This window comes from Dysgonomonas sp. Shenzhen-Wh21, from assembly GCF_043392705.1.
Taxonomy (GTDB): Bacteria; Bacteroidota; Bacteroidia; order Bacteroidales; family Dysgonomonadaceae; genus Dysgonomonas.
On the sequence record NZ_JAIXHZ010000078.1, the window covers coordinates 1 to 57671 of the forward strand.

At 38.3% G+C, this 57671-nt stretch carries 43 protein-coding genes and 1 tRNA gene (1 of these 44 running past the window's edge); 19 read left to right on the forward strand and 25 right to left on the reverse strand.

Features of this window, described 5'->3' with window-relative positions:
• Positions 1 to 274 precede the first annotated feature (274 nt).
• Positions 275 to 850, forward strand: a complete 576-nt coding sequence (locus tag LDB17_RS04780) for a phage integrase SAM-like domain and Arm DNA-binding domain-containing protein (RefSeq protein WP_252639722.1) — start codon at positions 275 to 277, stop codon at positions 848 to 850.
• A 90-nt stretch (positions 851 to 940) separates the two neighbouring features.
• On the opposite strand, the gene istB is transcribed toward LDB17_RS04780, so the two are convergent.
• On the reverse strand, positions 941 to 1723 hold the full coding sequence (gene istB, locus LDB17_RS04785) for an IS21-like element helper ATPase IstB (RefSeq protein ID WP_135107535.1): 783 nt from the start codon (positions 1721 to 1723) through the stop codon (positions 941 to 943).
• A complete protein-coding gene (gene istA / locus LDB17_RS04790; protein ID WP_393924917.1) occupies positions 1710 to 3293 on the reverse strand; it encodes an IS21 family transposase in 1584 nt (527 codons plus the stop codon). Before istA ends, istB begins: the two co-directional genes overlap by 14 nt.
• Positions 3294 to 3707: 414 nt before the next feature.
• Between istA and LDB17_RS04795 the strand changes: the two genes are divergently transcribed.
• The 6 genes from LDB17_RS04795 (at position 3708) to LDB17_RS04820 (ending at position 8815) form a co-directional block, all read left to right on the forward strand.
• Positions 3708 to 4187 carry a glutathione peroxidase gene (locus LDB17_RS04795; RefSeq protein WP_252638431.1) on the forward strand — a complete coding sequence of 160 codons (480 nt, stop codon included), beginning with the start codon at positions 3708 to 3710 and terminating at the stop codon, positions 4185 to 4187.
• Positions 4188 to 4190: 3 nt separating this feature from the next.
• On the forward strand, positions 4191 to 4622 hold the full coding sequence (locus tag LDB17_RS04800) for a pyrimidine dimer DNA glycosylase/endonuclease V (protein WP_252638430.1): 432 nt from the start codon (positions 4191 to 4193) through the stop codon (positions 4620 to 4622).
• 580 nt (positions 4623 to 5202) lie between these two features.
• Entirely contained in the window at positions 5203 to 5994 is a 792-nt protein-coding gene (locus LDB17_RS04805; RefSeq protein WP_252638429.1) for a hypothetical protein, read from the forward strand.
• Between the two features lie 27 nt (positions 5995 to 6021).
• Positions 6022 to 6918 carry a hypothetical protein gene (locus LDB17_RS04810; protein ID WP_252638428.1) on the forward strand — a complete coding sequence of 299 codons (897 nt, stop codon included), beginning with the start codon at positions 6022 to 6024 and terminating at the stop codon, positions 6916 to 6918.
• 11 nt (positions 6919 to 6929) lie between these two features.
• Positions 6930 to 7841 carry a hypothetical protein gene (locus tag LDB17_RS04815; protein WP_252638427.1) on the forward strand — a complete coding sequence of 304 codons (912 nt, stop codon included), beginning with the start codon at positions 6930 to 6932 and terminating at the stop codon, positions 7839 to 7841.
• Between the two features lie 20 nt (positions 7842 to 7861).
• Complete coding sequence (locus tag LDB17_RS04820; RefSeq protein ID WP_252638426.1) at positions 7862 to 8815, forward strand: hypothetical protein; 954 nt, start codon at positions 7862 to 7864, stop codon at positions 8813 to 8815.
• 92 nt (positions 8816 to 8907) lie between these two features.
• Here the strand turns inward: LDB17_RS04820 and rsgA are convergent, their stop codons facing one another.
• The 6 genes from rsgA to LDB17_RS04850 all read right to left on the reverse strand — a co-directional run bounded on the left by rsgA (position 8908) and on the right by LDB17_RS04850 (position 15311).
• On the reverse strand, positions 8908 to 9963 hold the full coding sequence (rsgA, locus tag LDB17_RS04825) for a ribosome small subunit-dependent GTPase A (RefSeq protein ID WP_252638425.1): 1056 nt from the start codon (positions 9961 to 9963) through the stop codon (positions 8908 to 8910).
• Complete coding sequence (locus tag LDB17_RS04830) at positions 9960 to 10739, reverse strand: class I SAM-dependent methyltransferase (RefSeq protein ID WP_252638424.1); 780 nt, start codon at positions 10737 to 10739, stop codon at positions 9960 to 9962. The genes rsgA and LDB17_RS04830 overlap by 4 nt, the downstream gene beginning before the upstream one ends.
• Before the next feature lie 312 nt (positions 10740 to 11051).
• Positions 11052 to 11627, reverse strand: a complete 576-nt coding sequence (locus LDB17_RS04835; RefSeq protein ID WP_252638423.1) for a polymer-forming cytoskeletal protein — start codon at positions 11625 to 11627, stop codon at positions 11052 to 11054.
• 19 nt (positions 11628 to 11646) lie between these two features.
• Positions 11647 to 12663, reverse strand: a complete 1017-nt coding sequence (locus LDB17_RS04840; RefSeq protein ID WP_252638422.1) for a ParM/StbA family protein — start codon at positions 12661 to 12663, stop codon at positions 11647 to 11649.
• Between the two features lie 61 nt (positions 12664 to 12724).
• Positions 12725 to 13099 carry a polymer-forming cytoskeletal protein gene (locus tag LDB17_RS04845; RefSeq protein ID WP_252638421.1) on the reverse strand — a complete coding sequence of 125 codons (375 nt, stop codon included), beginning with the start codon at positions 13097 to 13099 and terminating at the stop codon, positions 12725 to 12727.
• 316 nt (positions 13100 to 13415) lie between these two features.
• Positions 13416 to 15311: a tetratricopeptide repeat protein gene (locus LDB17_RS04850; RefSeq protein WP_252638420.1), complete on the reverse strand. Its 1896-nt coding sequence runs from the start codon at positions 15309 to 15311 to the stop codon at positions 13416 to 13418.
• A 551-nt stretch (positions 15312 to 15862) separates the two neighbouring features.
• Between LDB17_RS04850 and LDB17_RS04855 the strand changes: the two genes are divergently transcribed.
• A complete protein-coding gene (locus tag LDB17_RS04855) occupies positions 15863 to 17761 on the forward strand; it encodes an ATP-dependent endonuclease (protein ID WP_252638419.1) in 1899 nt (632 codons plus the stop codon).
• A 212-nt stretch (positions 17762 to 17973) separates the two neighbouring features.
• On the opposite strand, the gene LDB17_RS04860 is transcribed toward LDB17_RS04855, so the two are convergent.
• A complete protein-coding gene (locus LDB17_RS04860; RefSeq protein WP_252638418.1) occupies positions 17974 to 20304 on the reverse strand; it encodes a TonB-dependent receptor in 2331 nt (776 codons plus the stop codon).
• 81 nt (positions 20305 to 20385) lie between these two features.
• Between LDB17_RS04860 and LDB17_RS04865 the strand changes: the two genes are divergently transcribed.
• Positions 20386 to 21123 carry a response regulator transcription factor gene (locus tag LDB17_RS04865; RefSeq protein ID WP_252638417.1) on the forward strand — a complete coding sequence of 246 codons (738 nt, stop codon included), beginning with the start codon at positions 20386 to 20388 and terminating at the stop codon, positions 21121 to 21123.
• A 22-nt stretch (positions 21124 to 21145) separates the two neighbouring features.
• On the opposite strand, the gene LDB17_RS04870 is transcribed toward LDB17_RS04865, so the two are convergent.
• Positions 21146 to 22168, reverse strand: coding sequence for a hypothetical protein (locus tag LDB17_RS04870; RefSeq protein ID WP_252638416.1), 1023 nt, complete (start codon positions 22166 to 22168; stop codon positions 21146 to 21148).
• Between the two features lie 427 nt (positions 22169 to 22595).
• Here LDB17_RS04870 and LDB17_RS04875 point away from each other — a divergent pair, with 427 nt between their 5' ends.
• Positions 22596 to 23489: a sensor histidine kinase gene (locus LDB17_RS04875; protein ID WP_252638415.1), complete on the forward strand. Its 894-nt coding sequence runs from the start codon at positions 22596 to 22598 to the stop codon at positions 23487 to 23489.
• A complete protein-coding gene (locus LDB17_RS04880; protein WP_252638414.1) occupies positions 23486 to 24208 on the forward strand; it encodes a LytTR family DNA-binding domain-containing protein in 723 nt (240 codons plus the stop codon). Before LDB17_RS04875 ends, LDB17_RS04880 begins: the two co-directional genes overlap by 4 nt.
• A gap of 31 nt (positions 24209 to 24239) precedes the next feature.
• Here LDB17_RS04880 and LDB17_RS04885 read toward each other — a convergent pair whose 3' ends face one another.
• The 4 genes from LDB17_RS04885 to LDB17_RS04900 form a co-directional block, all read right to left on the reverse strand.
• On the reverse strand, positions 24240 to 24470 hold the full coding sequence (locus LDB17_RS04885; protein WP_252638413.1) for a winged helix-turn-helix domain-containing protein: 231 nt from the start codon (positions 24468 to 24470) through the stop codon (positions 24240 to 24242).
• 260 nt (positions 24471 to 24730) lie between these two features.
• Positions 24731 to 24805 (reverse strand) — tRNA-Val (locus tag LDB17_RS04890).
• A gap of 172 nt (positions 24806 to 24977) precedes the next feature.
• Entirely contained in the window at positions 24978 to 26165 is a 1188-nt protein-coding gene (locus LDB17_RS04895; protein WP_252638412.1) for a DUF5009 domain-containing protein, read from the reverse strand.
• Between the two features lie 115 nt (positions 26166 to 26280).
• Positions 26281 to 28563, reverse strand: coding sequence for a GH92 family glycosyl hydrolase (locus tag LDB17_RS04900; RefSeq protein ID WP_252638411.1), 2283 nt, complete (start codon positions 28561 to 28563; stop codon positions 26281 to 26283).
• Positions 28564 to 29050: 487 nt separating this feature from the next.
• Between LDB17_RS04900 and LDB17_RS04905 the strand changes: the two genes are divergently transcribed.
• From LDB17_RS04905 to LDB17_RS04915, 3 genes are read left to right on the forward strand one after another with little or no spacing between them, the layout of a single operon-like run.
• Positions 29051 to 31369 (forward strand): TonB-dependent receptor, encoded by a 2319-nt coding sequence (locus tag LDB17_RS04905; RefSeq protein ID WP_252638410.1) that lies wholly within the window; start codon positions 29051 to 29053, stop codon positions 31367 to 31369.
• Positions 31370 to 31374: 5 nt separating this feature from the next.
• Positions 31375 to 32184, forward strand: coding sequence for a DUF4249 domain-containing protein (locus LDB17_RS04910; RefSeq protein ID WP_252638409.1), 810 nt, complete (start codon positions 31375 to 31377; stop codon positions 32182 to 32184).
• A gap of 47 nt (positions 32185 to 32231) precedes the next feature.
• A complete protein-coding gene (locus tag LDB17_RS04915; RefSeq protein ID WP_252638408.1) occupies positions 32232 to 32462 on the forward strand; it encodes a DUF4834 family protein in 231 nt (76 codons plus the stop codon).
• A gap of 8 nt (positions 32463 to 32470) precedes the next feature.
• On the opposite strand, the gene LDB17_RS04920 is transcribed toward LDB17_RS04915, so the two are convergent.
• From LDB17_RS04920 to trpS, 3 genes are all read right to left on the reverse strand, one after another.
• Positions 32471 to 33412 carry a glycosyltransferase family 2 protein gene (locus LDB17_RS04920; protein WP_252638407.1) on the reverse strand — a complete coding sequence of 314 codons (942 nt, stop codon included), beginning with the start codon at positions 33410 to 33412 and terminating at the stop codon, positions 32471 to 32473.
• A 7-nt stretch (positions 33413 to 33419) separates the two neighbouring features.
• Positions 33420 to 34772: a DUF4026 domain-containing protein gene (locus LDB17_RS04925; RefSeq protein ID WP_252638406.1), complete on the reverse strand. Its 1353-nt coding sequence runs from the start codon at positions 34770 to 34772 to the stop codon at positions 33420 to 33422.
• A gap of 167 nt (positions 34773 to 34939) precedes the next feature.
• Complete coding sequence (gene trpS, locus LDB17_RS04930; RefSeq protein WP_252638405.1) at positions 34940 to 35929, reverse strand: tryptophan--tRNA ligase; 990 nt, start codon at positions 35927 to 35929, stop codon at positions 34940 to 34942.
• Positions 35930 to 36205: 276 nt separating this feature from the next.
• Between trpS and LDB17_RS04935 the strand changes: the two genes are divergently transcribed.
• The 4 genes from LDB17_RS04935 to LDB17_RS04950 all read left to right on the forward strand — a co-directional run bounded on the left by LDB17_RS04935 (position 36206) and on the right by LDB17_RS04950 (position 40704).
• Positions 36206 to 37090, forward strand: coding sequence for an alpha/beta hydrolase (locus LDB17_RS04935; protein ID WP_291102741.1), 885 nt, complete (start codon positions 36206 to 36208; stop codon positions 37088 to 37090).
• Between the two features lie 29 nt (positions 37091 to 37119).
• Positions 37120 to 38346, forward strand: coding sequence for an isocitrate dehydrogenase (NADP(+)) (locus LDB17_RS04940; RefSeq protein WP_006843862.1), 1227 nt, complete (start codon positions 37120 to 37122; stop codon positions 38344 to 38346).
• A gap of 370 nt (positions 38347 to 38716) precedes the next feature.
• The gene (gene dnaN, locus LDB17_RS04945; protein ID WP_135104566.1) at positions 38717 to 39841 is read left to right on the forward strand and encodes a DNA polymerase III subunit beta; all 1125 of its coding nucleotides are present in this window, start codon (positions 38717 to 38719) and stop codon (positions 39839 to 39841) included.
• A gap of 92 nt (positions 39842 to 39933) precedes the next feature.
• Positions 39934 to 40704: a 3'-5' exonuclease gene (locus LDB17_RS04950; protein ID WP_135104567.1), complete on the forward strand. Its 771-nt coding sequence runs from the start codon at positions 39934 to 39936 to the stop codon at positions 40702 to 40704.
• A gap of 147 nt (positions 40705 to 40851) precedes the next feature.
• Here LDB17_RS04950 and LDB17_RS04955 read toward each other — a convergent pair whose 3' ends face one another.
• The 8 genes from LDB17_RS04955 to LDB17_RS04990 all read right to left on the reverse strand — a co-directional run bounded on the left by LDB17_RS04955 (position 40852) and on the right by LDB17_RS04990 (position 55405).
• The gene (locus LDB17_RS04955; RefSeq protein WP_252638403.1) at positions 40852 to 42795 is read right to left on the reverse strand and encodes a glycoside hydrolase family 97 protein; all 1944 of its coding nucleotides are present in this window, start codon (positions 42793 to 42795) and stop codon (positions 40852 to 40854) included.
• Positions 42796 to 42875: 80 nt separating this feature from the next.
• Complete coding sequence (locus LDB17_RS04960) at positions 42876 to 45524, reverse strand: alpha-L-rhamnosidase (protein ID WP_252638402.1); 2649 nt, start codon at positions 45522 to 45524, stop codon at positions 42876 to 42878.
• Between the two features lie 8 nt (positions 45525 to 45532).
• On the reverse strand, positions 45533 to 47011 hold the full coding sequence (locus LDB17_RS04965; protein ID WP_252638401.1) for a glycoside hydrolase family 125 protein: 1479 nt from the start codon (positions 47009 to 47011) through the stop codon (positions 45533 to 45535).
• 21 nt (positions 47012 to 47032) lie between these two features.
• Positions 47033 to 48220, reverse strand: coding sequence for a glycoside hydrolase family 76 protein (locus LDB17_RS04970; protein WP_252638400.1), 1188 nt, complete (start codon positions 48218 to 48220; stop codon positions 47033 to 47035).
• Positions 48221 to 48226: 6 nt separating this feature from the next.
• Positions 48227 to 49378, reverse strand: coding sequence for a glycoside hydrolase family 76 protein (locus LDB17_RS04975; protein WP_252638399.1), 1152 nt, complete (start codon positions 49376 to 49378; stop codon positions 48227 to 48229).
• Positions 49379 to 49464: 86 nt separating this feature from the next.
• Positions 49465 to 50592 (reverse strand): SusE domain-containing protein, encoded by a 1128-nt coding sequence (locus LDB17_RS04980; RefSeq protein WP_252638398.1) that lies wholly within the window; start codon positions 50590 to 50592, stop codon positions 49465 to 49467.
• Positions 50593 to 50631: 39 nt separating this feature from the next.
• A complete protein-coding gene (locus LDB17_RS04985) occupies positions 50632 to 52260 on the reverse strand; it encodes a RagB/SusD family nutrient uptake outer membrane protein (protein ID WP_252638397.1) in 1629 nt (542 codons plus the stop codon).
• A gap of 19 nt (positions 52261 to 52279) precedes the next feature.
• Complete coding sequence (locus LDB17_RS04990; RefSeq protein ID WP_252638396.1) at positions 52280 to 55405, reverse strand: TonB-dependent receptor; 3126 nt, start codon at positions 55403 to 55405, stop codon at positions 52280 to 52282.
• Between the two features lie 373 nt (positions 55406 to 55778).
• Between LDB17_RS04990 and LDB17_RS04995 the strand changes: the two genes are divergently transcribed.
• Positions 55779 to 57671 carry the 5' end (the start) of a two-component regulator propeller domain-containing protein gene (locus tag LDB17_RS04995; protein ID WP_252638395.1) on the forward strand. The gene runs 2154 nt beyond the window's last position, so the window shows 1893 of its 4047 coding nt (coding positions 1-1893); its start codon is at positions 55779 to 55781; its stop codon lies beyond the right edge, outside the window.

Sequence of the window (57671 nt, forward strand, 5' to 3'; positions counted from 1 at the left end):
GTCTCAACTTCAACTACTTCAAAGTAGTCCAACAAACCTTCGGGTAATAATAATTCATAGCCACTTTCCATTAAACAAAGTTAGGAAAAATTATATCTCCACAACTTTTAGGAAAGAGCCCAATTTACGACAGTAGATACATGCCTAAATCGTGGTCAAAGATCAGAGACAGAAATTGCCCACGATTTTGAGTATTAGTCATTATTTGTCAGCAACTTACCTCATAGCTACTTGATGGTTTAAACGTAATTTTAACCACAAAAAAAGTAGTAAAATGAAACAAAAATCTTTCCACATTTTGTTCTTTGTAAAAAAGAATAAGATCAAAGCAAACGGAGAAGCCCCTATTGCCTTCCGAATCACTGTAGACAAGCAGTTCTGCGAATTGTATATCAGAAGAAGTGCCCCTGCTGAAAATTGGGATCAGATAAAGGGCAGACTCAAAACAAAGGATAAAGTTTCCACAGAAATCAATATGTATATTGATACGGTGAGAGCTAAACTTCAAAATATCCATAGGCAACTCGAAGCCGATAACATTGATATAACGGCTAAAGAAATTTGTAATCGCTTTTGTGGTGTCGAAGAAAAACACAAAACTCTGATAGAAGTCTTTGAGGAGCATAATAAAGAGATCAAACAACTACAAGGTAAAGGCTATGCTCAAAAGACAATTATCCGCTTTGAAGGTACAGTTAGATATTTGAAAGAGTTCCTAAAGAAAGAGTATAAGATGTCCGATATCAATCTAAAGGATATTGATCTACCCTTCATTCAGAAGTTTGACACCTTTCTAAAAACAGAAAAGAATTGTGCACAGAATACAGCTGGAAAATCCAGTTCAGATTGACCCCTTTTGCCAAGTCTAAATTGACCCCTGAAAAAACTTTATTATTACCCCTAAAATATCCTGGTCGACGGGGTCATTTTTATTTTAGCTTTACTTGTTTTTGTTTACCTTCATTTTTCTTACGCTCTCACCGGTAAGTTCTATCTGATGCGCCGAGTGGACGATGCGGTCAAGAATGGCATCAGCCACAGTTGGTTCTCCTATGGCATCATACCAGTTGGCAACTGGTAATTGGGATGTCACAATGATAGATTTGCGTTCATGACGATCCTCGATGATATCAAGCAACATTGAACGTTCTTTAGCATCAAGAGGTACAAGAAAGAGATCGTCAAGGATAAGTAACTGACATCGTTCTATTTTCTTGAGTTCGGCTTCGAAGATACCCTTTGTCTTAGCCACTTTTAGCGCTCCCATTAGTTTGGATGCGTTGGCATAGTTTGTTCGTATTCCGTTCTTACACGACTGATACCCAATGGCTGTAGCAATATAACTTTTGCCTGTTCCGGATGAACCGGTAATGAACAGATTCTTTCCTTGACGGATAAAGTCAAGCGATGAGAGTCGTTCTATATGGTTACGGTCGAGACTTCGATTGATGGTATAATCTATATTCTCAAGATAAGCCTTGTAACGAAAGCCTGCCTGACGAATCAGGCGTTGTATAGAAGCATCCGATCTATAATCCCATTCACGGGCCAACAGTAATGAAAGGAAGCCGTCAGCAGTCATCGTCTCGGCAATGGTGGACTGTAAGCTTTCCCTAAAGGCGGCAGCCATACCATGTAGTTTCATACGGTTCATCAGATCCAGAGAGATGACATTTTGGTCTTTTTCCTGAGTAACGGGTGCGGTTTTATTATTTGTTTCCATTGTTTTTGTTTGTTTTTGTTGTTGATTTTGAGAAGTATTCACGTCCACGGATGTTCTTGTGATGCGGAAGGGATAAGTTGGAGTACAAGTCTTGATCAGCCTGTGGCAGAAAGTCTGCATCATCATCTCGGTTCAGGATACCGATAACATCTTGATATCCGTAAACGCGCATCAATGAAGCACAGGCGCATGCCGCCACAAGTCTGTCTAGTCCGAAGGTCTTTTCCAAAGCAAGGATACCTCTGCATGAGCGGAACGCCTGAGGTATATATTTCTTCTGCGACGCCACATCCTTGAGATAAAGTAAGACGATATTGTCTATCTGAGCAGCTCGCTCAAAGATCTCGTCCAGATCCTTTTCGTAACTACCACAGCGACCGGGAAGATTGTGAGCATTCTTCCGAGTGTAGCCATAGGGTGTGTCATCTCGGTGGTGGGTTGTTACCAGCCGCAGTCCATAGAAGATATCAAGAGTATCAGCATCGTAAACAATATCGACACGCTTGCCCACGTATTCCTTAGGCACACTGTAATGATGCTTCTTGAGCGTTACATAGCTGTTGCGCATTACGGTTACAGATTTGCGTTCCTTCATCTGATACCTCACAGAGGGTAGAGACCGTAGATAGCCTCTTTCCACCTCTTCAAACAGCTGCCTGCGAGACTGATTGCGTCCGGTAAGTTTTCTCTCATTGAACTGACTTAGAGATTGGATAATGCGGGCATTGAGTGATTCCAGATCATGGAACATCAGACCTTCAAGATCGACATAAACAGACTTATACATCAGTTTTACAGCATTCTCCACAAGCGCTTTGTCCTTTGGATGTCTGACACGTGCCGGATATACGCTACAACCATAATGTTCAGCAAAAGCGGCAAAGTCTTCGTTGATAACCGGCTCATTGCGGTTGCTCCGAGTTACCGCCGACTTCAAATTGTCAGGGACGATTGCCATGGGCACACCTTCATAGAAGTGTAGCGCATTCTCACATGCTTTTATAAGGTCTTCTTTCTTCTGCGACCAGACTGCCTCACAGTAGGTATAGTGGCTACAAGGAAGGATGGCTACGAAAACTTCTACAGATCTGACCTCGCCTGTTTGTTCATCAATAACCTGTAGACGGTCGCCAGCAAAGTCAATATACATCTGGTCTGCGGCGTAATGCTCAACGTGACCCACCGGACGTGATACAAGCCGATAACGTTGTATGTACGCACCGAAACTTGCATGACGAAATCCGTTGGGGTGCTCTCGCCGGTACTCTTCATACAAGGATTTTACTGTTACTCCTTTGCGGGTAAGTCTTGCGGCATACTCAGGCAATAACGCCTCCAGTTCCAGCTGGCGCACTGAAGGGTTACGTTCCCTCTCACCGCTGCTTCCAAACATCTCCTCAAGACGCTTCGCCGGCATGGATTGAAGCTGATCCATCGGTATACCGCTCTCTTGAAACAAACGCACATACTTGCGCACTGTGTTACGGGATAGCTCAAAGGTCGCGCTGATACCTTTTATCCCCATCCCCATTGCATAGCAATGAAGAATGTTTGCTAATTTTGTTGTCATTGTAATTTTAGTTTCAACCCATCGACCAGGAGGGTAAATCTAAATTACATAAAAATCCCCTGTTGGGTTACATTCCAGCAGGGGACATTTTTATTTTGGCGTAAGGGGTTAAACGTATTTTGGAAAAGAGGGTCAATTTAGACTGGCAAAAGGGGGCAATTAACACTGGATTTTCCACCTGCTATGACGACCAAAGAAGTCAATATGTTTTATGGGTTGGTACAGGATTTTGATATATCTAAATCCCGAAGAGAGCTCGGTTTTAGTCCGAAGTCTTCTAAGCAAGCTTTGAAATCGGCTTTGTTGTATATGTGGGAAGAAAGAGAAAGATTATTAAAATAATTATATTTTAAAACTTGTTATAATTTAATCTAAAAGCGGTCGAGATTGTTGTATATGGTAAAAGCAATAAATATGAGTATATACAATTTTACCGTAAAGGATAGTAAAGGTAATGATGTTCCTTTATCCAATTATAAAGGGAAGGTTCTGCTAATAGTTAACACTGCTACAGCATGTGGTTTCACCCCTCAGTATAAAGATTTACAGGAGTTATATCTTAAGTATAAAGATCAGGGGTTCGAAATATTGGACTTTCCCTGCAATCAGTTCGGGAAACAGGCTCCGGGAACAAATGAAGAGATTACCTCGTTTTGTGAGATGAAGTATAAAACGACATTTACCACCTTTGCAAAGATTGACGTAAATGGAGAGAATGCCGATCCTCTGTATAAATACCTGAAAGAAAATAGTAAAGGATTCTTAGGCGATTCTATAAAATGGAATTTTACGAAATTCTTGATTGATAGGGAAGGGAGTATCGTTGATCGTTATGCTCCAATAACCAATCCGTCAAAAATCTCAGGTACGATCGAAAAACTATTAGAAAAATAATATATGCGACTATGGTCTTTACATCCGATGTATCTTGATTCGGCAGGGCTTAATGCCTCCTGGCGTGAAGGGTTATTAGCTAAGAATGTGCTTTTAGGAAATACGAAAGGCTATACGAATCATCCTCAGCTAATTCGTTTTAAGAATAGCCCCGATCCCAATCTTTATATCGACGCCTTTCTTACTGAAATATATAAAGAGGCCGTAAGACGAAACTATAATTACAGTAAGGAAAAGATCCGTCTCATTGAAAATATACTACCAATCTCTGTAACGAAAGGACAGTTGGAATATGAATTTGAACATCTGAGAAGAAAACTTCAAAAACGAAGCCCTGAGTTATTCGATAAATTACCAACATTGGCTAATTTAAATCCACATCCTTTGTTTAAAATAATAGAAGGAGGTGTTGAGGAATGGGAAGTTATAGTGTAATATTAAACGGTTAGTTTGGTTGTACTTTTACTAACCTTATATATTGAGGATCTTGTTGTTTTTTTACTTTTACATCGTTTCCTATAGCTCTTATTTAATAGATAAAGATAATATTTGTTAAAGAAGCGCGCATTTCTTATGTTGTTATATAAAAAGTACTATTTTTACGCCCAAATGACAAACTATTAATAAAGACAAAACTATCAACAATAACTTATGCCTACAACATTACTTTTTCTACTTATTTAGCAAACTATAAATCTATTTTTTTAGAGTTCGTAATATCTAACACAATAATCTCTTTTAGAAGATCTTTACGCTTATGTCTAAATGTTTATGGTTTAACTATTGTAAACAAGGATCCTATTTTTATTTGCATTTAGTTGTTTCAACAGCCATCTATTTGTGAAATAATGATTATACAATAGTTTACTAAGACAAATCTTCAATAGTCTATCAGGAAGAGATGTGCTAATTGTATTACTCTTATTTTCTTCACCGTTTGAGATGTGGGCGGAGCATTCAGATTTTGTAGAGAAGATTCAAAATATTATATAAATAAAAAAAACAGTTAAACTACATGAAACAAACAAACTTTAATCAGAAACAACATGGATGGACACTCTCAGGAGTCTTGTTACTAATCGGTATTCTAATTTTTGTGCCCCAAGAAGCACAATCACAAGTAACAATAGGTACTAGTGCTTCTCCGCATCAAGATGCTTTGCTGGACTTGAAAGAAAATAGTAATGGGACAGCAACAAAAGGTCTATTACTCCCTCGTGTTGAGCTGATCGCATTGAATAATAAGAGCCCACTTAATGAGCATGTTAAAGGAATGCTCGTATATAACACAAAAGACATAGACGATGATGTTTTCGAAGGGTGTTATTATAATGATGGAACTCAGTGGATACGAGTAGGGCCAGGAGCTGGTGATATTGAAATACCTGATGTGGTACTCACTAATCTTTGGCAGGCTACTAGCGGCTGGTCGGTGATAAGCCAAGAATTTAGAAGTTATGGTAAAGCTGTTAACTTTATTGTCAAACTAAAACGAGTAGGAACAAATATCAGTGTTTGGAATACTACTCATAATTCGCAGAAGATAGCTGAAATACCAAGCGGAACAGATAAAGATACATATAAACCCTTTGCTTCTACAACAGTGACGAGTCAGAGTGACATGAATGTAAATTGTTTAGTGAACTTCCCTGCAAGAAATATATCAACTACAGCAGAGTGTGAAATTGATTTCGATGGAAATATTTATATCCAAAATGTAAGGGAGAGTGTAGGAACCTTTATGAATATGGGAACAATTGCAACCAACGACATAATTGTAGTCTCGGGATCATATTTTATTAAATAGTGAATAAAAACTTAACATAGATTCGAAATGAAAAGAATAATTTTTTGTGGACTAGTCTTCGTTTTCAGTGCTTATTCACTTTATTCCCAGGTTGGTATCAATGCTGTGTCACCCGAAGGCGCACTGCATATAAAAAGTCTTACATTGCCTGCCGACAACAAAGGAGTTTTGGTAGGTAGTGATGGTAGTGACGGACTTTCGGTTTCAATAAATGATGTCGAACACCCTTCGGCTTCGGTTAGTTTAGGAGCCAATAATAAAGCTTTTATTCCTAACTCAGTAGCTCTTATTGATGCTCGGGGAAATGCAGCAGGTAATCCTATTAAAAACCCTGTGGACGGAATGGTTGTTTATAATACCGCCAGAGGAGGAGAGGTGCCCAATAACGTTATTCCGGGCTTATATGTTTTCAATAGTGCTCTAAATAAATGGATGTATTGTCTTACAGAATCAAGCAACAGGCAGACGAAGGTATATACACTTTATTCTGAGCTGACTCTGCCAACTACAAAACTATATAGCTCTGCCAACGAGACAGCCGGTTTTGCCCCTTTAAATCTAGTAGCTATAGGGGCATCTATCCCTACCGATTATATAGAAGTAATGTCGGATGCAGCTTATGCTATGATGCTTACCTTATCTGGAGATATACCCTCTGTTTCATCCTTTCAGAAAATGACGATATATGTTGCTGCCGTCTCACTAAAAAGTGATGGGAGTGTAGATAAAGTTTTAGATATAGCCGAAATAGACCCCACTGCCTTTTCGCAAGGAAGTAGAACCGGGGGTGTCACATATCCGCTGACTTTAGGATTTGATGCTCATCGGGGAGAAAGGATCTCGGTACGCATTGCTTCATATGAAGGTACTCCTTCATGGACTTTAAAGCCGGGAGAAACTTCAATTGTTTTTTTCAAAATCTAAAAAAGAAGCAAATGAATAAGTATATACAATTTATATTCCTTGCTATTTTATTAGCAGGAACATGTACGGCTCAGGTTGGAATTGGTACTGCAAATCCGATTGGGATTCTTAATGTAGATGTACAAAAGAACAATTCGACCACCCCTACCGGTAGTCAATTAAAAGACGATCTGATATTCAAGTTGAATGCAAATAACGAAGCAAATCTTGTAATAGGCGGCGAACCTTTGAATAAGGAAGCATCGCTCGAATTGAATGCTCAGGACAAAGCTTTACTCCTTAACCGAGTTGCTTTGGAGTCAGCATCGGATAATAATACTGTACCCTCTCCGCATGACGGAATGATCGTTTTTAATACAAATACCGGAGGGGCGGAGGAAGATGATGTCAGCCCGGGTACTTATCTGAATATGAATAATGAATGGCTAAGGCTTATCGACTATGAAGACAGTGGGACAAGTACTGTTTCAAAAATCGGAGCGTTGACCACTAATGTATCAGCCAGCCCCCTTACAAACACAACTACAGGAGCAGGGGCAAATCTGTTTCCTCTCGATCAAAGCATTATTATAAATGATGCAGGAATATATATATTTTCTTTTAGGCTATACGGAAGTATGAAAACTGCCAGTAATACCAATAATACGGGACAGGTAGCTGATGATTACTATTTGTACTTGTTTAAGAAAGTGGCTGATAACGAAGTGCTATTGAGTAGGGTAGATATGGTTGTAGGCAAAGCTTCCAGCAACAGTTCTAACAATACCTACTTTCCAATAATGTACACGCCCTATCTAAGAGTAAATGATGAAATTATTATAAAGATAGGACGTCGGAATGGCGCACTGAATTGGGATCTTCGTGGTAGTACTAACAAAAATGAGGCAAACCGAACCACTTTTGTATATTGGAAGATACAGTAAATTTTAATAATCAGAAAAAAATGAAAATAATAATATTATTGATTGCCAGCTTAAGTGTTTTATATGTTCATGGGCAGGTCGGAATAAAAACACAAAACCCTAAAGGTGCATTACATATCGATGGAGCAGCGAACAATCCTCAAAGCGGTACAATACAGGAAGCACAAAAAAAGGATGACTTGTCAGTCAATTCGTCTTTAGGTAGTATGACTGTCGGTATAGGTGCTGTTCCTGACGATAATTCGAATCTACAGTTGCAACTGGGTGGAGTTAAGAGTGCTTTTCTACCAAACAGAATAGCTTTGGAAAGTGTTACAGACAATATTACTGTTCCCGATCCTGTGTCAGGAATGATAGTTTATAATACGACCAACAATCCGGGAATAGGACTTGAACCGGGTTTATATACCTTCTTCAATAATAAATGGAATGAAATACAGACAAAAGAAGTTGCGTCTGTTATCGAGCGAAGAGATTTATGGGTTGCGTCGGGTAATCGTGTACAGCCCGAAACAAATTCAAAAGCCCATGAGAGACCTGCTCGTTCGAGAGTTCTACTTTGGGCTGACCCCGCTACCGGCAAAACAAACGAACCATTTATTACTTTACCCGAAACCGGATCTTATGTATTCTCCTTCAGATTATACATGGATCAATCGGCCAATGCTGCTTCTAACAGGTATAGGGGATTGTTGTATTTGTGGGCACTTAAAGGTGACAATAATTTCGCGCCAGCCGATAACTTACCTTCGAACGTTACTCTTGAAGACGGAGCAGAGATAAATATGACAGCCTATCCCACAGCCAGTCAGTTGACTACTACGCTAACCCTTACTGCTAGTGGAAATAAAGGAGACAAGATTTCGTTTCGTATTGGTGCCACTACAACATCCGGTATATATACCGGGTATCCGAGAGCCGCACCTTTACAAATTACACCAATGAGAACCAGTCTGATTTTTTGGAAACTATAAAGGGTGTATCCTATTGAGATTAATCTCTAAATTTTTATATTTAATAAAATAATGCAGGCATTGTAAAATACCTGCATTATTTAAATTGAATATTAGAGATTTTCTTTATGCTTCTTAACTTCGTCTACTAGTTTCGAAAAAGATTTATCTCTTTTGCGTCTTTCATATTCCGAAGTAGAAAAATGCCAAGCTTCTCTCCTTAGTTTCAGATAGCTCTCATAAACTTTACGATCTAATGTCCCATTATTTATTGCTTCTAAGACAGCACAGCCTGGTTCGTTTGTATGCTCACAGTCTTTAAAACGACACAATCCTTCGTAGTCAGAAACTTCAAGCATTCCCGAAAGGGAGTCCGGATTTTCAATAGCCAATCCAAATTCTCGAACGCCCGGAGTATCGATTAATACTCCCGATCCCTTCATCAATACCATTTCCCGACGTGTTGATGTATGCCGTCCTTTTCCTGTAGATGAACTTATATCAGAGGTTAGCAATATTGATTCTTCGCAAAGTGCATTCACCAGAGAACTTTTCCCAACACCCGAAGAGCCGACAAATACAACCGTTTCTCCTTCTGCGATAAACTCTCGTAACTGAAGAATCGTTTGAGGCTGGTGGATACTTGTAAACAATACAGGTATCCGATCGGCAATGTGCTTGATAGCGTTGCTTATATTCTCTTTCTCAAACTCCAAATCAGATTTGTTGAGTACCAGTATGGGGCTGATGTTTCCTTCCACTATCTGAGCCATAAAACGTTCAGCCCGACGGACATTGAAATTATCATCCAAACTTTGTACAATAAAAGCTTTGTCAACGTACAACGCAATGGCCTGTTTATCAGATACTGTTCCACTTTTCTTTCGAAACAAAATCCGTTCACGTGGAAGCATATCAACTATAATCCCTTTCCGGTCATCGAATGGCTGAAAAATTACCCAATCGCCCACACTCGGTAAATCGTAAGTTGATCTACCGAACATCATATTCCCGGTCAGTTCACATTGGAACATTCCATTTTCGGAGATAATCTCATAGCATGTCCGATGGACTATAGATACCCGTCCGTGAGGCAACGCTTTATGGATTGATTCTTGTTTTAGCTGGCTTAATTTATCGCTCCAGCCATAAGTATTCAGATCGATCATAGCTTTACCTTTTTCGCGATGAAAAATGTATAGCCATAGAATTCTTTATACTTGCTGTACAATTCCGCTTCGTAGCGTTGAGACGTAACCAGGTCTTCAGCAGCTTTATTTCCTGCATATTTATTCAGGAAAACATCTTCAGCAGTAGCTTTAGGAGCAAAATAATACTTTATCCAACACGTTTCGGGTAAAATAAATGTAGCCACAGGGAGATATCCTGCCCGGTGTATTTTGGCTACCTGATTGGGTATCGTATCTATTTCAGGATATGAATTCATCCAGAAGTCATTTATTTCTGCCGGGCGTTCGTCTGTAAACCATGAACTCTCGGAGATAGCCAAGTACCCTCCTGTTTTCAAATATTTACGCCATTCGTTCAACCCTCGTTCAAAGCCAATATTATAAATTGCTCCTTCTGACCAAATCAGGTCTAACTCCTCATTCTGAAAAGGAAGATTATCCATTGAGCCTACAATCCCTTTCACTCTGTCTTCCATGCCTAGCTGCTTTGCATTACGATTCAGAATATTGATAAAGTCGGGAAATAAATCCAGTGCAGAAATCTTTCCCTCAATATGCTTGGCAAGTGTCATTGTTTGCCCTCCTGTACCACAGCCAATGTCGGCAATAAGGGATTTTTCTGTTAGGTTATCAATAAAGCGAAGGGCTGTGAGTGTTGCATCGGTACTACCGGGACCCTGTCGTTCCATGCTAGAGAAAAACTCGCAGATTAAATTAAAATCGAAATCGTGAATTGTTTTATTTTCGTTATTCATTTCGTTATTTGTATTAGCGCACATATACAAGCATGACAATGCTGTAGCACTAATGTACGCAGGTTAAAATTAAATTATAATAATATGAATATTCCTCTCAAAAAGGTTTATTTGAGAGTAAACGAAAGGACAATCTGTTTTGAAAGGACAGATTGTTTACAATACCAAATCCGATTTCTGTAAAATCTTAGTCATCTTGCAAAGATATATAAATATTTAATTATAAATAAAAAAACTGTTCCGGAAGTGATGATTTAATATAAGATCACTCCGGAACAAAGTTTTTCGCCTAATGTTTACTAAAAAATTCACTTACCACCAATTATTACCATTATCTACGGATTGAGCTATTGTTGATTCAGGCTTTTGTGTATTTATTTTTTTCTGTTCTTTACCCACTGGCATTGTTTCAGGTATAGGAGGGCTTTTTGGGGGTATGTTCGTCTCTTCAGTAAGAAGTTCTCGGGTTTGAGAAATCTTTTTGTTTGCTATAATTTTTTCAGCCTCTACAAGTTTTGTAGCTAACATTGAAACTTCTACTTTTGGAGCAAATGATACTGACCCATTAATTCTGCATCCTGTTTCCATAATAGCCTTTTTTGCCATAATTGAGCCTTCTATAACAGCCGAATTACTAATTTGTATGGTGTTCGTGCAAAACACATTCCCTTTAACTAAACCACCGATTGTGCAATCGGTAGCCGTTATGCTTCCATCAATAGTCGCAGTAGAATCCACTATAGCCCTATCTTTTATAAAAAAGTTTCCTTTTTGCATTCCTGTAAAGCAAAATCCACCTAAAACAACTTTGTCTTGATTTGATACAGCTATTTCTTCTGCTGTTTCTTTTTCTATAGGTTTGGCTTTTTTTCGTTTGATGAAAAACATTTTTTATACCCTATTTATACTATTCACCTGTGAAATTTGTTACTACAGTAGTTGCATTGCCTATATCAATCCCAAGAGCCGAACTTTTTCTCCCACTGAGGCGTAAAGAGTTGAGAGCATATCCTTTGCTTGCGAGTGTTTCCGGATTATCCAATACCGTTATCTCGGTGAAATGTCCAAATTCTGCAATAAAACAGTCTACTAACTCCTGATAATACATCGCACCCCCACATAAGTATATCCGATTCGTTTTCACAAGGTTGGAGTCATTGATAATGTTGCGTAGATTGGGCGATATGACTTCTTGATAGTATGTTTGGATAACATTTTTACGAATTTCTCTTAAATCAACATTCTGGCGATTTAAAAAGATATATCCTCGCTGAAAAGCATCGTCCAGCTGGTTTACATTTCTCAACTCGAGATAATATTTACTCCTCAGTTCGTTGATCATCAGATTTACAGCATAACGGATTCCGTGTGTACTTACCATTGCCTGTTCTACGATTCCCGAATCGGTGCTTAATATAGACTCGAAAGTGCCAAAGCCGCAACTAAATACAAAAAAACTTCCCGAAATATTAGGCTCTCCTTTGCGTATTGCAATTGTGCATCCTACAATTTCGGGAATGACTTCAACTCTTTGCACATCCAGCACAACTTTCTTTTTATTCCCTGCATTGTGGGTTGATGCATCATAGTCGAGTAGGTGGGTTTTTTTGAAGAATTCAACGGCTTTATCTCTATAAATATAATAGGTTGAGTAGGGGAAGCCTGTTGTAATTGTTAGCGGTTGTTCTATCTTGTCCTGGGCTAGCAGGATTGATGCTTTGGCAAGAAGCTGATAATCGATATCATCAGGAGAGGAGTTTATCAGCTTATGAGGTAACTGTCCTTCGTTCAAGGCTAGATCACCACAGATATACCATTTGTCATTGTGCTGAATCTTCAGTCCATGAAGCAAATCTTTAGAGGTTTGGGATAGAACTGTGTTGTTGATCTCAATTAAACTCGGAAAGGATTGAATTTCATACATAGGTTTTTTCAAAAAAGTGTTTAACAATTAAAATAATAGCATTATATGTTTTATATATCTCTTATAGTGAGGATGGCTTCATTATTATTTCGCCTTCATATATAGCACCCTCGTCCATACTCAGATTTTCTGTGTTGATGCTCCCCATTATTTGCCCCGAACACTTTATTAGTACAGATTCGGAAGCTGATATGTCTCCTTCGATATGCCCAAAGACAATGAGTTTTTTTGTATTCACATGTCCTCTTATTGTCCCTGTCATTCCTATCACTACCGTTTCTGCTTGCTCAATGTTTCCAATTATAGTGCCTTCGATACGAATCGCTCGAGTTTGCTTGATATTACCTCGAAGAGTAAAGCTTTCACAAATTACTGTCGGCACTAAAGAGGCTAGATCATCGGGTTGATCGTTTCTTTCTGTTTGTTTTTTTATCATGATATACTATTCATTTATCTTCGTATATATAAAGAATAGGGATGTTCCTGGGATAAATAATTGCTAGCACTAAATTAGAGTATAATCATGTAGTGGATCTAAAAAAGGGAGTGGGACAAAAAGGGGACAATTAAAAATATTATTGTATAATCGCTGTATGTATCTGATTAACATCTGTATGTGAAAAAAGGTGAAGAGGGGTGGATGAATAAGAATGCTCTATCTAATAATACGTTTTTAATAAAAGAACAGGGTTACCCAATGTCTGGATAACCCCGTTCTTACGTTTTTTAATCCTACTCTTTGTCGAATTAATTTATATGTTTTGAATAAATGACACTAGATTCGTATCTCGTTCAATCTCGAGTTTCTTTCGTAAACGCTGCCGTGCTTTTTTGAGTGCTTCCTCCGATTGGAATGTTATTTGGGCTATTTGTTTGTTGGTCATATTCAGTTTAAGAAATACGCATAGCTTACGTTCATTCTGAGTCAGCATAGGAAAATGATCATTAAGATTTTTATAAAACGATGGATGCACCTTTTGAAATAAAATTTCAAACTCCTCCCAGTTGGAGTTATATGTCTGTGATCTATAATCGAAAATTAAAGATTTTATATCGTCTCTTACTTCCGGGGTTGTGTTCTTCTCAATATTCTCCAGCATCTTTATGCTGCGAACATCTCGTTCGGCTGTTTGTACCAGTTTAAGCGTTGCTGAGGTCATCTCCTTTTGATTTTTCTCCAGTTCGGTATTGATTTCTTCCAGCTCCAAGCGAAGAAGCTGCTTTTTCAGTCTATACGAACGGGTAGTCATTATAACGAGTAACAATAAAAGAACGAAGGCTACAATCAGGAAGAGAATGACAGCCCGTTGGCTTTTTATTTTTAATCCTTTATTCTGGGCTTCTATTTCGTAGACTTGTTTTGCTTTATCGTATTTATAAGCGCTCTCTAAGTCTGCAAGTTTCTTTATATTATTTTCGTTGAATATACTATCGTTATATAATTTGTATAGCATATGATTCTGATATGCTGCCTGATAATTATTTGTTGCGGCGTAAATCTCCGATAGTTGTCCATAAATCTCTTTTTGAAGACTCAGTAATTTCAATTCATTGGCTATCTTCAATCCCTTTTGGGAATAATCTAATGCTTCGGCATAACGTTTTTCTTGAATATAGATCAATCCCATTTTTACCCATATCTCTGCTTTTGCTCGCTTTAAATCTATTTTTTCGGCAAGAAGAAATGCTTCATTGAGATGATCAAGCGCTTTAGGAAATTCTTTCTCTCGGGTATATATAGTACCCATGTTGACTAAAATGTTAATAGTCAGGCTTAGTTGGCTATTCTTTCCAATTCTTAAAGATTTTTCGTAGTATTCCAATGCACGAGGATCGTTCATGTTCATATATATATGACCTATGTTAGCCAAACACGAGGATATCTTAAAATTATCTTTTATTTCTTCGGAAATCTTTAATGCTTTTTGAAGATAATTGAGGGCGTCTTTATACTCTCTCTGGTCGGATTGTATTCCGGCAATGTTAACATAATTCGCTACCATTGCCGACTTATCATGGAGTTGCTCGTTAATCTTCAAAGCCTTCAAATGGCATTCGAGTGCTACTGTATAATTACCTTGAGTACCATAAATCCACGCCAAATTGTTTAGTGCTTTTGACAGAACGGGATAATCCTTTAGTTCTTCGCCCAAGAGAATGGCTCTTTCGAGTATTTCGATAGCTTTTGTATATTCTCCTTTTGTACTATGGCTTCGTGCTACATTTACGAGACATTTCAGTAAAAGGCTCTTATCATTTATTTCATTCGCTATTTTAAGAGCACGTTCGTATGATTTATCACTTTTGGGTATGTCACCAAGTTCTTTGTATACGTTTCCTATTGCAATCAGACAATTGCATATTACCGTTTGTTCTTTGATGACTTCTGCCATCACGAGGCTTTGTCGAAAATAATTGAGTGAGGACTGTTTATCGTTTTTGATATAAGCCAATCCCTTTACCCACAGGCTGACAGCTTTCCCTTTGGCGTAATTTAACTGATCGGACAGCCGGGCTGATTGAGAGGCGTATTTCATAGCTTTTTGGGTATCTTTCGAATATATAATGTAACCTATTTCATTCATTATATCCACCCTCTCCCGATTATTTGAAGAGTGTAGCTTCAATACATTTTCAAGGCTATCCATCTTTTGCATTTGAGCAGAAAGAGTTTGAAAAAAGGTTAATACAAAGAATAGAAATAGAGAGGGAAAACTCAATCTGTTTCTCATATGGCTAAACAAGGTTAGAATTTAAATTATACATCAACGATACGATAATTGATACTGATAAAACCGACTCCTGATATATTTTTAAGGGTGTAAATACACAACAGGCTTTTCTGATTTTTTCCGATAGATAATTCATAATGTGAATGCAGAGTGAAGCACATTTATAGAACTGTTGTTGTGAATTTGTTGTAAAGTTAAGCTTTTGTATAATTTTAGACAATGTTTCTCATCGAAATAGGTATATGTGAAAACAAAAAAGAGTTACGGTTTTATTTCCCTTCTTTCACTTGATTTTGAAAGTGAATTTTATAGGACTAATTAATCAGGACTTATCACTTAAAAAATATAATTTCGAAAAGCATATCATCGTCAGCTGATGTTAAGTAAGTGAAAACAGTTTTATTTTTCAATATGATTTCAATTATTTGAATGGCTCATATTTGGAAGTTATGAGTTTGACGAGACCTTTGAAAAATGAAGCACGTAAATATAAAGGCTTATTTTCATTTTTAGATAAGTATATGTGGTTTAATTCCAGGAATATTTTAACAAAATTGGTTAAGTGTGTGGCCTATTTCAGTATATTTGTTACTAGATATTTAAATCTGATACTTAGTATGATAAAAAAAATAGAACTTCAAAAATTTAAGCGGTACAATCTGAAAAATATAGATTTAATACCGTCCAGACTCTCGTTACTTGTTGGAGGAAATAATTCTGGTAAATCAACAATACTACATGCCTTGGCAATTTGGGAATATTGCAAAACGGTTTTGATCTATGAAAAAAATTCAAGAGCTATACTCGCCGGGTTCCGTGGGGATGGTTACGGTATAAGTATAGATGATTTTACTCCTATAAATATCCCTTCTTTAAAATATTTATGGACTAATTTAAAACCAACAGGTGGATATAGTTTATCAATAAAATGTTACTGGGATATCCCAGATGGACCCGAAAGGTTTCTAAAAATAGGTTTAGCATTAACACAAGAAAGATTATATATTAAAAATTTAGAATCAAATATTCAAGAAGGAGATTTTGTCCCTAAAATTGCGTATTTACCTCCATTTGCTGGTATAACAGATAAAGAGCAATGGTATTCTCCCGCTTATAGGAATAAGTTAATAGGTCAAGGTCTCGCCGGTTCTGTTTTACGGAATACTATAATGGATCTTTATCACCAAAATATAAAAATAAGAGCTGAGAAAAAGGAAAATAGAGCAAGGATACCTAAAGCAGGATTGGCTGAGCTAAGAGAAGATGATTCCTTTGAAATACTTAACAAAGTTCTTTTCTCAATTTTTAAAGGAGTTTTATATCCTAAATTCTTCAATCCTGATTTTCACACAAATATTAAAGTTGACTTTGTTAAAGGCGAATTTATAAACAATCGATTCTCTCCTTTTTCAGCATATTCAAAAAGAGATATAATGGTAGAAGGCAGTGGGTTTCTCCAATGGTTAAGTGTTTATACTTTCGCTATAAATCCTAACGTCGATATATTGCTTTTAGATGAGCCAGATGCCCACTTACATAATTCTTTACAAACAGAACTTATAAAAAAACTTCAAGAGATATCTCAAAAATTAAATAAACAAGTATTAATAGCAACACATTCATGTGAAGTAATAAAATCTGTTTCTCCAGAGATAGTTTTATCAGTGGATAACAATAATATTAGGTATTTAAAACAAGAATCTGATAAGGTAAAGGTATTATCAGGTTTAGGAACAGAATATTTTCCTAAAATAGATCTAGTTCAACGATATAGAAGAATTTTATTTGTTGAAAATGAGAGTGATGCCAATATATTGAAAAAAATGTGCGAAAAAACGAGGCCATGGCCTAATAACCTAGTCATATGGGCTTTCGCCAATAATCATAGAGAAAGGAAACAACTTTTTCTTCACTTAAAAGATGAAATTAATGGGTTAAAGTGTATTAGTCTTGAAGATAGAGATAATGAACTCTATGAGAATACTCATCAAAGCTTGATGGATAGAACTTATTCATCTGATTTAGTTGAAGGAGATAATGAATTTAGATATCGAAGATGGAGACGTTGGGAAATGGAAAATTATCTGCTATCTCCATCTGCTATAGCAAGAAAAGCAAAGTGCAGTGAAGAAAGTGTCAGACAGTTTTTAATAGATAATCACAGTTGTATTGTTCACGGAGACTACTTGCAATCAGAAAAAATTCCATCAATTGCACCTCTATTCGAAGAGGGAAAGCCTATTATTGAAAATATATGTAACCATTTCAATATAAAAAAATATCAAATTGCAGAAGAAATGCTTCCGGAAGAAATATTTGAAGATGTAAATACATTAATTAATGAAATAATTATATTCTGTCAATAAAAGTACTTGATGGTCTAACTGATAGCTTTTAGTTAGCAGCACTTTCAGAAATAGATCGCAGAACGATTTGTGTTGCTCTTACATTATGCACCCATTAAGGCTGATATGTGAGGAAGCTATTTCGGAGTTTCTGGTATAATCTACATAGTTTGTTTTATTTAACAATTCTACATCGCTCAATAAAACAAACTATGCTCAATGAAAGGAATAGCCTAAAATTCAATCTTATAACTAATGTTTGGGATAATAATAGCTTCTCTTTCGGGATCTACCAAATGTGTCTTAAAGTTGTAGCGATGACCTTGGTAGTCTTTGCAACTAGTTGCATTTAGCACTTTAATGGCAAACTCATGAGATAAACTCTTTTTGTTAATTTTGTAGCTTACATTAAAGTGTAACAGAAATGCCGGGGATAACTGTTTCGAGAAGGCTTTACTCTCATCATAAATAGCATCTTCCTCTTTCTGAGATGCATCCAGATTGACAGGTGAGTATCTGTCTCCTCCTTGATAAGATAATCGAATATTAGCATTGAACATATTTTGTTTACTGCGTCCTACCATCCACTCTTTTCCTGCTAATACGTTGAATACAAATTTTCTGTTGTATCTTGTGTTTCTCCATTTATTATCTCCTACTTTGTAACGAGAATCGAAGAGAGATCCGGTGAGCATATAGTAATAACCTTCTGACATATACCGTTCAAAGGTTATATCAATACCATAATTCACTCCTTTTCCCTTATTCGAAAGCTTATCGGTTATGAACCAGTCATTTTGAAGATTTATAAACGAAAATGTACTATCGCTTATAATAGGAACACTGTATAGTTGTTGAAAATAAGGTTCGATTTTTAGATGATAATCATTTCCAATATTAAGATCATAAGACAGGACTATATGATGAGCTTTTGTAAAATCCATATTCTTGTTAATGAGTTCTCCCTCTTTCGATTTAGTAAAGTAGTAATTCAACATTTCTAATCTGCTATGTAGTCCATAAGAAAGAGCTAAAGATTGATTTGGTCTAAATTTCCATGATAATGCTGCTCTAGGTTCTATTGTATAATTATTATTGAGTGTGAATAATTGCGTATTGATACCAAGATTAAGTGTCCATTTGTCCGAAAATTGTAAAGATGAATTAGTATATGCTGATAGTAAAGAACTGAAACCTGATTCATTGGTTATGGTATTCATTGGCTGTTGATGTGTGGCTTCTTCTAATAACAGATTATATTTAAGCCCTGTAACCCTTAGGCCTGTTTTATTGGTATGTATCCTACTATATTTCTTATTTAGCGATGAAGCGAATACAAAATTCCAATTAGTAGATTTGATTAAGTTTTGTGGAATAGGTTTTACATTAGCATTCATCCTTTCAGTATGCATATCAAGACCGCTAACAGTAGTAGCCAAAGTTGTTTTAAGGGTTGCATTGTTCCACACTCTTAGTTTGTGATTCAGACCAAAAACTCCCATATATTGTTTCACATCCTGATCTTCTTTATCCTGAATATATTCCCATTTACTAGGGTCGGTTTCTGCCTTTTGCCCCGAGCGATCAATCAAGCCCACTCCCCAGATAGAAAATATACCAGCTTTTTTTGTTGGAAAATTAAGTTTAAAAGACAAGTCCTGATACTTTGTATTCTCTGCATCTTCGGGTAGCATAGAAGAGAGCAGTCCTAGTGTTGAATACCGGTAATTGAATATATAAGAAGAATTGCTCCCTTTTTTGAATGGACCTTCGGAAGCAATATCTATTCCTACTAAACCGAGTTGTACTGTATTTTCCCGTTTCTGATTGTTTCCTGTCCGTAAATTCATATCCAATACCCCTGATAAAGCATTTGAATATTCAGCAGGGAATGCTCCTGTCATAAAATCAGAATTACCTAGCACAAAACTGCTTAATGCCGATAGCCCTCCACCTCCGAAAGTAGTTACTTCTGCAAAGTGGTTCGGATTGGGGATTTCAACATCTTCCATTCTCCATTGTAGAAATTTAGGTGCATTTCCTCTGACAACAATACCATTATTCCCTACACTACTCGTTACACCGGCAAAAGATGTTGCTAATCTTGCGGGATCATCGAACCCTCTTGCATACCGGCTTGCTTCTTCTACGCTCAACATACGGGCACTGCCTAATGCCATATTATTTAAGGGTTGTGACTTATTTATCTGAGGAGTGACAACAATCTCATCAAGTTGTTTCAAGTTTTCAACCATTGCAATTTCCAGATACAATTCTTTAGACGAAGACAGTAGTTGCTCTTTTATTATAATAGGATTATAGCCGATTAATGTTACCTGAATATCATAACGCCCTATCGGAACATTTTGTATTTTAAATTGTCCTAAGCTATCTGTACTTACACCTAAGGGGATTTTGCTATTTAGTACAGCTACAGTTGCATATTCAATAGGGTTATTCGATTCTTTGTCATATACCATACCTCGTATATTCTGAGATGATTGTGCATATAATATACCTAACGACAGGACGTTTAATAAAAGAAATAATAACGTTTTGTTCATGATTTTACCTACTTTTGTTTTGTACAAAGGAAGAAACTGTCCCTTAGGAGATCAATACTGATTTATCATTATATTGCCCGTATGGAAGATTTACAGAAGGAACATGCACGACTTTTATCATTGCAGAGTTTTAATGAAGCTGATCTTGATTACTCTCTACTCGAATATCATAAGCAAATGCTCTCTCATTTGGCTAGAGTGTCGAATAGCGGGATAACGGTTTTTGATATGTATAAGAGGAAGCATGTATATACATCGTTCAATTTTGGAGGAATATTTGGCGATTGTAAAGAAGGTATAGATGAACGTGTGCATCCTGACGATTTACGTTCTTTAACAAGAAACGGTATTGCAGCGCTCAAATTTTTACATGCGAATAAAGAAAACTTACAGGATTATAAAATGATCACGGAGTTTCGTATTTGCAATGCTATCGGTCAGTATGTGAGAGTGGTGGAACAATACACCTTATTGGAAAAAGATAAGTCGGGAAATGCATGGTTATCGTTAAGTGTTTTGGATTTATCTCCAGACCAGAGCTCTTTTAAAACGGTGAGAGGCCATATCTTAAATGTAAAAGAAAATACGTTTTTCCCTATTGAAAACCTATTATCCCCAAAAGTATCGGATCTTACCACTAGAGAGATAGCTGTTCTACAGTTAATAAAAGAAGGCTTACTGAGCAAGGAAATTTCAGAACAGTTGTTTATTAGTGTCCACACCGTTAATACGCATCGACAAAGAATATTAGAGAAGTTAGATGTAAATAATTCTATGGAGGCTGTTAAGTATGCATCTGCATTAGGACTGATCAGCTAATTTAAATTAAGCTAATTGAATATTATTTTTTCTTACCAATAAGCGAAGACGGACTAAATGATATCCCAATATAAACATAAAATGCTCCATCAGCACTCACTTTCAAGACAGGGTCACTATATGAATCCTGCTTTCTGAATAGTCTGCCTGACGGAGTGAATCGTACTCCTGTTTTGCCTGTGACCAGAAATGAGTTTGCAATAAGGTGTTCATAAACTAATCCCGAATTGATATCCAATTGCCTGTACTGGTACTTTTGGTCTGTACCGTCTATATTATAAAGATAAAAGGTTGCACCGTCCATTTCTGCACCTAGTGAAAGTCTGCCATTACTAAAGACATGTTTTCTCAGATACACGTTTTTGGGAAGGATAATATCCACTATAAGCCCGTTTCTGAGTTTATGTTCATATGAGAAAGTAGGAATGAAAGGTACCTCAGACAGTGGATCGATAGGAATTGCAAAACCAATACTCATTTTTGTCCGTTCATTAGCTTTAACTATCATTGTTCCTGTAAGTAACCCTCTTAGTCGTTCAAAATGCTTTTCGCTACCATCAACAATTATACTGGAGGTAAAAACTGTCCTTTTTTTGAACAAAGTTGAGATGTAAGCTAGATTAGCTGCTGCATGGAAATAATGAAAATCATTATCTATATTCTTTCTCGTTTGCGAAAAAGGCTCTGTCATATCAGCCTTTACCGAGATATAATTGTATCCGAGAGTAGTTCCGAAAAGCCAATTCTTTTTCTGTATAATGTTGATATTGGCATTAATCTTTGCTTGAGATAGTCCTTTGACCTTGCTATCGGGGTATGAATTGTTCCCATCCTTCAAGGTGAAGTTATATGGCATCAATCGGGTGAATTCGATGTTTAAAGGACGAGCTATTGTGAATTTTGCAGCAGCAATAGCCGCAGCTCTCTGAGATGGATTTAAGCCTTCTTTTGCTATTGGAGGTATACTGTCATTGTTTTGAGAGAAAGATTGAATAGAGAAAATCAGAATGCCGAGGACTAAGACCATTCTTTTAGACACTTCCATAAATATACTATTGAATAAGATGAGTATAATGCTTACTAAATATTATCACGAGGCAAAGAAATAGATAATGCTGAAACCTTTTTTTTATTTTATACCAAACCCGCTTCATTTTATACTAAAGTCTTTTTAATCTGCTTTCTAATTCGGATTTTGTATGTCTTTCAGGTTGTTTCGTATAATATTTTAATAAACGGGATGTAATTCTTTTATCTTTGTTTAAAATTTTATTTCGAGGGGATATATGGGATACGAACCGATTGTAATAAAGAACACAAAGATTCTTCAATTGATGGTTAATGACCGATATCGATTACTGCGGCACATAGTACTCCTATTGGGCGTTTTTATTCTTATATTTTGTTCCGGCCAGTTTTCTGAGTATTCGGGTGTTTTCCGATATATCCGATTGTTCTTTGTATATATTGTTATGATAATAACATTTTATGTCAATATGAATATTCTGGTTCCCCGACTCTTCTTCAAAAACCAATATGTCGTTTATATATTTCTACTGCTTTTACTTGTAGTCATTGATCTCTTTACGATGAGATATTTCTTAAACCATATTTTCGAACCAGTACAGAATGTATATTATGATAAAACCTCAGGCAACGGAAATATGTATCAAAGTACGATTACAATCGGAGCTGTTATATTGGTGACCACAATGATAAAACTCTTTCAAAGATGGGTGCATGATAATGAAAAAATAACGGAACTGAATAATATTACATTGACAATGGAATTAAGTGAATTACGTAATCAAATCAACCCTCATTTCCTCTTTAATATGCTTAATGGTATTAAAGCTTTGGTGCGTACCGATCCGGAGAAAGCTGTCATTGTTATAATGAAACTGTCGGAGTTTCTTCGATACCAACTGTATGAGAATAATGAAGAAAAGATATTACTTAAGTCTGAGATTGTTTTTCTTACTAACTTTCTCGACTTGGAAAAACTCAGGAGAGATAACTTATCAGTAGATATTAGTCCGAGTAAAGAAGATTCTCTGATCTACAAAAGTATATTTATTCCCCCGAACCTTTTTACCACATTTGTAGAGAATGCAGTAAAGCACAGTGTAAATATTGCAGGAACCGATTCTTACATTAGGATTAATATAAGCGTAGAAAAAGATAAGCTGTATTTTACCTGTATTAATTCGATAGACCCTGAATATATTCCGTCAAAAGGAAAAAATAATGGATTGGGACTTGCGAATATAAAAAGGCGTTTGGATCTTTTATATGGAGAAAATCATTCTCTGGAGATTGATGTCTCAGAGAAAGAGTATAACGTTAAATTGATAATTCCGCTATGAATTGTATTATTGTAGATGACGAACCTCTAGCAAGAGATGAGCTGCAAGCACAGATAAAAGAAATATCCAAAGTAGAAATATTAGGCAAGTTCTCTAATGCTCCAAGTGCTTTAGCTTTCTTGAAAGATAATGATGTAGACCTTATTTTCCTTGATATAGAGATGCCAATGGTGACAGGGTTAGAATTTGCGGCTCAGTTACTAAAGAAAGCTTTGATCATTTTCACAACGGCATATTCTCAATATGCATTGGATAGCTATGAGCTGGATGCAATCGATTATCTTCTTAAACCAATTGCTAAAGAGCGGTTGGAAAAGGCCATAAACAAGGCTGAAACCTATAAGAAACTACTGTCGGATGATACTGAGAAAAGTATAATAGAAGGAGGAACGGACGATTTTTTAATTATCAAGTCAGAACGTAGGTTTCATCGAATCAAATTTTCTGATATCAGGTATATCGAAGGTCTGAAAGATTATGTTGTTATATATACGACCAGTCAAAAACTTATTACGGCTATGAATTTGAAGAATATTCATCAGAAAATGCCACAGAATATTTTCTTGCGTGTAAGCAAATCATATATCGTAAATACAAATTATGTAGAATCATTTGATCATCACAGTATATTTATTGGAGGCTACGAAATCTCATTGGGTGAGGTCTATAAGAAAGAGTTCTTTTCAATATATTCAGGGGGAACCCTTAATCTTGAATAAATAAATATAGTGTTGAGATCAAGATCAGTAATTATATGTTGTCGTTTAGCTTTATAACTAACCCTTCATCTGTTTCCCAATAGCTGATGATATCCTCTTTTGACAGCCACCCGAGAACGAGGCATATATAGTCATTTCTGTATTCAGTTATTTCTTCTAATTCTTCAATTGTCAAGCCTTTGTTAGAGGAAAGTAATTCTTGTATATATTTTGCATCAATACTTATCGCTTCTTTCAACATAGTGTAATAAAACTTATTCATGTAATACAATATACTGTTAAGATTGTCGGTAGAATGCTAAAGTAGTATATATGATAATTGATATTCTAACTATTATACATATGCTTCTATTTTTTATACCAAGTTGCTATTTGCCGCTACTTAAAAGTAAAATAGGATAAAAATGGAGCCTTGTTTATTGAATATCATTTTTCTTTTCAACTGAGAAAAAAACCATCGAGAAATAGAGGGGTATAAAAGCAAAAAAGACCTACAATTTCTTGTAAGTCTTTTTTCTGTTGTGGGCGTTGACGGATTCGAACCGCCGACCCTCTGCTTGTAAGGCAGATGCTCTGAACCAGCTGAGCTAAACGCCCTTGTTGGGGTTGCATTTTCTCTCAAATGCGATGCAAAGGTATTTAATTTTTTTATTCTACAAAACAATTTCCATACATTTTTTAGAAAAAGTATCTAAATTTTGATGCGCTATTCAGAGGTTGTTTTTTATTGGTCTATTTTCCAGTTGCTTACTAAAAATACGACAAATCCCTATATTTTTAGTTTTATATGTATTTTCCCCAATAGAGCTGTAATCCCGATAGTCAAAAATGCAAAAATGATACATTTTACTAATCCGATAGGAGAGGTTGTCAGCGATTCGGGAAGAGAAAATGACGTTAATACGAAAATAGCATATAAAAAATAAGGGATCAGATAGCAGGTAAGCGTGGCTGTCCCTGCCGGTTTTATAATGCCAAACCAAGATGCTTTGTTCTCGATGTCGGTCAACCAGTACATCAATACATACAAAAGGATAGAAATTCCTGTGCACAAGAATAGCCATGTAGGTGTCGCTTGTATTTTGGAGATAATCCAAAAGTTGTGTGCTGCAAATCCGCCTAGAATGAATATAATACCAATAAAGGTCGATGTTAGCATTTTTTTCTTTATGCCGATACCTAGTTCAGATTCATTGAAAAGCAGAGATATGAGCATCCCACTCATCGTAAAAGCATGAAAGCATCCATTGCCTGGGATAATTCCATCAAAAATACCTAGCCAATGATTCGACCCGCCAATGCATAGTAGTATAAAAGCAAAGAGGGCAACAATGAGGTAGCCTTTATTTTTGTTTAGGAATAGATACAAAATGGCACATAGCAGATATGTCCATCCGATAAGTCCCAGTATGCCCCACCAACGAGGTTGAAAAACCCCTCCATCAGCATCTCTAAATATAAAAGCTAATATGGCCAGAATGACTATACCTATAATTTTGGATCCGGAATATAAATTTTGCCTTGTTCTATTCTCTGTTTTTGGGTATACATTCCAGATAAGGAAAAAAGCCAGAAGCATGATCAATGTAAATATAGGTTTGCTGATGCCCATGCTCGCCGCTACGCCCGACTCAAGGTTTACGGTAAACAAACCCATCACCAAAAGAGCGATAGAACGAATAATGATGTGCTTCAAAATTCCACTGTTCGAATCACCTTTCTTCTTCCTTATCTCAATAGCTAAAGGAATAGACATTCCTAGAATAAAGAGAAACGAAGGAAAAACAATGTCCGAAAAGCCGAGCATGTCTTCATTAGCTGCCGCATGTTCGAGCCAATGGGGTACATTACTCACACTCCACAGGTCGTTCACAAAAATCATAAAAAACATTGTCAAAGCTCTGTATATATCTATCGATGCTATACGTTTGGGTTTTTCCGTGGGCACAGAAGTCATAGAGTAGTCAGGTTAAATTATTAAGATTCTATTTTGCTAAAAGACAAAGATATAAAAAAAGAAAAGCGAAAGTTTATACTCTCGCTTTTCTCATATAAATAATTATCGTATTTACTTATTTCGCACTTGCTTGTATAACATCTACAGTTGTACCCCAAGTTTCGGAAGGTTTGTCGCCCATTGTAAACTCTAGTGTACCGCCATTGATAATGTCATTGAAGTTGATATAATATTTGTCGTAAGGCTGTCCGTTAAGCGTTACACTCTGGATGTACTTATTTGCAGCACTGTTGTTTTTTGCTACAATGTTCAATACCTTACCATCTTTAACCTTCACAGTTGCTTTGTCTACAATCGGACTACCGAATATATATTTTCCTCCGGCAGGTTCAACCTGATAGAATCCAAGAGCTGACAATACATACCATGCCGACATTTGTCCTACGTCTTCATTTCCTGAAAGACCTGCAGGCTGATCATGATACATCACAGACATCACTTCACGAGCTCTTTCTGCTGTTTTCCATGGTTGACCTACGTATGGATACATATAGATTACGTGGTGGCTCGGTTCGTTTCCGTGAGCGTATTGACCGATCAATCCACTGATGTCAGGAGAAGCATCTTTCCCTAACGATCCTTCTACGATGAATAAAGAATCCAGTTTCTGTACAAATTTTTCCTTGCTTCCAAACAGGTCTACAAGTCCTTGTACATCATGAGGGACTAACCATGTATATTGCCAAGCATTTCCTTCTGTATAGTCGTTTTCGCGATGAACAGATTCGAACGGATTGAATGGAGTTCTGAATTTGCCATCAGAAGAAAGACCTCTCATAAAGCCTGTTGACTTGTCAAAAAAGTGAGTGTATGCTTTACTGCGTTTCAAGAAATATTCGTAATCTTCAGTTTTTCCCATTTTTTGAGCTACCTGAGCAATAGTCCAGTCTGCGATAGCATATTCCATTGTTTTAGCAACACTTTCGTTTCCTTTATCGTAAGGGATATAGCCGTACTGCTTTAGATAGTTCAAGCCTCTTTCGTCCAGCATAGCCGACTTTTTCATAGCTTCATACGCCAGGTCTTTATCAAACCCGTCATAACCTTTCAAGATAGCATCTGCCACAACAGATATACCCGGGTTACCAACCATACAGTCTGTTTCGCAACCCATCAGGTGCCATACAGGAAGCTTGCCTTGTTGCTGATATATTGTAAGCATTGTATTGATGATATCGCTCATCTTTTCAGGATGGATAATAGTCATCAATGGGTGGGCAGCTCTGTAAGTGTCCCACAAAGAGAATGTAGTGTAATTCTTGAAAGCTCCCTTCTGGTGCATTTGCCCGTCAGAACCTCTGTAATCGTTATTTACATCGCAAAATTCGGATGGAGCAATCATTGTGTGATAAAGAGCTGTGTAGAACACACGTTTAGCGGCAGCATCGTTTGTTTCTATCTGTATTTTGCTCAACTCTTCGTTCCATGCTTTGTCTGCATCTGCAATTGTTTGCTCAAAGTTCCATCCCGGTAGTTCGGCTTGCATGTTTAATTTTGCATTTTCGATGCTTACCGGAGAAATAGCTACCTTAACATATATATTTTCTTTATCCTTTGTATCGAATAATACCTGTCCGTATGCTTTTCTTGCATTGATGCTATTTCCTGCTTTCACTTCAGTAGAATCTGATACTACAAATTGCTTCATTGGTTTAGAGAATACTGCTGTGAAGAATATGCGTTGATCTACAGCCCATCCTTTCGAATAGCGGTATCCTGATATTACAGAGTCGTTTTCTTGAACAAGGTATCCTTCCATTGGGGTGTCCCAACCGATACCATGTTGTAGGTCGATGATTACCTTTGCTGAGTCTGATTGAGGGAATGTATATTTGTGGAATCCAACTCTTTTGGTTGCGGTTAATTCCACATCAACATTAAATCTGTCGAGGTGAACAGCATAATATCCAGCTTTTACCTTTTCGGTCTCACGTCTGAATAAAGAATATATTCCTGATTTAGGGTCTTTAAGATCTCCTCTTTTTAGAACTACGTTACCTGTTGCAGGCATAAATGAAATATCGCCCAAGTCACCGATGCCGGTTCCACTAAGGTGCATATGTCCAAAACCGATAATAGTAGAATCTGAAATATGATATCCCGAGCACCAATCCCATCCTTGCGAATAGTTTGTTGGTCCTAATTGAATCAATCCAAAAGGTACGTTTGCTCCTACAAATACGTGTCCATGGTCGCCGGTTCCGATATACGGATCGACAAACTGTGTTAGATTTGGTGTCGCATCCAATTGTTTCGTCCCCTCACAAGAACTTAAAAATCCACACAAAATAAGCCATATTGAGATGGCCTTCGTCATTCTGATTAAATTAAATGTCATTGTTCTATTAGATTACTATATTAAATTATTTAATTATTAACATATTGTTTGCCTGCAAACACAGACAGAATCATTAGGCAATTTATTTGAGATTGTAAAGTTATTTATTTTAATTAAAAAATATTCGAATAATCGATTTATTGCTTTTTTTTAACCAGTTCTTAGGCTTATTGAGCCGAATTAACTATTTGAAATAAATCAGAATTGTATTTAGAACATGTTATTGTCCATCTTTGATTGCTTATGAAGTAAAGATGAAAAGTATTTCATTTTTGGTACATATTTTTTAAATGTTAAAAAGAGGCAAGGGGTGAGAGAAAATTTTGATAATTTTAGAAAAAATAAAAGCTTGTTCGAAATGAAATAAACAGGTTCTTAATAATTTAATTTTATCTTTGTGTTATTCCGGCCTCAAAATATGTCATTGGAGAATAAGACAGTTTCTGTTCCGTTTGATATATAGAATCCACGGATGAAGTAAGCTAATATGAATCATCTCTTAACTGTCATTATATTGTTTACTAGCATTGCCGCTTTTTCTCAGAAAAAATATGTGTTTAGTGGCAAAATATATAGTGAAGGAGATAATACTCCGCTCGCCGGTGTTGCCATCGCTGCAAAAGAGCATACCCAATCTGCCGGTTTTAGTGATGCTGCCGGTAGCTTCTCTCTGCAATTGCCTTCGGGCGAATATAGTGTTATATTCAAGCTATTGGGTTATGATACCAAACACCTTAAGATCAGAATAGATAAGGATCTCTCTCAGGATATTGTTTTGACAAAAGATATTGTATCTCTCAAGGAAATAGAGGTATTGGCTGTAAAATCGGACGATAACGTGAAGCGAGTGCAGTCGGGTGTCGAAAAATTGGAAATAGAATCGATGAATAAAATCCCTGTGTTATTTGGTGAAAGGGATATTTTGAAAACAATTCAGTTGTTGCCCGGCGTACAAACTGCGGGAGAGGGCAATATCGGATTTTATGTGCGGGGCGGTAGCAGCGATCAAAATCTTATACTGCTCGATAATGCAACAGTGTATAATCCTTCTCACCTTTTTGGTTTTTTCTCAACATTCAATTCCGATGCTGTAGATAATATGACTATCTATAAGGGTTCTATGCCTGCCCAATATGGAGGGCGGCTGTCTTCGACACTCGATGTGAGCATGCGTGATGGTGATTTGAAAAACTATCACATAAATGGAGGCATTGGGTTGATCTCCTCCCGACTTACATTAGAAGGCCCCATACAGAAAGAAAAATCATCTTTTATTGTTTCTGCCAGACGTACTTATGCTGATGCCTTGGCTCGTACGGTGGGCGTAGAGCAGGTAAAAGGATCGACGTTATACTTTTACGACTTGAATGCAAAGCTTACTTACGCTTTGTCGAATAAAGATAAACTGACACTGACAGCTTATCATGGAAAGGACAAACTAGGTCTTGATCAGATAGCAACAATGGATTGGGGGAATACAATCGCCGCTTTGAAATGGAACCATATCTTTGATTCGAAAAAAGTTTCGACCACCACTCTTTCGTATACCGACTACAAATATAATGTAAGTGTAGACCTCACGACAGGGCTTAATGTTATGTCGCGGATAAGAGATGTTAATTTCAATCAAGACTTTGTATTCTATCCCAACGAAAAGAATTTGATACGCTTGGGATTCAACTCTATCTATCACCAGATTGTACCCGGAGAATTGGTAAGTAAAGATCCTTCTCAACTAAAAGTATCGCCGTATGCCCATCGTTATTCATGGGAGAATACACTGTATACCTCTAACGATATGAAACTTAGCGATAAACTGGAATTTAGTTATGGCGTTCGGCTGTCTTCTTTCAGCGTGCTGGGCGGAAGCGACTATTATACTTTCAACGAAGAAGATCAGTCTATAAAGGATACAATTGCCACCAAAAGGGGAGAGTTTCTGAAAACATATTGGAGCATCGAACCACGAATTTCGGTAGCATATCAGCTAAACGAGTCGTCGTCTATTAAGGCGGCTTATGCGCTTACAAGGCAAAACCTGCATCTACTCACTACATCGAATCTGTCTAGTCCGATTGATCGCTGGATATCGAACACCGATTATATAAAACCCGAAGTGGGGAATCAAGTTTCGTTGGGTTATTTTCGCAACTTTCAGAATAATATTTTTGAGTTTAGTGCAGAGGTGTATTACAAAGACCTGAAAAATCAGATAGATTATAAAGATGGGGCAGATGTAAGGGCTAAAGAAGTTATAGAAACAGAACTCTTGTTTGGTAAAGGAAGAGCTTACGGATTGGAGCTTTTCCTGAAAAAGAAATACGGTCGTTTTAATGGTTGGGTAGGTTATACCCTGTCTCGCAGCGAACGCAAAATAGATAAGATAAATGACGGTAAATGGTATGCAGCCAATCAGGATCGTACGCACGATATTTCTGCTGTCGGTATTTATGAACTGAGCAAAAAGTGGACGTTGTCGGCTACGTGGGTTTTTGCCACAGGCAGCCCCATGACATTTCCTTCGGGTAAGTATGTTATCGATGGGCATGCCATATATTATTACGAAGGCAGGAATCATTATAGAGCCCCTTCTTATCATCGGCTCGATTTGGGGGCTATGTGTGTCTTGAAGAAGACAAAGAAATATACATCCGAGCTTTCCTTAGGCTTGTATAATGCATACGCCCGTAAAAATACTTATATGTTTGGCTTTAGGCAAAACGAAGATGACAGGTCAGCGTCAGAGTCGTATATGATTTATTTGTTTAGTGTTGTACCCTCAATTTCGTGGAACTTTAAGTTCTGAAAATTATGGTTATTATAAATAGATGTCTTTATATAATTTTTCTTCTCGCATTGCTCACGGCATGTGAAGAGGTTGTTCAGCTAGACCTTGCTCAGGCTCCGCCCAGAGATGTAATTGATGCTTCTATAAAAGAAGGGGCACCGTGTTTTGTGCTGTTGACTCAAACGAAAGGTTTTTATGATAAAGAATCTTATAACCGTTTGTCGGGGGCTAAGGTCGAATTGACAGACGATAAAGATAATGCAGATATACTTATAGAAAGCCAGCAGGAAGCCGGCTTCTATGTTTCTTCAATTGTAGGCAGGGTAGGACGTACATATAAATTGAAGGTTACCATAGGAGATAATATTTATACATCCGAGGCTAAAATTCCCAATGTCGTACCCATCGATAGTGTTTATATTTATAAAGTTACGGTAGCCAACGAGGCTATTTATTCGCCATGTGTGGTATTTTATGATCCTGTAGATGTAGAGAATTATTACTATACAACACTCTATGTAAACGAAAAGGCGATGAAATCCTTATACTTAGATAGCGATAAATACCGCAACGGGCTGAAAGTGGAAAATATTCTACTGTTTGATAAGGAAGATAATAATGACGAAGCACTCAAGGCAGGAGATAAGCTAAGAATTGAGATGCAAACATTGGATAAGGGAATGTATACTTTCTACAGATCATTGAGCAGTGTTGCCGCCGGAGGGGGGACAAATCCTCTTACGAATATTGTTGGCGGTGCATTGGGTTGTTTTAAGGCTTACAATTCAGTTTTTGTTAATTATACAGTCACCGAAGACGATATGAATAAATAATAATTTCCGTATCTTTGTTCTCATAGTCTATAAATATTGGTAACTATATGTTTAAATTTCTTGGATTCTTATTACTTATCGGGCTTTTCGGTTTCCTTATTTTAGGAATATTTTTGGGCAGGGTCATTCGTTTCTTTGGTCCATCTTCGGATAGGGCTAAGAGTAATCGTCGTCAGACTAATAACAATTCACGGTCGACTGCTGAGGATACCACTCAAAAGAAATTCTCGAAAAATGAGGGCGAATATGTCAATTACGAAGAAATAAAAGAAGAATAACCAATCGGTTATTCTTCAAAGTTTATCTTTTCATCTATAATATATTCCGGCCTGCTTTTTACTTCATCAAAGAGTACTCCGATATATTGCCCCAGCACTCCGATTGTTATTAGCTGTACACCGCCAAAGAATATAATTATAATTATCGTAGAAGTCCATCCTGTAATCACATTCGTGAAGCCCAAAAGATGCCCGAGCCACACCCACAATCCATAAATAATTCCAATAAAGAAAGCGATGGAACCTAGACTAATCGATAACATCAAAGGCTTTTTGGAAAAATAAAGAAGAGCTTTTTTTGCGAAAGAGAGCATTCTCTTTAGTGGATATTTTGTTTCCCCGGCAAAGCGTGCATCCCTGTTGTAATAGAATGGAACTTGCTTGAACCCTATCCAGCTGATAAGTCCACGAATATACTTTCCTTTCTCTTTTAGTCCGTTGAAAGCATCTATCGCTTTTCTGTCTACGAGTCGGAAATCACCTGTGTCTTCCGGGAATTCTACTTCCGATAGATTATTCATTGTTCTGTAAAAGAGTTTGGCTGTCGCTTTCTTAAAAGCAGTTTCACCCTCTCGTTTTTTCCTTACACAGTAAACAACGCTGGCTTCTTCCTTACGTTGCGTTTCAATGAGATCAGGAATCAATTCGGGAGGGTCTTGCAAATCGGCATCAATAATTACTGCCAGGTCGGTCTTACAGAGATTCATTCCGGCTGTTACAGCGGGTTGATGCCCAAAGTTGCGAGAGAAGTGAATAACTCTCGCTTTATCATCCTGCGATGCTATATGATCGAGTATATATCTCGTATTATCTTTGCTACCGTCATTTATAAAAATTATATATCCCACTACATCATCGAGTGAGTTTAGAACCTCTTTTGTTCTCCTGTAAAACTCCTGTATAACTGCCTCTTCATTATAACAGGGGACAATAACGGATAGTGTTTGCATCTTTTATCTAATCTATTAATAAATATATTGAATCAGGGGTATATGTATTATCCGGAGAATAGATAACCCAATCAGTGAGAAGATCCAATGGGTATGTTTTTATGTCGCCTTCGTTGAGTCCTGCAATCCAATAAGGCTGATTCAGTAACTTTCCTTCTATCTGCTTTCCTGCTATGGAAATGACTTCGTACCATAGGTGTTCTTTGTCCGTTTCCGACTCCGGGTTATCTACAGTGAGTCCCAGCTTAACAAGGAATGTCCAACCCGCTTCGTCCTCTTCTTTTTTCGAGTTAAATAAACTCTTTAAGAATGATTTCTTTTCAGGCTGCTTATGTTCTTTGCCGAACACATTGGCAAATGCTTCGAAACGCTCTTTAGCCAAAGCGCTCATCCTGTTTGTTTCTTCTGTAGTTATATAGTAAATTGGATTCTCGGCAAGAGTAGAGGTATATATTTCGGGTGAAATCATATTGCCGTCTTCTACTGCAAACAGTATGCCCGAAGGTTCGGCATGCACATTGTCCACCTCGTCGCGGTCGCCCGCACCTCCAAGTATATTTTGAGGAAGATCTTTCAATGCCTCTTCCCATCTTAGCCAGCAGAGGTTTATGCCCATGCCGTCGTAGCCGATGGTAAATCTCTCTTTTTCTTTTGCCGGGTCGGTCAGGAATTTCTTTACCGTCATATTTATCAGCGTATTCATTTGCTCAGCACCCTGACTGAAGTTGAGCATTTCCAGTTCTACCGACCCGCAACGGTGCAGACCATGCGTATGGAACCAATAACGTCTGTTTCCGTTTTCGCCGTCTTCGTCATACACACAGTGCAGCGTGTATAGATAGTCGGGAGAAGGGGGGATAGACGATTTTGCTGTCATGCTTAGCCATTTGGGCGATAATAATCTGTACGACATGAAGTCAAGAACCAGACTGGCATCAGGAACAATGGCGTTCATTATTTTTAATTGCAGATGAAACGAATCCAGTGGGTTTAGTTCGAAGTATAGAGAAGTCTCCAAGAAGTATTCCTGTTCCATTGCTGCCTGTAGTGATTCTTCGTCTATAGCATTGGCAAAACCGTAATCGTTTAGATTTATATTTTTTGTGTCGCTGATATATAGATCGACATTAAAAATAGCTTCTTTGTATTCTATTTCGGCATGAAAACTCATTATTGAGTATTCAATATCTACTTCTACCTTGTTGAACGATTTTAAATTGAAATCTGAGTTTTGTGCTAAGGATTTTTCTATCTGCGCAGCATCGAACTTGAAGTTTTTGCTTCTCGGGTATATACCCATTGCCGAGGCTAACCCCGTTTCGCCTTCAGCCAGCAGATTATATTTTTCACTATTATCCATGTTAGTAAGTTCTGTTGAGTATTCTTTTCGTATTCTATTTATATAATATACAAACTTAATGAAAAAAATAGTAGGTATATACTATTCAAAAAGAATATGTGACAGCTAAAAAAGAAAAGTCTGAGAGAATTATCCTCAGACTTTCATCTTATTATTTCGGAGAAATCTTAGAATTTTTTAAATCCCATTATTTCACGTACTTCTCTAACTGTTTTGCGTGCGCTTTCACGTGCTTTTTCCGCCCCTTCGGTTACTACTTTGTGCAGATAAGCATCATCGTTTTGAATATCCTGTATGCGCTCACGTATCGGTGTTGTTACCTTGATAATATCTTCGGCTAATTGCTTCTTAAGATCACCGTAACGAATTTCGCATGTATTCCATTTGTCTTCGAAATGTTGCACTACTTCGTCGGTAGAAACCACTTTTAGTATGGTGAACAGGTTTTCTATATAATCCGGTTTTACTGAGTTCAGTTCTTTTGGTCCCTCGTCGGTAAGTGCACGTTTTACTTTTTTCTCAATGCTCTTAGCATCTTCGTCCAAATAGATACAGTTCCCTTCCGATTTTCCCATCTTGCCGCTGCCGTCCAGTCCCGGTATTTTTATCAGCTCTTCTCCAAAGTTGTAAGCTACAGGCTCTTTGAAATACTCTACACCATACATATTGTTGAAGCGACGGGCAAATTTGCGTGTCATTTCCAAGTGCTGTTCCTGATCTTTTCCGACAGGTACTTTGTCTGCATTGTGCATCAGGATATCGGCAGCCATCAGGGTAGGGTATGTCAATAGTCCAGCATTTACATTATCGGGATGTTTGCGGGCTTTTTCTTTAAACGAAACGGTCTTCGAAAGTTCGCCCATATAGGCGTGCATGTTCAGTAGCAAATATAGTTCGCATACTTCGGTCACATCGCTTTGTACGTATATTGTCGATACTTCGGGGTCGATACCTGCCGCAAGATATTCTGTCAATACGTTCTTTACGTTTCCGTGTAGTATTTTCGGATCGGGATGGGTTGTCAGCGAATGATAGTCGGCTATGAAGAAGAAGCATTTGTTTTCATGTTGCATTCTTGTGAAATTCCTCAAAGCACCGAAGTAGTTTCCTAGATGCAGTTTTCCGGTAGAACGGATACCGCTTAGTACTGTTTCCATGTTTTAAATATTTTTTTAAGGCACAAATATAGTCAAAATCTATAAACGGGTTGGTATATATTCACAACTTGTGTAATACAAATGGATGAAATATTCCACGGTGAAATTTTCGTTCTTCGTACCTCGGAATGGCAAAAGAGCGCTGAAAGGAGAAGTTTTGGAAAGAATTCTCAAAAATTCCTTCCGTAAAAAATCTAAACAGGCAGTGATGTGTATTTGATTTAAAACCTAATTTCTTTATCTTTGAACAATGTCATGTCATTAATCAAAAGATATATGTTGAAGCGCAAAAGAATATTCGTGTTTGGGGGCATCCTGTCTCTGTTTTTATCCGTGTCTATGAGTGCACAAAAAGTAGTGAAATTATGGGAAGGGAATCCGCCAACAGTTAACGGTATCACCGAACCTGAGAAGTATGACAAAGGTAGCGGGTGGCTTACCAATGTTTCTGTTCCCGAGCTTCATGTCTACTTGCCTGATGGTGCGAATAAGACAGGCGCTGCAGTCGTTATCTGCCCCGGAGGAGGATATGCAGGGCTGGCTTTCGACCACGAAGGGGTACAATTTGCACAATGGCTCAACAAACAGGGTATTGCAGGTATTATCCTCAAGTATCGGATGCCGAACAAACATAAAGAAATTCCGTTAGATGATGCATGGCAAGCAATGCGCTATGTAAGGTCGCATGCTGCCGAATTGGGAATAAAATCGGATAAAATTGGTATTGCGGGTTTCTCGGCCGGAGGACATCTTGCAGCAACGGCTTCTACCCATTTTGCCACATCGGGAGTAAGTACACGCCCCGACTTTTCCATTCTTTTTTATCCCGTTATTACCATGCAGGTAGCTACACATGGCGGATCTAAATATAATCTGTTGGGAGAGAATGCTTCACAAGCGGATACTTATACTTTTTCGAATGAGAAACAAGTGAATGTAAATACGCCTCCTGCAATATTGTTGCTTAGCGACGATGACGATAGTGTGCAACCCGCCAATAGTATCAGCTATTACGATGCTCTGAAAATGAATAATATTGCGGCTACAATGTACATATTCCCCGAAGGAGGACATGGCTGGGGAATGAGAGAGAATTTTAAATATCATACACAGATGCTCACCTTGCTGCAAATGTGGCTGAAAGATATACAAGCAAAATAAATAATAATATCACTTAAATAAATATCAATATGCAAAAGATAAAAGTGACGAATCCCGTTGTGGAGATGGATGGGGACGAAATGACCCGCATTATATGGAAATACATAAAAGATAAGTTGATACTCCCGTATGTGGATGTAGACCTCAAATATTTTGATCTGGGTATAGAAAACCGTGATGCTACAAACGATCAGGTGACAATAGACAGTGCTGAGGCAACTAAGAAATATAATGTAGCTATCAAGTGTGCTACAATCACTCCGGATGAGGCTCGTGTAGAGGAGTTCGGTTTGAAAAAAATGTGGAAGTCTCCGAACGGAACAATCCGTAATATACTGGGCGGAACAGTATTCCGCGAACCTATTATTATGAGCAATATCCCTCGTTTGGTGAATACATGGGACAAGCCAATCATTATAGGGCGTCATGCGCACGCCGATCAGTATAAAGCGACCGACTTTGTTACAAAGGGAAAAGGGAAGCTTACTATTACTTATACGCCTGAAGGGGGAGAACCTCAAACCCATACCGTGTACGACTATAATGGGGATGGCGTAGCCTTGGCAATGTACAACACCGATGAGTCTATCTATGGGTTTGCTCATTCGTGTTTCAAGCTGGCGTTACAAAAGAAATATCCATTGTACCTGTCTACAAAGAATACTATATTGAAAGCTTACGACGGACGCTTCAAAGATATTTTTCAGGAAGTATACGAAAAAGATTATAAGGAAGCATACCAAAAAGCAGGCATTACCTACGAGCATCGTTTGATAGACGATATGGTTGCTGCTGCCTTGAAATGGAATGGCGGTTTTGTTTGGGCATGTAAGAATTACGATGGAGATGTTCAGTCCGATACAGTAGCGCAAGGCTTTGGATCGTTAGGCTTAATGACTTCTGTATTGCTTACTCCTGACGGCAAGACAATGGAGGCTGAGGCTGCTCACGGAACGGTGACACGTCACTATCGCCAACATCAGCAAGGGAAAGAAACATCAACAAACCCTATAGCTTCAATCTTTGCATGGACAAGAGGATTGTCTCACAGAGGGAAACTAGATGAAAATTGGGCGCTCGTTGATTTTACCAGAAAACTGGAAGAGGTCTGTATAGAAACGGTAGAGAAAGGGAAGATGACAAAAGACCTTGCTTTGCTAGTATATGGCGACACCATGCACAGAGGCGATTATCTGAATACAGAAGATTTCTTGGATGCGATAGCCGAAGGGTTGAAAGAAAAGTTGGGGGTGTAATCCTATTAATAAATAGGAAGTAAATTATCTTAATATAGATTAAGTACTCGTTCCTTAGGATTTGCAATCCTAAGGGCAATGATAAGTAAATAATGGGGATTGCAAATCCCCTAAGACGATGAAAAAATACGACAACTATTTTTATTAAAGACTTAGTTGTACCCAACAAAAGAAAAAGTGACAGTAGAAAATATATAAAATATCTGTCACTTTTGTCACCTTTTGATAAAGGAAGGAAAATAGACCGGTAGTTTTACAAGTTCATTTTTATGATGATTATAACAAAATAAAGGTGATAGAAGTAATAAAAAATAACTATATTTGCTCTATTAATATTATTTGAAAATAAAACTTTAAACATACTGAAAATATGAGATTTGTTGTTTCCAGTACAGCATTATTAAGTCACTTGCAGGCAATAAGCAAGGTGATCAATTCAAAGAATACATTACCTATTTTAGATTGTTTCTTGCTCGAGCTCGAAGGTTCTACCCTCTCTCTTACAGCAGCAGACTCTGAAACACGTTTGGTTACTTCTCTTGAAGTGAACGAGGCTGACGGTAATGGAAAGTTCGCAGTGAATGCAAAGAATCTGTTGGATCCATTGAAGGAATTGCCTGACCAACCGCTTACATTTGAGATCAATAGCGACAATCTGGAGACATTTATTTTCTTTCATAACGGTAAGTATAACTTTATCGGACAAAACGGTGAAGACTATCCTCAACCTAAACAGTTGAAAGAAACAGCCGTTAGCCTGACTATCGAGCCTCAGGTTTTATTTTCGGGTATCAACCGCACATTGTTTGCCAGTGCAGACGACGAGCTTCGTCCGGTGATGAATGGCGTTTACTTCGATATCAGCACCGAAGATCTTACTTTCGTAGCATCTGACGGACACAAGTTGGTACGTTGCAAAACATTGTCGGCAAAGGGAGCAGAACGTGCTTCGTTTATTCTACCAAAGAAACCGGCAAACTTACTTCGTGCTATTCTGCCAAAAGAATCTGAAACAGTAGAAATCAAATTCGATGAGAATAATGCCTATATAAAAATGTCGAGCTATACAATGACTTGCCGTTTTATAGAAGGTCGTTATCCAAATTATAATTCGGTAATTCCACAAAATAACCCGAACAAAGTAATTCTCGATCGTTTGTCATTCCTCAATGCATTGAAACGTGTTTCGGTATTCTCTAATCAGGCAAGTAACCTCATCAGATTGCAGCTGTCTGACAAGAATATTATCGTTTCGGCTCAGGATATAGATTTCTCTACAGCCGCCGAAGAAACTATTCCATGCGATTATACAGGAACACCGATGAGCATAGGTTTTAAGTCAAGTTTCCTTATCGATATTCTGAACAATATCCCATCGTCTGATATCTCACTCGAACTGTCAGACCCTTCACGTGCAGGGCTTATTATTCCTGCCGAAAATGAAGAGAATGAAGACTTGTTGATGCTGCTTATGCCAATGATGCTCAACGACTAAGGAAAGTAATAGATAACTAAAATAGATATATGACAACTTTATCATTCTTCTGTAAAAGAGAGGGATGATAAAGTTTTTTAATAAAAAAGCTTATGGAACTAAATCTGAGGAATCCGCTCATATTCTTTGACTTGGAAACTACCGGAACAGATACGGTGAAAGACCGTATTGTAGAACTATCCTATCTGAAGGTATATCCCAATGGGAAAGAAGAGATGAAGACCAGACGTATCAACCCGGAAATGCCAATTCCGGCAGGAGCAACTGCTATACATGGTATATCTGACGAAGATGTGAAAGACTGCCCGACGTTCAAGCAGATTGCCAGATCTTTGGCCGATCAGATGGAAGGTTGTGATTTGGCAGGGTTCAATTCGAGCCGTTTCGATATTCCTCTCCTTGCGGAAGAATTTCTTCGTGCTGATGTGGATATCGACTTCTCAAAACGTAAAATGATAGATGTGCAGATCATCTTCCATAAGAAAGAACAACGCACGCTCGAAGCCGCATATAAGTTCTATTGCGACAAGAATTTGGATAATGCTCACTCGGCTGAAGCAGACACACTTGCTACTTACGAAGTATTGAAAGCACAGCTGGATAAATATCCTGATCTGGAAAACGATATGGAAAAGCTGGCTGCGGAATTCTCTTTCTTCAACAACAATGTAGACCTTGCGGGTCGTATTATAAGAGACGAGAATGGCATAGAGGTGTTCAACTTTGGCAAACATAAAGGCAAGCCGGTAGCAGAGGTGCTCAAAAGAGAGCCTAGTTTCTATGCGTGGATGATGGATGCCGATTTTCCATTAAACACCAAGCAAGTATTAACTAAGATCAAGTTGAGGGAAATACAAAAGTAATGGCCTCATTCAATGATATTAAAAAGGCTGTCTCTTCTAACAGGGACAGCCTTTTTGATCGTTTAAGCATGGAGCCATCCTTTTGGGACAGCTCCTTAAATAACCAATATCGCTCTTTATTTACAAGAGTTACCTAAATAACTCACCTTATTCTATTACGGCGGCAAATCCTCCGTTTCTAGCCATCTTTATCTGTATCTTATCACCCGATTTTACGTGTGATTCTTTTCTGCGATAGTCCATAGCCTGACGTCCGGCATTGATTCCGTCTTCGAACGAAGTCATCTTATATGATGTTCCGGCATTGAGGAAGTCAAGGCTTATCTCAAGTTGTCTTTCTGTGTTATTTGTCATACCGCCTATATACCACTTATTGCCTTTGCGCTTTGCCACAACCGCATATTCTCCCGCTTTGGCTTCCAGTGCACGAGTTTCGTCCCATGTTACAGGCACATCGGTGATAAATTTGGTACAATCCTCATTTCTGTAATACAAGGTAGGGTTGTCTGCCAACATTTGAAGTCCGCTTTCGAAAATAACGAACAGTGCCAACTGGTAAGCTCTGGTTCCTATGCTTGCCGAGTTAGGGCGATGACCGCAGTATCTTTCGGGTTGCATGCTTATCATTGCTCCCGGCGTGTAATCCATAGGGCCTACAGCATTGCGCATGAATGGAAAATAGACACTATTTTCAGGGGTACAACCTTCCATTTGTTCCATGCCTCTTACTCCTTCGTACGAAAGGATATTCGGATACTTGTACTCGATTCCCGCAGGCTTGAATGAACCATGATAATCAACCAGAATATTGTATTTTGCCGCTTCTTTGGCTATGCGTTCGTAGTAGTTCACCATCCATTGGTCGCTTCTATCCATAAAGTCGATCTTAACACCTTTAACACCCCATTCGCTGAATGTTTTGAATATATCAGGATTGTTTTCTACCACTAACCATGTTAGCCATAGTATGATGCCTACATTCTTTTCTTTTCCGTAGCGGATAAGTTCATGTACATCTACTTTCGGATTAGGAGTATAAGGATCGCGTGTGCTTTTTGCCCAACCTTCGTCCATAATAATATACTCGATACCGTATTTGGATGCAAAATCGATGTAATATTTATAGGTTTCAAGATTGAATCCGGCTACGAAATTCACATCCGGCCCATAAGGCGATGCTTCGTTCCACCATTCCCAACTAACTTGTCCCGGCTTGATCCACGATACGTCTTGCAATTGGCTCTTGGTAGCCAGTCTGTATGTCATTGTATTTTCTATAAGCTGCTTGTCGTCTTTTGTAATGACGAAGTAGCGCCACGGAAAATTTCTTTTGCCTGTTGTTTTGGCTATATAATCCGCTTCCTTTACTATCTTCAAGCTACGGTCGCCATCTTCTCCAAATTCGAGCGGAGCTTTCGGGAATACAGATTGTACTCCGTTTGCTCCATTCCCTTTAAGAAACATGCAAGGATAATCCGACAGATCTGATTCGGATATCAGTATTTTGTATTTTTTCTTTGTATCTATCAATACCGGTAATACAGACATGCGGTCTGTAGCTTTCCACTCATTGCTCTCAACGTGTGTATACGATTCTTCATAGGCTGTTTTAAACCCACCGGGCTGCTGTAGATGAAGTAAATAATTTGCAGGGAAATTGATAGCAAAATCTTCTCCTAGAACTTCTACATCTCCTTTCTTATTGGTTATGAAACGGTAAGCAATACCATCGTCAAAGGCTCTGAATTCGACAGAATAATCTCCTTTGAAAGTGAGCAAGAGCGAATTATACTGATTATTTACAGATGAGTATTTTAAAGGAACAACAGGGGTAAGAACCTCGTTTACTTTGTTTGTTTTTTGCCCCGATAGTTTGGGATTGAGTCCGAGCGTTTCATTTCCGAGGTTCAAACTCAAATGATTATTTTCTAATAATACATCATTGCTATAAGATATTGTGTAATATATCTTATCTGAAATACTAAGAGATACTTTTATCTCTCCATTAGGCGATTGTAATTCTGCTTTTTTCTGAGCGCTTATACTGAATGCAATGCTTAGAAATAGTAATAACAATAGGTTGTGTTTCATGTTTATTATAGATTAATGTTTAGTTTGTTTTATTTGTCCCAACAAGGGATTCGAACGGGCATTTATCTCCTGCTTATATCTTATTTATTCTCTTTTATTGTATATTGGTGAACGCCTGAACCTACAGTATATTCTTTGTCTGCATATATCGTTGCAGTAGATCCGGCAGGAATGGTTACCGAAAGTTTTATCTTATCTCCCTGTCTCTTCCACTCCGATTTTATCAAACCTCTCACAGAATTATATTCGCCCTTAACCCATTCCAAGTCTTTCACAAAATGAGGTCTGATGATTACGTTCTGAAATCCGGGTTGGTCTTTGTCGAGATTGATCCCTGCCAATGTGTTGTACATCCATGCACTGATATCTCCCATAAATATGTGGTTGATAGATGCATCGCGGAACTCAGGACTAAGTGTCCATGTTTCGGCAAGGGTGCTGTATCCTTGTGTTTCTACCCAGTAGCCCCACGATGGAGCTTCGGTCTTGGTTGCCATTTTGTAAGCGTCTTCTACATATCCGTATTTGGTAAGCATAGCAGGAACGGTTTTGCTGCCCAACAGCCCAAAGTCGAGGAAGTAATTATTCCCCGAAACGGTTTTGTGCAAATTGTCGGCAACCAGCTGTTCTTTTCCTTCGGGAACTATTCCTATATACAGGGCTACCGCCTGAGCTGTTTGAGTACCATTGGCATAAACGCCTGTTTCGGCATTGAAGAACTTGTTGTTTATCAGTTTTTTCAACTGCTCTGCTTTTTGTTGATATGGAGTGGCATCTTTTCCTAAGAGTTTGGCAAAGCGTGCCATCAATACATAGTCGTGATAATAGTAGAGCGTTGATGTATAATCGTTCGGTGTTTGAGCTTTGTAAAATACCCAGTCTCCCAATCCAAAGTTCAGGTATCCTCCGTCTACTTCTTTTGTTTTCAGATAATCCAGATATTTGACCATAGTAGGGTAGAGGTGTTCTATGCTTCGGGTCTCGCCATAGTAGTCGTACAGCGCATTGGGAATGATAAACATCGCAGCATCCCAAACAGGCCCCGGCCAGTCGCCGAATCCCCATCCCGAAGATGGAATAATACCCGCAATCACACCGTCTTCACGTTGATTGTCGATGAAGTCGTTCATCCATTTTTCGTACAAGGTGATTCCATCAAAGTTGAGCAACGCCAAGTCGATAGCAACATGTGCATCTGCCGTCCATCCGTTCTTCTCACGTTGAGGACAATCGGTAGGAATACTGTGTAAGTTGCCTTGATAACTTTGGTTTGTTGCCGCCCATATCTTGTTCAACAGGTTGTTTGAACTGCTAAAATTACCCACCTGAGGGATATCTGTGTGCAGGAATAATCCTGTCAGGTTATCCACAGTAAGTGTTACAGGGCGATCACTTTCCACTTCTATATACTGGAAGCCATGATAGCTGAACTGAGGTGTAAATTCTTCTTCTTTTCCTGTACCTTTCAGGATAAAAACATCTTCTTGAAATACTTCTCCTTTTTTCTCAGGGCGATAATAAACATTGATATTGCCTTGCTCGAGTCGTCCGTCTGCTTTTAGTAATTCTCCGTGGCGTAGTTTGAATGTCGTGCCGACTTCTCCTTTTACCGACAAACGGCAAACTCCTGCAATATTTTCTCCTAGATCGAAAAGATATATTTTATCTCCGAATGATTTTACTGATTTTGGCTTGATCTCTTTTACTGCACGGATTCCCGGCATTTGCTGAGCAGTTAATATCGGAGCAGGTTCTTTTGAAGGTTGTACTTTGCTCCACTTAGAGTCGTCAAAGTTGGCAGTGTTCCATCCTGTTTCTTCGAGGCGGGCATCGTACCTGTCGCCACTGTATATATTGTTATATGTATAAGGTCCTATGTTGGTTTTCCACGATTCGTCTGTGGATATGATGTCGGTAGAACCGTCATCGTATACAAGCCTTAGTTCGCTCAGCAAACTAGGGCGTTCGCGCCAGCGGGCTCTTTCGAAGTCCCATACGGCTTTGCTCTGGCAGTTGTAAAAACCGTTTCCGAGAACTGCCGCAATGGCGTTGTCTCCTTCGGTGATAAGATGTGTTACATCGTGTGTAACATATAAAATGCGTTTGTCGAAATGTGTGTAACCCGGATCAAGGAAGTTTTCACCTACTCTTTTTCGGTTTATAAACATCTCGTAATATCCTGTGCCGCTGACATAGACACGGGCTGAAATTAATTTCTTTGTAGTCTTAAATTCTTTTCTGAATAATGGTGCAGGTTCAAACTCTTTGTCGTGCGAATCTGTGATCCATTTTGCCTGCCAATCAGCTTTCGACATTTTAGCCATTTCGAAATAGCTGATAGGTGATGTGTGGGTTTTTCCTTTCTTGTCCCATACTGTTACAGTCCAGTAATAACGAGTATGTGAAGTGAGTTTTGTGCCCCCGTTGTATATAGCACGGGGTGTTGCGCTTTCTATTTTGTTGGAAGTCCATATATCCGCTTTGCCCGAAGCAAGTAGTTCTTCGCTGCTGGCTATATATATTTGGTAAGCTTCTTGCCTGAAATCTTTGGTATCAGTACCGAACACCCATGTGAAACGAGGATGTTCGGCATCGATACCTATAGGGGAATCTAAATACTCGCATTGAGTTTTTACGATTTTAGTGTTTTTTGAAACACTGCCACAAGCACTTGCTAAAAAGGCTAAAATAACGGAAACTGCAATCAGGAGCTTTAGATTCTTTTTCATTAAAGGTTTTATTTTATTGCGTTTAACATATCAATTCTACCTTCGTTTACCTGCTTTAAGATCAATTCGCCAAAAAGTGTGTTTTGCCATGCAAACCATGCGCGGGTAAACTTTTCAGGGTTGTCTTTATTGAACGATTCGTGCATAAATCCTGTTCCGGCATCGGTATCCATAAGCATTTTTATACATCTCTGAATTTCTTTTTCGTCACGGCTAGTGAATGCTTTCATCATGATACTCATAGGCCATATCATATCATATCCGATATGGGGACCACCAATACCTTCCCCTGCTGTTCCTTTGAAGAAATATGGATTATCTTTACTCCACACATATTTTCGTGTGTTCTGATAGATAGGGTCATTAGCATCCATATCTCCTAAGTAGGGCATTGCCAATAAACTGGGCACATTGGCATCGTCCATAAAATACTGGTTTCCAAATCCGTCTACCTCGAAGGCATAGATCTGACCGTATTTAGGATGGTTAAAGATAGCATATTTTTTTAAGGCTGTCTCAACTTCTTGTGCCAAATTTTTACATTTTTCTGCTAACTCAGGCTTCTTGTTTACTGTTGCCAATATCTCGGCTGCTTTTCTTAACGAAGTAACAGCAAAAAAGTTAGATGGAACTAAAAACTGAAATGTTGTGGCGTCGTCCGACGGGCGGAAAGCCGATGCAATAAGTCCTACAGGATTGACAGGGTTGCCCCATCCGTCGTTATTCATGGTATCGAGTTGACGCTCTGTTTTGCGTTGGAACTTGTACGGGCCATTACCATTCTTACGTTGTTGTTCGTGGAATGTTTGTAATACCAGTTCGATCGCTTGCAACCACTCTTCATCAAAGATGCTTGCATCTCCTGTTGTTTTCCAGTAATGGTATGCCAAGCGTATCGGGTAGCAAAGCGAGTCTATCTCCCATTTGCGTTCGTGTAACTCCAGCTTCATATCCGTCATGTCGCTCATCCATTGGTGATCGGGATTCGGGTCGTGCGGATCAAGAAAAGCATTGGCATATGGGTCGATAATGATACATTTAAATTGTCGGCGGATAACTCCGGCAAGCATTGCCTTCAGTTCGGGATCACTGTTTGCCAATTGCACATAAGGCCACACCTGAGCGCCTGAATCGCGAAGCCACATAGCGTGTATATCCCCTGTGTACACCACAGTGTCGTCTTTGCCGTTGGTTTTGCGATAGCGGACAGTGGTGTCCAGTGTGTTTGGAAAACAGTTTTCGAACATCCATGCCAGTTTCGGATTTTTGATCATTTTCTTAATCCGTACTATCTCACTTTCTACAGCCTTCGATTTGAATAATCTTTGATCAACGGGTGGACGGTTGCTTTTAAAGTCGGTAGGAACGTTATAGCTTACCACCGTATTATCCTTTCGGATAGTTATGTCATGAGCCGCCGCTTTTCCTCCCATTAGTAATGTTGCAGCCGCTACGGCGCATAATCCAATGTTTTTCTTTCTTTTCATGTCTTCTTTATGTTGATTTTTTCATTTATTGATAGATGCAAGCTTGCCATACATTTCTACCATTGCGGCTTGTGTAAGCAACCACTTTTTCTCATCTTTTTGCTTTCCGCTCCAGTCTGTATTGAACAGTCCGTTGCCTTCACGCATGTTGTTCCATGCATAATCCATATTTTTTTGGAAAGCATCTATATATGTTTTGTCATTATCCAAATGATATAATTCAACAAATCCCCTAAGCATAACCGCAATAAACCATACATCGTTTTTCTTCAACAGTTTGAATTGTTGTCCGTCAGAAGTCGTAAAATCTGTAAAGAAATAATTATATGCAGATTTTGCAATGTTCTGGGCATCGGTAAGATAAGCCTTGTCTTTTGTGAGCTTATACAACAAAGATGCAGATTGTAGCATCTGCCCGCTATTGTATGGAAATTTAGCCTCACCTATTTTTCCGTCCAGCCTTATGTTGTCAAAGTACAAATAGTCGGAAGGGTCTTGCAGGTGTTTTTTTGTCCACTCATACAGGGTTTTCCCTTGTTGAAAATAAGTGCTGTCTTTGGTTGCCTCAAATAGTTTGAGCGCAAACACTGCTCCGGGTGCATTGGAACATGTGTTTTTTGATTCTCTTTTTTGTTCGCACCAATAGATTCCGCCACCCAGATTATAATCGATACCGCTGGCTACGAATTGCCATATCATTTTGGCCTTTTGCAGATACTTGTCTTCTTTGGTTAGCGTGTAAGTATCTGTAAAGTCGATACCCAGCCATACATTGTCGTCATAAAACCGATCGGACTGAGGTGCAGTGTTTATATATGACGCATAAGCAGGTGGATTCCTCTTTTGATCGAAATACTCTTCCAGTCCGGGGAGTACTTTCGAATCAAGGATTTCCTGATATTTTTTATCCTTGGTTGTTTCAAACAAGGCGTTTACAGCAGAGAATGTTCCTGAGTAAGGCCATAGGTACGAATATTGGTTCGGAATATTCGCTTGCTCTTGCGATGCCAGATACGTAGCCGTATACTTGTCATCGAAAGGATAGTTTTCACGTAGCAACCGGGTATCGGGTGCCGAATAATTTTGATACAGAGAGTCCAGCGTTAGCTGGGCTCTCTGTAGATTAGAACTCGTATTGCCTTTGTCTTTTGGGCTACAGCCTATTGTGGCAACACTAATTGCAAATAAAAAAATGTACGTAAGTTTCATTATCTTTTACTTTTTCAAATTCTCGTATGCAGCTTTTGCCTCTATCAGCATACAACCACTGGCTTGTGATGTAAGTTGGGTAAAGCTTACCGGAGAAGAGTCCCACGAAGAACCAAACAGAAGGTTGTCTTCATACTCTCCTTTTTTGTATACACCGGTAGTCCAAAGTACATAGGCATTGTTGTTTAAGAAAGTGACAAATTTATGACGGTATGCTTCATCCAAGTCGTTAACTTTGATAAGCTCGAGGAAGTAGCGCATGAATATTCCTTTAAACAGACCATTGTCTCCCGTTCCTTCGTCTCTCAATACATTGCTGCTTGAGTTTATAAGCGTAGAGATGGTATAATTGGCTGCTCTTTTTGCATCATTCAAATATACGATATCTTTGGTAATATTATACAATTCTACTCCTGCTCCCACGTAAGTACCTTCGTTGTATGTAAGAGCAGAGCCTTTCACTTCACCCGATTCTACAATGATATTGTCTTTCACCTCGCCTGTCGAAGATACTACCAGCGTTTGTTTTTGCCAGTCGTATATTTTCTTCGCCCATTCGAGGTCTTCTTCGTTCTCAGTTATTTGATACAGACGTGCTCCGATGATGGCTGCGGGAGCATTTGAGCAAGCATTCTTTGTAAAGGCTACCCACGATCCGGTGCACCATCTGATACCACCGCCTACGTCTTCAGACCATGCATCTTTGATCCAGCCCCACAACTGTTGAGCAGCATTTAAGTATTTTTGATCTTTTGTGATATTATACAGGCGGATCATAGTCAGTGCGTTCCACTCCATATCATCGACATAGGCATTCTCGTAAGTATTTCCGTTTTTTATCTTCACGCCCACAAACCATTTGTCGAAGTAAGCACTGTATTTACTATCGTTTGTGCGCAGATAAGCATCTATCACTACATCCATTGCATGAGCATTGGGCCAATAGTGGAATGTAAGTTCCTTGTCGTCGTTTCCGTAATTGAAATAGTTGCCTGTTTCGTTCCAGAATTTATTTATCAAAGCATTAGATGCACTATCGGCTGCGGCATTCCAATCGTATTCTATCAAAGTTCCGTACGAATACTCATCCTTGGGATCGTTGCAAGATGATAGGGCTAGCAAAACTAATGCTATAAACCCGAAATATATATTTTTCATAAGCTTCATATTCTTTATATCTAAGGAGATTGACCCTACGGTTTTCTTTCGGGTCAATCTTCCCGATTAATATCAGATTTTATTTATCAGAGAGAAACCTCATGAGTATAAGTATCTCCGGCCATTTTTACAGTAAGATTAACGGTTTTTCCATCAAAGTCGCTTGCAAATTTCCATTTGTGATCCCATTGAGATATAGAAGTGTATATAGCTAAGTTGTAATAGCTGGCTGTTCCCGAAGGTGTACCATCTTCATTGGCATTAGCCGGACCCCAATCTTCTTTAGACTCTGTACCTTTCGAATCTTTGAGTGATACTCTGAATTTGTAACGTTGGTCTCTACCCCACGATTCTTGTTTGAATGTAACAGGACCTGCTCCTTTCCAAACACCTTTTCCTTGGTAAGACAGTTTCCATTCAACACTATTTGTTGGGCAGAACCAGAATCCTACTTCTGTAATTTCCACTGGGGTAGAAGCTGAAGCTGATCCGAAATCAATTTTGATGCGATATACACCATTCAATGTATTGGCTGTACCTTCAGTACCTTCTTTTAACTTACCGTCTGCAATATAATATTCAGCAGGACTTCCCGATTTGGAGTCTACAAATTTGTATGTGCCACCTGCAACAAGTTTAACATAGACTTCGTACTCACCTTCTCCCAAACGGTGCATTGGCAGAGCATTGCCCAAGTCGCTTCCTACCTCAGAGCCTTCTCCTGTGATGAAAACCTGTCCCGGATCTTCCAATCCTTCGATTCTTGTAACTGTAATCTTATTGCTTACTTTGCTTATTTTCTGGTTAATACCTCTCGATGAAGCTACAGTCCAAGCCAAAGTTATTGTTTCACCCGGTTCGGCTCCTGCTAATGCTGCTACTTTGTTTAATATTTTGTGAGAGATATCTGCTCCGCTGGAATATCCGTTAAGATCTGATGAAAGTACGAAAAGTGGGCTTGAAAAATCTCCTCCATCTTTATCAAAATACACTTCATACAAAGGTGCACCGCCATCTTGGGCAATGGCAGGTTCCCAAGAGAAGTAAAGAGAACCGCTTGATGTAAGGTTTATTGCTTTTTCGGTAGCCGGCTCATATAGCTTTTTTACTTCGGTAACATCTGCGTTTTTAAATTCCATGTCGTCTGTTCCGCATGCAGACATTAGCATAACAAATGAAAGCAATACGAATATGTTGTAAAATATCTTTTTCATAATAGTATGTTTTTTCTATTTAATTAATCTTTAGGTTATTTATTCGGAGTAACCGGGATTGTTTGGTTTTAGATTCGGGTTCTTAACTATTTCTTCGATAGGCACCGACCATAGATAGTCTTTACCTTCATTGAATTTTCTTGAATCCAATGTTATATACGAAGAATTGTTGTTTGCGAATTTAGCTCCGTTCACTACTCCATTCAGATATTTTGTTCCTTCTTTCCATCTTACGATGTCGTAGTAGCGCAGTCCTTCGAATACTAGTTCTATGCGGCGTTCGCGGTGAATTAATTCACGCATTTCGGCTGTAGATAATGTAGAAGGATAATTCAAGGCACTGGCTGCTGTAAATCCTGCTCTTGTGCGGATTTTCTTAATGGTAGCATCCCATACCGATTGGTTCATCTTGTTTTGTTCGAGCATTGCCTCTGCGTACATTAATAAAACGTCGGCATAACGGAACATGATAATATTGTTCTCTTGTGCATAGTCTTTTAATGTTTTTCTGGATTGCGGATCAAAATACTTGCGTGTATAGTAACCTGTTACCGACTTGTTGGAGCTCACACTTTCCCAAGAGTCTTTGGTTCCTGTTCCATAAGCAGTACGTATAGTTGATACTTTTCCGTTCTCATCTACCCAATTGAATCCATCATAAACAACACTTGCTGTCAGGCGCGGGTCTCTGTTGGTATATGGAGAGCTTGGATTATATGCAGGGTCTTTACTGATTGTATAACCATTGATTGTCCAATAGTCGTCTACAAGTGCTTGTACCGGTGCACATGAGTTTAAGAAAGCTCCCAAAGTCATTGGTACGCGTGCATACATCTCAGTCCATGTGCGGTTTGTAGTTGCATAGCCATAGTCGAGAATAACCTCGTTGTTATACTTGTTTTGAGATTGGAACAAGCTTTCATAATCGCCAAACAGTTCGTAAACACCATATTTGCCTTGCTGATTGATAAGCATATCGGTATATTTTTCGACCATTGGCCAATTGTTTTCATACAGATAAGCTCGTGCTTGGAATGCAACAGCTGCAGCATTGGTTATACGTCCTTTGTTGGTTATCGCACCTTTTGAAGGCAGTATGTCAATGATTTCGTCGAGTTCGTCATGTACAAACTGCAAAACAACAGACTTCTGTGTGCGTGATATGGTCTTCGCCTGAGCCAGCGTAATGTCTTCTGTGAAGAAAGGAACGTCACCGTAGAAATAAGCCAAGCGGAAGAATAGAAAGGCTCTGATGAAGCGAATCTCTGCTTTTCTTGTTGCTTTAAGGTTTTCGTCCATACCGGGTACACGGTCTACATTCTCTAAGTATTTATGACATGTTTTGATGCCTTCATAAGCCCATTTCCATTCGCTGGCAAATAGCCCGAGAGAAGGTGTTGCCAAGCCGTTACGGATTTTACGAGGATCGTTGTCATCTCTGGCCTGAATAACATTGTCGCTCAAGGCTTCGTCTGTCCACATTTTTCCTGCACCATACATTTGGTTGTATGCCATATTGACCAATAGTTCTGAATTTTCAACTGATTGCCAGTATGTTTCATCTGTATGCTTGTCGTAAGGCATTTGGTCGAGGTTGTTACACCCTGTGAATATAAACGCTCCCATTGACAATAAGAACAGATATTTTATTATATGTCTTTTTTTCATTTTTGTATCGTTTCTTTTGTTAGAATTCAATGTCTAATCCAAAACCAAAATACTTGAGGGTAGGATAGTTACGTGCACTATTGGCATTTCCTCCCATGTTTGAATCAAATTCGGTAGATTCGGGATCGATCCAAGAGTTTTTACTTAATGTAAACAGATTCTGAGCATTTACATATGCACGGACTCTTTGCAACATCAGTTTATTTGTCAGGCTTTTAGGGATGGTATATCCTAGTTGTATATTTTTCAGTCTTAGATATTTTCCGTCAAATCGGTTGATTTCCGACCCCATACCATAGTTGTTAGAATTGGAAACCGATCCTATTCCTGCCAAACGAGGGTAAGTGGCATCGGTATTTGTTGGAGACCAAAAGTCTAGCTGATGTTTGTAAATAGCATACGAATAATTGGAGTGGAATGGTTCTACCAACTCGCCACGGACCATCATATCACGTTTTCCAACACCTTGAATAAAGAAGTTAAAGTCAAAGCCTTTCCATTCTAGGTTGTAAGTGAATCCGAATGTGTAACGAGGGAATCCATTTCCTAAGACGAAACGGTCTTTTTCGTCGATCACCCCGTCGTTGTTACGGTCTACATATTTTACATCGCCCGGGCGAAGGTCTGAAGATGAAATACCTGCTGGTAAGGCTGATGTTTGGATTTCTTCCATTGTTTTAAAGTAGCTGTCGATTTTATATCCGTAATAAGAACGGAATGGTAGCCCTACTTCTTTCATTATGAAGTATTCGTCAGCTTTCGAAATTTCCCTACCTCCTACAAGTTTTGTGACTTTATTTTGAGAATCTCCTATATTTCCCGAAAAATCATGAGAAAACTCTCCTGTTTTCAGATGATAGTTTAGTGTAATTTCCCAACCGTGATTTTTCATTTCTCCGATGTTTTCGGAGCTAAGAGATGTTCCAAATACAGTAGGTACTTGTGGTGCTAAAAGGATATCTGATGTTGTTTTGTGGAAATAATCGAATGTTCCCGATAGAGCTCCTCTAAGGAATGAGAAGTCTGCTCCGATGTTGAATGTTTTTGATTTTTCCCATTTCAGGTTCTCATTACCAAATTTATATCCTGCTCCACCTACAACGTCATTGTCAAATGCGTACGTGTTTGAGTATAAACTGTAGGTAACAAGGGTTTGATACGGATCTATATTTTGGTTTCCTAAGATACCATACGATCCACGAATTTTAAGATCACCCAGTTTGTCTTTATAGAAGCCCATGAATGATTCGTCGGATATTCTCCATCCCAAAGATAAAGAAGGGAAGAAGCCCCAACGATTTGCTTTCGCAAACTTTGAAGAACCGTCTTCACGGAAACTGAATTCAGCGTAATATCTCTCCAAATAATTGTAGGAAGCACGTCCGAGTACAGAAGTAATACTTTCTTTTCTTCTGCCTTCAAGCGAAGACTTTCCTGATTCAGGAGTTTCTGTCGGAACGCCTAAGATAGGGTCTGTATTAATGAATTTTACTTCATTGCTTTTGAATGTATACGACTCGTTCGTTGCTCCGAACAACAGGGATAGATTGTGAGAATTGTTGAATGTCTTTTGATAATCCGCCAAAAGCTGGTAGTTCATCAAGCGTTTATTCTCATTGTAATCTTCTGTATTCCTCTTAGCATTCATTTTCATGTCGGGGATTGTATTGTTCTCGTTGTTATACAAATCCACCTCTTTTCTTCTAATGAAACGATGATAAGCGTATATATCAGCTCCCACAACTCCACGCAATTTCAATCCGTCGATGATTTTTACTTCAAGATTAATGTTTGCATTAATGTAGTCGGTATTTCCTTTCTCGTATCCCGATTCTTTTAATCCTGCCAATGGGTTTTGGTCAGTAAGCAAGCTATTTACAAGATACTTGCCATTGTCGGCTTGCATTTTAGTCCAGTAGTATGAAGGTATACGCGATGAGTTGATAATCGCATTTCCATCAACCGATTTCTTTCCGTCGTCGCGGGTATATGATAAGATTGAAGAAAGCTTGAATCGTCCTACCTCTGTCGAAAGATTTGAGCGCAGATTGTAACGTTGTTTACCGTAGTTAGGTCCAACAAAGTTACTCTTCTGATCAAAATACGCTCCGGAGAATAGGTAAGTTGTATTTTCGTTACCACCCGAAACGCTCATATTGTACGACTGTTGCATTGCCGATTGTATAATCTTGTCAAAGTTCCAGTACTCTTCGCTTCGGTGATCGTATAGGTCACGTACTTCTGCGGGTGAATACATTGCGCTTTGCCCTACATTTGTCAATGACAGGTTCTTCAATATCGCATTTTGATATCCTTCTACCGGTCTGTACAAAATGGTAGGGTCTTGTGTACCAAGCTGCATTCCGAGACGAACGGTAGGGCGTTGATTTTTCTTCCCACTCTTGGTTGTAACCAATATAACACCATTTGCAGAACGTGACCCATAGATGGCAGCCGTTCCCGCATCTTTCAGTACCGAAACATTATCAATATCGCCGGGGCTTAGTTTGTTCAAACTGGAGTTGTCGGTTACTAATCCATCGATAACGATCAGAGGAGAATTGTTATTCATGGTAGATAGCCCTCGAATGTTGATATTCATGTTGTTGTCATTCGGGTCCATGCTGCGTTGTTGGATTGTCAAACTAGGTGAAGCTCCTTGTAAGGCTTGAGTAACATTAGCCACCGGACGTTCTTCTATCGTTTTTGCCTTTACCTGATCAACGGCACCCACTGCGCTTTTGCGGGTAGTAGTACCGTAACCGATCACAATAACTTCATCCAGAACCTTTTGGTCTTCCTTCAGTTTTATCTGAAAGTTGGAGTTGTTTCCTACTGTAATATCTTGTGTCAAAAATCCGACATAGGATATTTGTAATACATCATTTTTGTTACACGAAATAGAAAAATTACCGTCCAGGTCGGTCATTGTTCCATTTGTTGTACCTTTTATTACTACACTAACACCAACAAGAGGCTCTCCTGTTTCATCTTTCACAGTTCCTTTTACTGTGTTTTTTGCAGAAGGTGATTGTTGATGCTCATTAATATTGCCAGTCTGGGCATTTAAGATGCATGGTGTCCCAATAAATAACAGGGACAAGACTAAACTGACAAAGTTTTTTTTGTACTTTCTCTTAATCATACCATAGTTAGATTTAAATAAAAGATTGTTTTTGATTAATTCGCTTTAGGTCTAAATTTGAAATAGACATTCTGAGCATTTTGATTAAATTAGATTTGGATTAGGTTGATCACTCTTTAGGTTATATTTTTCATTTTTACAGGTTTTAGAGGTTAGTGGTATTAGTCATCTTTTCCGAAAGCAAATATATCTTCTTCTTAAAACCTGCAACAATTGCAGAATATTAATTCTGGAGCCATGTCATAAATCTATACTACATTGTCTCAAATCTATATATGTGGCTTCTGTTAATGCGGATTTGTTTCTCGTTTACTATCTGTAAGATATTTATCTTTGTCATAATCTTATATCAGAATTAGGACAAAATACATCCATGAAAAAATTCGTGTTAAACGCTTCATTTTTTCTGATCGGTCTTATATTGTGTCAGAATATAAATGCATATAATCTCCGCCAGATATCCAACCATGATGGATTGTCAAACAGTGCGATACTTTCTATTTGTCAGGATAAAGACGGCTTCTTGTGGTTTGGCTCTTGTGATGGTCTCAATATGTTTAACGGTCTTAGCATTCGAGTATACAAACCAACGGATGAGAAGAACAACTTGTCGGGTAATCTTATCGAAAATGTATTGGAAACAGAGGATGGTATTCTTTGGGTGTACACAAACTATGGGCTCAACAGGTTGGATAAACGCACTAAAAAGATTGATTCTTTCAATCAGTTCAAAGGGCGCTATTTGATACAAAAAGATAAGAACAACCATATCTTTATTATCAAAGAGGATGATTGTATTTATTATTATAAAAAGGAGACCAAAACCTTTGAGAAGATAATATTAAGAGGATTGAGATATGATGATATTCTCAATTTTGTGATCACTTCCGATAACAAGCTTCAGGTGTTTACAAGAGATCAGTCTAATCCGGCATACCTTATAAAAGAGAGTAGGGAAGGCGATATAAAGCTGGAAAAAGAAAAGCTGTTTTCTCACAATGAAGATCTCCTTTATTGTTTCTACGAAAGAGGTATTGCTGATATCGTCTATTTTATAGATAATACTTACACTTTGTATGAATACCATTTCGCCGATAAGAAAAAATACTATGTCAGGAATCTGAAAGAAATAATACAGAAGAATGGCGAGATATCTTCGGTAATAAAACATCACAACGATTACTTTATCGGATTCAAGACCAATGGGCTGTTGAGATTGAAATATGTATCCGATAAGCTCGATAATTATCAGCCTGAAGATATAGGAATCAAATCGGGTATTTTCTGTTTAATAAATGACCGCTATCAAGATTTGGTTTGGATAGGTACCGATGGACAAGGGGTATATATGTATTCGAATGATATGTACTCGATCAGGTCTGCGGTGTTCAATACGTTTACGGCGAATATCGAAAAGCCGGTGAGAGCTTTGTTTTTGGATAAAGAAAAAACACTGTGGATAGGTACAAAGGGGGATGGGATTGTGAAAATAAAGAATTATGATTTCAATCAAGCTCCTTCTAAATTCTCACTCGAATATAGCAATACAGGAAATACTGCACTCACCGATAATTCTGTATATGCCTTTGCGAAGAGTAAGAAAAATATACTGTGGATTGGTTGCGAAGAAGGACTAAGTTACTATTCGTACAGCGACAGGTCGATAAAGCGAGTGCCGCTGATAGCCAACGGAGAACCTGTAAAATACATACACTCCATCTGTGAGCTTAACGACTCTACGCTATGGCTGGCGACAGTGGGTACGGGGATTGTAAAAGTGTCAGTTGCAGGCACTCAAAATGCTCCTGTATTCAAAAACGCAAGCCGTGTTACGATAAGAGACGGGAGAGACTCTCAGAATTATTTTTTTACAATCTATCAGGAAAACGATTCTATTTTATGGTTCGGAAACCGTGGATATGGTGCATATAGCTTGAATACAAATCAACATAAACTAGATACGCTTGTGCCCGACAAGGGGATAAATCAAACGCTAAATGATATATTCTCCATTATCAAAGATTCGAACAATGCATTTTGGTTTGGTACCAGTTTTGGTTTGGTTAAGCACGTTTCGGGTAGAAGCGACAAGATATTTAACGAAAGAAACGGCTTTCCGAATAATACCATTCATGGTATATTGGCCGACGAGAGAAATAATCTTTGGCTGAGTACTAATAGAGGAATTATCAAATTTAATATAGAACAAGATAATTTTCAAACATATTCAAATCTCAATGGCTTACAAATTATAGAGTATAGCGAT

What these genes read in the sequence shown, in the direction of transcription:
- LDB17_RS04780 (WP_252639722.1), top strand. Translation starts at nt 275, where the DNA reads ATGAAACAAAAATCTTTCCACATTTTGTTCTTTGTAAAAAAGAATAAG.
- istB (WP_135107535.1), bottom strand. Translation starts at nt 1,723, where the DNA reads ATGGAAACAAATAATAAAACCGCACCCGTTACTCAGGAAAAAGACCAA.
- istA (WP_393924917.1), bottom strand. Translation starts at nt 3,293, where the DNA reads ATGACAACAAAATTAGCAAACATTCTTCATTGCTATGCAATGGGGATG.
- LDB17_RS04795 (WP_252638431.1), top strand. Translation starts at nt 3,708, where the DNA reads ATGAGTATATACAATTTTACCGTAAAGGATAGTAAAGGTAATGATGTT.
- LDB17_RS04800 (WP_252638430.1), top strand. Translation starts at nt 4,191, where the DNA reads ATGCGACTATGGTCTTTACATCCGATGTATCTTGATTCGGCAGGGCTT.
- LDB17_RS04805 (WP_252638429.1), top strand. Translation starts at nt 5,203, where the DNA reads ATGAAACAAACAAACTTTAATCAGAAACAACATGGATGGACACTCTCA.
- LDB17_RS04810 (WP_252638428.1), top strand. Translation starts at nt 6,022, where the DNA reads ATGAAAAGAATAATTTTTTGTGGACTAGTCTTCGTTTTCAGTGCTTAT.
- LDB17_RS04815 (WP_252638427.1), top strand. Translation starts at nt 6,930, where the DNA reads ATGAATAAGTATATACAATTTATATTCCTTGCTATTTTATTAGCAGGA.
- LDB17_RS04820 (WP_252638426.1), top strand. Translation starts at nt 7,862, where the DNA reads ATGAAAATAATAATATTATTGATTGCCAGCTTAAGTGTTTTATATGTT.
- rsgA (WP_252638425.1), bottom strand. Translation starts at nt 9,963, where the DNA reads ATGATCGATCTGAATACTTATGGCTGGAGCGATAAATTAAGCCAGCTA.
- LDB17_RS04830 (WP_252638424.1), bottom strand. Translation starts at nt 10,739, where the DNA reads ATGAATAACGAAAATAAAACAATTCACGATTTCGATTTTAATTTAATC.
- LDB17_RS04835 (WP_252638423.1), bottom strand. Translation starts at nt 11,627, where the DNA reads ATGTTTTTCATCAAACGAAAAAAAGCCAAACCTATAGAAAAAGAAACA.
- LDB17_RS04840 (WP_252638422.1), bottom strand. Translation starts at nt 12,663, where the DNA reads ATGTATGAAATTCAATCCTTTCCGAGTTTAATTGAGATCAACAACACA.
- LDB17_RS04845 (WP_252638421.1), bottom strand. Translation starts at nt 13,099, where the DNA reads ATGATAAAAAAACAAACAGAAAGAAACGATCAACCCGATGATCTAGCC.
- LDB17_RS04850 (WP_252638420.1), bottom strand. Translation starts at nt 15,311, where the DNA reads ATGGATAGCCTTGAAAATGTATTGAAGCTACACTCTTCAAATAATCGG.
- LDB17_RS04860 (WP_252638418.1), bottom strand. Translation starts at nt 20,304, where the DNA reads ATGAACAAAACGTTATTATTTCTTTTATTAAACGTCCTGTCGTTAGGT.
- LDB17_RS04865 (WP_252638417.1), top strand. Translation starts at nt 20,386, where the DNA reads ATGGAAGATTTACAGAAGGAACATGCACGACTTTTATCATTGCAGAGT.
- LDB17_RS04870 (WP_252638416.1), bottom strand. Translation starts at nt 22,168, where the DNA reads ATGGAAGTGTCTAAAAGAATGGTCTTAGTCCTCGGCATTCTGATTTTC.
- LDB17_RS04875 (WP_252638415.1), top strand. Translation starts at nt 22,596, where the DNA reads ATGATAATAACATTTTATGTCAATATGAATATTCTGGTTCCCCGACTC.
- LDB17_RS04880 (WP_252638414.1), top strand. Translation starts at nt 23,486, where the DNA reads ATGAATTGTATTATTGTAGATGACGAACCTCTAGCAAGAGATGAGCTG.
- LDB17_RS04885 (WP_252638413.1), bottom strand. Translation starts at nt 24,470, where the DNA reads ATGAATAAGTTTTATTACACTATGTTGAAAGAAGCGATAAGTATTGAT.
- LDB17_RS04895 (WP_252638412.1), bottom strand. Translation starts at nt 26,165, where the DNA reads ATGACTTCTGTGCCCACGGAAAAACCCAAACGTATAGCATCGATAGAT.
- LDB17_RS04900 (WP_252638411.1), bottom strand. Translation starts at nt 28,563, where the DNA reads ATGACATTTAATTTAATCAGAATGACGAAGGCCATCTCAATATGGCTT.
- LDB17_RS04905 (WP_252638410.1), top strand. Translation starts at nt 29,051, where the DNA reads ATGAATCATCTCTTAACTGTCATTATATTGTTTACTAGCATTGCCGCT.
- LDB17_RS04910 (WP_252638409.1), top strand. Translation starts at nt 31,375, where the DNA reads ATGGTTATTATAAATAGATGTCTTTATATAATTTTTCTTCTCGCATTG.
- LDB17_RS04915 (WP_252638408.1), top strand. Translation starts at nt 32,232, where the DNA reads ATGTTTAAATTTCTTGGATTCTTATTACTTATCGGGCTTTTCGGTTTC.
- LDB17_RS04920 (WP_252638407.1), bottom strand. Translation starts at nt 33,412, where the DNA reads ATGCAAACACTATCCGTTATTGTCCCCTGTTATAATGAAGAGGCAGTT.
- LDB17_RS04925 (WP_252638406.1), bottom strand. Translation starts at nt 34,772, where the DNA reads ATGGATAATAGTGAAAAATATAATCTGCTGGCTGAAGGCGAAACGGGG.
- trpS (WP_252638405.1), bottom strand. Translation starts at nt 35,929, where the DNA reads ATGGAAACAGTACTAAGCGGTATCCGTTCTACCGGAAAACTGCATCTA.
- LDB17_RS04935 (WP_291102741.1), top strand. Translation starts at nt 36,206, where the DNA reads ATGTTGAAGCGCAAAAGAATATTCGTGTTTGGGGGCATCCTGTCTCTG.
- LDB17_RS04940 (WP_006843862.1), top strand. Translation starts at nt 37,120, where the DNA reads ATGCAAAAGATAAAAGTGACGAATCCCGTTGTGGAGATGGATGGGGAC.
- dnaN (WP_135104566.1), top strand. Translation starts at nt 38,717, where the DNA reads ATGAGATTTGTTGTTTCCAGTACAGCATTATTAAGTCACTTGCAGGCA.
- LDB17_RS04950 (WP_135104567.1), top strand. Translation starts at nt 39,934, where the DNA reads ATGGAACTAAATCTGAGGAATCCGCTCATATTCTTTGACTTGGAAACT.
- LDB17_RS04955 (WP_252638403.1), bottom strand. Translation starts at nt 42,795, where the DNA reads ATGAAACACAACCTATTGTTATTACTATTTCTAAGCATTGCATTCAGT.
- LDB17_RS04960 (WP_252638402.1), bottom strand. Translation starts at nt 45,524, where the DNA reads ATGAAAAAGAATCTAAAGCTCCTGATTGCAGTTTCCGTTATTTTAGCC.
- LDB17_RS04965 (WP_252638401.1), bottom strand. Translation starts at nt 47,011, where the DNA reads ATGAAAAGAAAGAAAAACATTGGATTATGCGCCGTAGCGGCTGCAACA.
- LDB17_RS04970 (WP_252638400.1), bottom strand. Translation starts at nt 48,220, where the DNA reads ATGAAACTTACGTACATTTTTTTATTTGCAATTAGTGTTGCCACAATA.
- LDB17_RS04975 (WP_252638399.1), bottom strand. Translation starts at nt 49,378, where the DNA reads ATGAAAAATATATATTTCGGGTTTATAGCATTAGTTTTGCTAGCCCTA.
- LDB17_RS04980 (WP_252638398.1), bottom strand. Translation starts at nt 50,592, where the DNA reads ATGAAAAAGATATTTTACAACATATTCGTATTGCTTTCATTTGTTATG.
- LDB17_RS04985 (WP_252638397.1), bottom strand. Translation starts at nt 52,260, where the DNA reads ATGAAAAAAAGACATATAATAAAATATCTGTTCTTATTGTCAATGGGA.
- LDB17_RS04990 (WP_252638396.1), bottom strand. Translation starts at nt 55,405, where the DNA reads ATGATTAAGAGAAAGTACAAAAAAAACTTTGTCAGTTTAGTCTTGTCC.